Annotated in this window: 51 protein-coding genes (2 of these 51 running past the window's edge); 27 read left to right on the plus strand and 24 right to left on the minus strand. The window is 55.0% G+C overall.

The genetic code is table 11. The features are described from left to right. The 3 genes from AC3DKS_RS02755 to AC3DKS_RS02765 all read right to left on the minus strand — a co-directional run. Positions 1-1,519, minus strand: partial view of a cytochrome-c peroxidase gene (locus tag AC3DKS_RS02755; RefSeq protein WP_272607359.1) — the 5' portion only. The gene continues 392 nt to the left of window position 1, outside the view; the window shows 1,519 of its 1,911 coding nt (coding positions 1-1,519); it begins with the start codon at positions 1,517-1,519; its stop codon lies beyond the left edge, outside the window. 70 nt (positions 1,520-1,589) lie between these two features. After that, positions 1,590-3,116, minus strand: coding sequence for a PhoX family protein (locus tag AC3DKS_RS02760; protein ID WP_015755043.1), 1,527 nt, complete (start codon positions 3,114-3,116; stop codon positions 1,590-1,592). A 185-nt stretch (positions 3,117-3,301) separates the two neighbouring features. Then, a complete protein-coding gene (locus AC3DKS_RS02765; protein WP_272607360.1) occupies positions 3,302-4,441 on the minus strand; it encodes a Gfo/Idh/MocA family protein in 1,140 nt (379 codons plus the stop codon). 136 nt (positions 4,442-4,577) lie between these two features. On the opposite strand from AC3DKS_RS02765, the gene AC3DKS_RS02770 reads away from it, so the two are divergent. Genes AC3DKS_RS02770 through AC3DKS_RS02805 form a run of 8 tightly spaced genes read left to right on the plus strand, consistent with a single transcriptional unit; the run spans position 4,578 to position 12,735 of the window. Then, positions 4,578-6,068 carry a S10 family peptidase gene (locus AC3DKS_RS02770; protein ID WP_015755045.1) on the plus strand — a complete coding sequence of 497 codons (1,491 nt, stop codon included), beginning with the start codon at positions 4,578-4,580 and terminating at the stop codon, positions 6,066-6,068. A gap of 12 nt (positions 6,069-6,080) precedes the next feature. After that, positions 6,081-6,659, plus strand: coding sequence for a hypothetical protein (locus AC3DKS_RS02775; RefSeq protein ID WP_015755046.1), 579 nt, complete (start codon positions 6,081-6,083; stop codon positions 6,657-6,659). A 52-nt stretch (positions 6,660-6,711) separates the two neighbouring features. After that, the gene (locus AC3DKS_RS02780) at positions 6,712-7,419 is read left to right on the plus strand and encodes an SGNH/GDSL hydrolase family protein (RefSeq protein ID WP_272607361.1); all 708 of its coding nucleotides are present in this window, start codon (positions 6,712-6,714) and stop codon (positions 7,417-7,419) included. A gap of 57 nt (positions 7,420-7,476) precedes the next feature. After that, positions 7,477-8,490, plus strand: coding sequence for a glycosyltransferase family 2 protein (locus tag AC3DKS_RS02785; protein WP_015755048.1), 1,014 nt, complete (start codon positions 7,477-7,479; stop codon positions 8,488-8,490). A 46-nt stretch (positions 8,491-8,536) separates the two neighbouring features. Further along, entirely contained in the window at positions 8,537-10,453 is a 1,917-nt protein-coding gene (locus AC3DKS_RS02790; RefSeq protein WP_272607362.1) for a BatA domain-containing protein, read from the plus strand. Then, positions 10,450-11,703: a dihydroorotase gene (locus tag AC3DKS_RS02795; RefSeq protein WP_015755050.1), complete on the plus strand. Its 1,254-nt coding sequence runs from the start codon at positions 10,450-10,452 to the stop codon at positions 11,701-11,703. The genes AC3DKS_RS02790 and AC3DKS_RS02795 overlap by 4 nt, the downstream gene beginning before the upstream one ends. Beyond that, the gene (locus tag AC3DKS_RS02800; RefSeq protein WP_272607363.1) at positions 11,703-12,059 is read left to right on the plus strand and encodes a magnetosome magnetite crystal formation protein family; all 357 of its coding nucleotides are present in this window, start codon (positions 11,703-11,705) and stop codon (positions 12,057-12,059) included. The genes AC3DKS_RS02795 and AC3DKS_RS02800 overlap by 1 nt, the downstream gene beginning before the upstream one ends. A 16-nt stretch (positions 12,060-12,075) precedes the next feature. Next, positions 12,076-12,735, plus strand: coding sequence for an alpha/beta hydrolase (locus tag AC3DKS_RS02805; protein WP_015755052.1), 660 nt, complete (start codon positions 12,076-12,078; stop codon positions 12,733-12,735). Here the strand turns inward: AC3DKS_RS02805 and AC3DKS_RS02810 are convergent. Beyond that, positions 12,729-13,226, minus strand: a complete 498-nt coding sequence (locus tag AC3DKS_RS02810) for a hydrolase (protein WP_272607364.1) — start codon at positions 13,224-13,226, stop codon at positions 12,729-12,731. The genes AC3DKS_RS02805 and AC3DKS_RS02810 overlap by 7 nt on opposite strands. A 3-nt stretch (positions 13,227-13,229) precedes the next feature. Continuing rightward, on the minus strand, positions 13,230-13,997 hold the full coding sequence (locus AC3DKS_RS02815) for an MBL fold metallo-hydrolase (RefSeq protein WP_272607440.1): 768 nt from the start codon (positions 13,995-13,997) through the stop codon (positions 13,230-13,232). Positions 13,998-14,084: 87 nt separating this feature from the next. Here AC3DKS_RS02815 and AC3DKS_RS02820 point away from each other — a divergent pair, with 87 nt between their 5' ends. Continuing rightward, complete coding sequence (locus AC3DKS_RS02820; RefSeq protein WP_015755055.1) at positions 14,085-15,560, plus strand: hypothetical protein; 1,476 nt, start codon at positions 14,085-14,087, stop codon at positions 15,558-15,560. 52 nt (positions 15,561-15,612) lie between these two features. On the opposite strand, the gene bcp is transcribed toward AC3DKS_RS02820, so the two are convergent. Then, on the minus strand, positions 15,613-16,065 hold the full coding sequence (gene bcp / locus AC3DKS_RS02825) for a thioredoxin-dependent thiol peroxidase (RefSeq protein WP_015755056.1): 453 nt from the start codon (positions 16,063-16,065) through the stop codon (positions 15,613-15,615). A 46-nt stretch (positions 16,066-16,111) separates the two neighbouring features. Here bcp and nth point away from each other — a divergent pair, with 46 nt between their 5' ends. Then, the gene (gene nth, locus AC3DKS_RS02830; RefSeq protein WP_272607365.1) at positions 16,112-16,777 is read left to right on the plus strand and encodes an endonuclease III; all 666 of its coding nucleotides are present in this window, start codon (positions 16,112-16,114) and stop codon (positions 16,775-16,777) included. A gap of 72 nt (positions 16,778-16,849) precedes the next feature. Here the strand turns inward: nth and AC3DKS_RS02835 are convergent, their stop codons facing one another. From AC3DKS_RS02835 to AC3DKS_RS02850, 4 genes are all read right to left on the minus strand, one after another. Next, positions 16,850-16,993 carry a hypothetical protein gene (locus AC3DKS_RS02835; protein ID WP_015755058.1) on the minus strand — a complete coding sequence of 48 codons (144 nt, stop codon included), beginning with the start codon at positions 16,991-16,993 and terminating at the stop codon, positions 16,850-16,852. Positions 16,994-17,066: 73 nt separating this feature from the next. Beyond that, positions 17,067-17,648 (minus strand): sigma-70 family RNA polymerase sigma factor, encoded by a 582-nt coding sequence (locus tag AC3DKS_RS02840; RefSeq protein WP_015755059.1) that lies wholly within the window; start codon positions 17,646-17,648, stop codon positions 17,067-17,069. Positions 17,649-17,931: 283 nt separating this feature from the next. Then, complete coding sequence (locus AC3DKS_RS02845; RefSeq protein ID WP_015755060.1) at positions 17,932-18,072, minus strand: hypothetical protein; 141 nt, start codon at positions 18,070-18,072, stop codon at positions 17,932-17,934. A 70-nt stretch (positions 18,073-18,142) separates the two neighbouring features. Further along, positions 18,143-18,724: an RNA polymerase sigma factor gene (locus tag AC3DKS_RS02850; RefSeq protein WP_015755061.1), complete on the minus strand. Its 582-nt coding sequence runs from the start codon at positions 18,722-18,724 to the stop codon at positions 18,143-18,145. A gap of 243 nt (positions 18,725-18,967) precedes the next feature. Between AC3DKS_RS02850 and uvrA the strand changes: the two genes are divergently transcribed. Together uvrA and AC3DKS_RS02860 are read left to right on the plus strand one after the other, a co-directional pair. Next, on the plus strand, positions 18,968-21,745 hold the full coding sequence (uvrA, locus tag AC3DKS_RS02855) for an excinuclease ABC subunit UvrA (protein ID WP_272607366.1): 2,778 nt from the start codon (positions 18,968-18,970) through the stop codon (positions 21,743-21,745). 129 nt (positions 21,746-21,874) lie between these two features. After that, positions 21,875-23,188 (plus strand): hypothetical protein, encoded by a 1,314-nt coding sequence (locus AC3DKS_RS02860; protein ID WP_272607367.1) that lies wholly within the window; start codon positions 21,875-21,877, stop codon positions 23,186-23,188. 19 nt (positions 23,189-23,207) lie between these two features. On the opposite strand, the gene AC3DKS_RS02865 is transcribed toward AC3DKS_RS02860, so the two are convergent. The 4 genes from AC3DKS_RS02865 to AC3DKS_RS02880 are packed head-to-tail and all read right to left on the minus strand — an operon-like array spanning position 23,208 to position 28,698. Continuing rightward, a complete protein-coding gene (locus tag AC3DKS_RS02865; RefSeq protein ID WP_272607368.1) occupies positions 23,208-24,704 on the minus strand; it encodes an oligosaccharide flippase family protein in 1,497 nt (498 codons plus the stop codon). Continuing rightward, on the minus strand, positions 24,674-25,978 hold the full coding sequence (locus tag AC3DKS_RS02870) for a glycosyltransferase family 4 protein (RefSeq protein ID WP_272607369.1): 1,305 nt from the start codon (positions 25,976-25,978) through the stop codon (positions 24,674-24,676). The genes AC3DKS_RS02865 and AC3DKS_RS02870 overlap by 31 nt, the downstream gene beginning before the upstream one ends. Beyond that, the gene (locus AC3DKS_RS02875; protein ID WP_272607370.1) at positions 25,978-28,413 is read right to left on the minus strand and encodes a YfhO family protein; all 2,436 of its coding nucleotides are present in this window, start codon (positions 28,411-28,413) and stop codon (positions 25,978-25,980) included. Before AC3DKS_RS02875 ends, AC3DKS_RS02870 begins: the two co-directional genes overlap by 1 nt. Positions 28,414-28,431: 18 nt before the next feature. Continuing rightward, positions 28,432-28,698 (minus strand): hypothetical protein, encoded by a 267-nt coding sequence (locus tag AC3DKS_RS02880; RefSeq protein WP_015755067.1) that lies wholly within the window; start codon positions 28,696-28,698, stop codon positions 28,432-28,434. 78 nt (positions 28,699-28,776) lie between these two features. Here AC3DKS_RS02880 and AC3DKS_RS02885 point away from each other — a divergent pair, with 78 nt between their 5' ends. Continuing rightward, positions 28,777-29,838, plus strand: a complete 1,062-nt coding sequence (locus AC3DKS_RS02885; protein ID WP_272607371.1) for a transporter — start codon at positions 28,777-28,779, stop codon at positions 29,836-29,838. A gap of 75 nt (positions 29,839-29,913) precedes the next feature. Then, complete coding sequence (locus tag AC3DKS_RS02890) at positions 29,914-31,035, plus strand: GNAT family N-acetyltransferase (RefSeq protein ID WP_015755069.1); 1,122 nt, start codon at positions 29,914-29,916, stop codon at positions 31,033-31,035. Between the two features lie 120 nt (positions 31,036-31,155). Here AC3DKS_RS02890 and capB read toward each other — a convergent pair whose 3' ends face one another. The 3 genes from capB to AC3DKS_RS02905 all read right to left on the minus strand — a co-directional run bounded on the left by capB (position 31,156) and on the right by AC3DKS_RS02905 (position 35,760). Next, on the minus strand, positions 31,156-32,415 hold the full coding sequence (capB, locus tag AC3DKS_RS02895) for a cysteate-C-fatty acyltransferase (protein ID WP_015755070.1): 1,260 nt from the start codon (positions 32,413-32,415) through the stop codon (positions 31,156-31,158). Positions 32,416-32,590: 175 nt separating this feature from the next. After that, positions 32,591-33,631: a cysteate synthase gene (gene capA / locus AC3DKS_RS02900; RefSeq protein WP_015755071.1), complete on the minus strand. Its 1,041-nt coding sequence runs from the start codon at positions 33,629-33,631 to the stop codon at positions 32,591-32,593. Positions 33,632-33,702: 71 nt separating this feature from the next. Further along, complete coding sequence (locus tag AC3DKS_RS02905; protein WP_272607372.1) at positions 33,703-35,760, minus strand: S9 family peptidase; 2,058 nt, start codon at positions 35,758-35,760, stop codon at positions 33,703-33,705. 135 nt (positions 35,761-35,895) lie between these two features. Here AC3DKS_RS02905 and AC3DKS_RS02910 point away from each other — a divergent pair, with 135 nt between their 5' ends. Further along, entirely contained in the window at positions 35,896-36,222 is a 327-nt protein-coding gene (locus AC3DKS_RS02910) for a YbaB/EbfC family nucleoid-associated protein (protein WP_015755073.1), read from the plus strand. A gap of 44 nt (positions 36,223-36,266) precedes the next feature. After that, complete coding sequence (locus AC3DKS_RS02915; protein ID WP_015755074.1) at positions 36,267-36,578, plus strand: YegP family protein; 312 nt, start codon at positions 36,267-36,269, stop codon at positions 36,576-36,578. A 105-nt stretch (positions 36,579-36,683) separates the two neighbouring features. Here AC3DKS_RS02915 and AC3DKS_RS02920 read toward each other — a convergent pair whose 3' ends face one another. Then, positions 36,684-37,712 (minus strand): threonine aldolase family protein, encoded by a 1,029-nt coding sequence (locus AC3DKS_RS02920; protein WP_272607373.1) that lies wholly within the window; start codon positions 37,710-37,712, stop codon positions 36,684-36,686. Beyond that, positions 37,703-40,123 (minus strand): zinc-dependent metalloprotease, encoded by a 2,421-nt coding sequence (locus tag AC3DKS_RS02925; RefSeq protein ID WP_272607374.1) that lies wholly within the window; start codon positions 40,121-40,123, stop codon positions 37,703-37,705. Before AC3DKS_RS02925 ends, AC3DKS_RS02920 begins: the two co-directional genes overlap by 10 nt. Before the next feature lie 190 nt (positions 40,124-40,313). Between AC3DKS_RS02925 and AC3DKS_RS02930 the strand changes: the two genes are divergently transcribed. From AC3DKS_RS02930 to AC3DKS_RS02960, 7 genes are all read left to right on the plus strand, one after another. Beyond that, complete coding sequence (locus AC3DKS_RS02930) at positions 40,314-41,777, plus strand: circularly permuted type 2 ATP-grasp protein (RefSeq protein ID WP_272607375.1); 1,464 nt, start codon at positions 40,314-40,316, stop codon at positions 41,775-41,777. Between the two features lie 4 nt (positions 41,778-41,781). Next, entirely contained in the window at positions 41,782-42,726 is a 945-nt protein-coding gene (locus AC3DKS_RS02935; protein ID WP_272607376.1) for an alpha-E domain-containing protein, read from the plus strand. A 42-nt stretch (positions 42,727-42,768) separates the two neighbouring features. After that, entirely contained in the window at positions 42,769-43,617 is an 849-nt protein-coding gene (locus AC3DKS_RS02940) for a transglutaminase-like domain-containing protein (protein WP_272607377.1), read from the plus strand. A 68-nt stretch (positions 43,618-43,685) separates the two neighbouring features. Next, a protein-coding gene (prfB, locus tag AC3DKS_RS02945; protein ID WP_238528070.1) for a peptide chain release factor 2 occupies positions 43,686-44,778 on the plus strand; the annotation gives its coding sequence in 2 pieces (ribosomal slippage) (positions 43,686-43,742 and positions 43,744-44,778; 1,092 coding nt in all). A gap of 30 nt (positions 44,779-44,808) precedes the next feature. Continuing rightward, a complete protein-coding gene (gene arsC, locus AC3DKS_RS02950; RefSeq protein ID WP_272607378.1) occupies positions 44,809-45,156 on the plus strand; it encodes an arsenate reductase (glutaredoxin) in 348 nt (115 codons plus the stop codon). A 95-nt stretch (positions 45,157-45,251) separates the two neighbouring features. Beyond that, positions 45,252-45,707: a hypothetical protein gene (locus tag AC3DKS_RS02955; RefSeq protein ID WP_272607379.1), complete on the plus strand. Its 456-nt coding sequence runs from the start codon at positions 45,252-45,254 to the stop codon at positions 45,705-45,707. Positions 45,708-45,713: 6 nt separating this feature from the next. Further along, positions 45,714-48,209, plus strand: a complete 2,496-nt coding sequence (locus AC3DKS_RS02960; protein WP_272607380.1) for a TonB-dependent receptor — start codon at positions 45,714-45,716, stop codon at positions 48,207-48,209. Between the two features lie 199 nt (positions 48,210-48,408). Here the strand turns inward: AC3DKS_RS02960 and AC3DKS_RS02965 are convergent, their stop codons facing one another. After that, complete coding sequence (locus AC3DKS_RS02965; RefSeq protein WP_015755085.1) at positions 48,409-48,585, minus strand: hypothetical protein; 177 nt, start codon at positions 48,583-48,585, stop codon at positions 48,409-48,411. Between the two features lie 138 nt (positions 48,586-48,723). Between AC3DKS_RS02965 and fumC the strand changes: the two genes are divergently transcribed. After that, entirely contained in the window at positions 48,724-50,124 is a 1,401-nt protein-coding gene (fumC, locus tag AC3DKS_RS02970; RefSeq protein ID WP_015755086.1) for a class II fumarate hydratase, read from the plus strand. A gap of 83 nt (positions 50,125-50,207) precedes the next feature. Here fumC and AC3DKS_RS02975 read toward each other — a convergent pair whose 3' ends face one another. After that, positions 50,208-51,095 carry a hypothetical protein gene (locus AC3DKS_RS02975; RefSeq protein ID WP_015755087.1) on the minus strand — a complete coding sequence of 296 codons (888 nt, stop codon included), beginning with the start codon at positions 51,093-51,095 and terminating at the stop codon, positions 50,208-50,210. A 162-nt stretch (positions 51,096-51,257) separates the two neighbouring features. On the opposite strand from AC3DKS_RS02975, the gene AC3DKS_RS02980 reads away from it, so the two are divergent. The 3 genes from AC3DKS_RS02980 (at position 51,258) to AC3DKS_RS02990 (ending at position 55,004) form a co-directional block, all read left to right on the plus strand. Continuing rightward, positions 51,258-52,094, plus strand: coding sequence for an MBL fold metallo-hydrolase (locus tag AC3DKS_RS02980; RefSeq protein WP_015755089.1), 837 nt, complete (start codon positions 51,258-51,260; stop codon positions 52,092-52,094). 124 nt (positions 52,095-52,218) lie between these two features. After that, positions 52,219-53,613, plus strand: coding sequence for a M16 family metallopeptidase (locus AC3DKS_RS02985; protein WP_272607381.1), 1,395 nt, complete (start codon positions 52,219-52,221; stop codon positions 53,611-53,613). 2 nt (positions 53,614-53,615) lie between these two features. Then, positions 53,616-55,004, plus strand: a complete 1,389-nt coding sequence (locus tag AC3DKS_RS02990) for a M16 family metallopeptidase (protein WP_272607382.1) — start codon at positions 53,616-53,618, stop codon at positions 55,002-55,004. A gap of 50 nt (positions 55,005-55,054) precedes the next feature. Here the strand turns inward: AC3DKS_RS02990 and ettA are convergent, their stop codons facing one another. From ettA to AC3DKS_RS03005, 3 genes are all read right to left on the minus strand, one after another. After that, positions 55,055-56,749 carry an energy-dependent translational throttle protein EttA gene (gene ettA / locus AC3DKS_RS02995; protein ID WP_015755092.1) on the minus strand — a complete coding sequence of 565 codons (1,695 nt, stop codon included), beginning with the start codon at positions 56,747-56,749 and terminating at the stop codon, positions 55,055-55,057. 69 nt (positions 56,750-56,818) lie between these two features. Next, positions 56,819-56,998: a CAL67264 family membrane protein gene (locus AC3DKS_RS03000; RefSeq protein WP_015755093.1), complete on the minus strand. Its 180-nt coding sequence runs from the start codon at positions 56,996-56,998 to the stop codon at positions 56,819-56,821. A 102-nt stretch (positions 56,999-57,100) separates the two neighbouring features. After that, positions 57,101-57,671, minus strand: the 3' portion of a protein-coding gene (locus AC3DKS_RS03005; protein WP_015755094.1) for a Gfo/Idh/MocA family protein. It continues 410 nt past the right edge of the window; only the last 571 of its 981 coding nucleotides appear in the window; its start codon lies off the right edge, out of view — the gene reads right to left on this strand; its stop codon occupies positions 57,101-57,103.

Genomic DNA, 57,671 nt, shown 5'->3' on the forward strand with positions numbered 1-57,671 from the left:
TCCCGTTGGTGAGTGGCAGGAAATGACAGGTTGCGCAAAGCGCTTTGCCTGAAAACAGGTTGAATCCGCGTATTTCCGATTCGGTTAGTGTGGTTTCTTCCCCGCGAATATTCCGATCGAAACGGGAATCCATCCCGGTTAGCGTACTGATATAGGCCGATAGCGCCTTGATAACTTCCCGGTTTCGGGTGGGTACGCCTGAATAGGCTTCCTCAAAGAGGCGTATATAGGACGTGTCCTGTAAGATGGCATCCGAAAAGGTATGGACACCGCTGTCAAACTCCTTTTCATTTGTAAATACGGAACGGATTTGTGCCATAATATCATCTGAGCGGCCATCCCAGAAAAATGCCTGCTGGAAGATTGAATTCACCAATGTGGGCGTGTTTCGTTCCAGGGGCAGGCCAACGTTATCCGGACTGGCAACCCGGCCATCTGCCCATGCCTGTTCGGGCAAATGGCAGGATGCACAGGACATGGTTCCGGATTTTGACAGATTGGGGTCGTAAAAGAGTTTTTCACCCAGAAGTACCTGGGCATCCGTAATCCGGCTATTGGTAACCGGCATAAAAAATGACGCATTGAAGCTGTCCGGCTCAAAAAATGTTGGGGCGTCCATATTAAATGGCCCCGCTTCTTCCTCGTCCCAAAGTCCGCTGGCCTTGCGAATGGCAACCCAGGCACGCATCATCGGATTGAAACGGTCCCTGAGGAATTCATACCGGTTAAAGGCCATAAAATCCCTGCCCGATCGCAGGTAAGCAACAGCATCCTGAAGCGCACTCACAAACCTGTCGTCCAGGCCAGGCTCCGTCTGCCGGATTTGGCGTTGCAGGACGATTTCATATACCTGCAGCATACTTTCCAGGGAAACTGCTGCTTCATCCAGCCCCCATAAACTCACCGGCGTATCAAACCCGGTAATAGATAAACTGGCCACACGCATGAGTTGCTGGTGCTGGGAAATAAAATACCGTTTGGGGGTCGGGGGGTGTTTTCGTATATAGCCCAATAAATTTCGCAAAAGTCCCCGGGTAATCCGGATCTCTTGATAGAGCGCCCCAGGGTATGTTTCGCCTTCAAATAGCGTTTCCTCAACCTTTTGTAAACCCAGGGGTTGCAGTACCCGCTGACTGTCGTCGGTGAAAACCGGCAGGGCCGGACCGTTGGCCCGATGCCCAATCTCCGGGTTGAGATAAGAGCCGTAGGCCTCTGCTCTTTTAAACGCCCGCCTCGCCTCGCGGAAAACGCTGCGCAGGACAGCTGAATCGGTGGTTTTGGATGCATGCAACACAGCCATTGAATCCAATAGTCGAATGGCTGTCTCCATTTGCCGTGCATAGTAGGCCTGCGCCCCACCCCATGGATATTCATCTGAAAAATTGTCGGTGGTGGGAGCCGGAACCGATAGGTCTGCTACTCCGGCTGCCGTACCGTGCAGGGAAGAAGGGCCTTCGCCGCATCCCCAAAGTAAAAAGGCACAGGCAGGCAAAGTTAAATACAGAAGGAGTCTGTACATAAGGCTCGTTTTATGTATTGAAAAGCCCCCATGCGCAGATGGGGGCCATTTCGGTGATTGATTCAAGCAATTATCGGGGAAGCCCCTTCAAAATAACGATCTGCGACCCCTGGTCGTCTTCGCGCGCTCCCGCTTCGAGGGCATCGGCCCGGGTTTCCATATCGTGGCCATCCAGGCCTTTGAAAGCATCGCTTTCCCAATAGTGTGGCTGCAAGGCCAGCAGGAAAGTGCCCGGTATCCCCACCTTATCAGAAATGTCGGTTAGCGCTCCAAACTCCCCGCTCAAACCTGTACTCCCGGTAGGATCCAGTTCCTGCCGCACTTCGAGCTCCAGAACCACCTTGGCATTGTTGCCGTCCAAATCGGTTTGATAGATGTAGGCTGCATGCCCCCTGTCAAAACTGTTCGGGTCTTCCTGTAAATAGATATAGTTTTCGGTTACGGCGATATTGTCCGGACTTTGAAGCAGCGGCAGGTTCCCATCCATGTTGTTGGTGTCCGTATTCCCGCTGATTATCTGGGTGAGCTTGCCGGAGAGCGGGTTTTGCGGGTCCAGCTGCAGGCGATAGGCTGTACCCCAGTCATTATAAGTGCCCCGGCCAGGACCGCGGCCAGTGACAGCGACAAATACATTTCTGCCATTCGCGTCGTTGCCTTTTTGGTAATCCACATCTTCCACACGCATGAATGCGGTGGCCCCTACGGCAATACAGGCTTCCTCCATTTCATCCTTGGTAAGGGCTGCCCCATCCGCTATTTCTACAAATTCCACATCGTAGGTGATTCCGAAATCCAGTTCACCCTCGTTGTGAACAATCCCCGCTTCGCAGGTCATTTTACCACCATTGCCATCGGAGATTTCTTTCAGGCGAAGTACATATATTTTCCCTCCGGATAAATCCGCATCTCCATTTTCGGATAGGTACATGGTAATCTGGCCTTCTGAATTGCTGGAGTCATCGTCCCCGCCGATGATGACTGTTTTACCCGGGTACGCATTCTTTGGAAGGGGTACGGCATTCTCCCAGGAAAATTCGCCCAGGGCGTCCAACCCGAAATCGGCCGTGGGCGTTGGATTGGCCGTGTAGGGATCGATACCCTTTACGTCGTAGTTAAAACTTTCTGAAGCCGAGAGGAACAGGTCCTGGGATCCGCCATGGATGGAACTTTCCCACATGGTACCGGAACATTGGCGGGCAAAATCGTCCACGCCCGAATTGAGCAAATACTCCCCGGTTAAGGGATTCAGATTTTTGTCCAGATGGATGCGGGCCACTGCGTAATCGTCCTCGCAGTTGACGATATAGATATAGCCATCGCCATTTTCGAGGAATCCGGCACCGTCGGCGGCACCCGCCAATTGGAAACCGTTATCCAGGATATCCGTGGTACTCAGCAGGGAATAGGCCGAAACCTGTGAGAACTCCGGCCGGATACTAACCAGTGGGGTGAGTCCGGATTTGTTTTCGAAAAGGGTGCCTTCCGGGCTGTCGTCCGAACCATGACCTCCGCCATCGCCGAGGAAATCGTCCAGTTTGGAACAGGAAGTAAAAAGAAGGAGTCCTGCTCCCAGTGCTGCTTTCAGGTGTGCTTTCATAATTTCAAGAGAGGTTATTTGTTAAATGCTTCTCAAAATTACGGGCTGCACCCTGCAAAGTACGTAAAGCAAAAAGTGTCTTTACTTGACGATTATATCAACCAAACGTTAAAAATATTAATTGAATGTTAGTAGTTCGGGACGTTAGCTGAACTTAATGTAAACCCCATGGTCAATAACCCGGCTCACCCCCCGAAACCGTAGCCTTCCGGGATGTCTAGCGGTATGGTCCGCCCTCCCTCGCGGATCGAACGGTAGATGGCCTCTACGATGATCATATCCCGGCGGCCCATTTCTCCCGGTGCCAAATTCGGCGCCCCTTCCAGGACGTGGCGCGCAAAGTCGTCCATTTGCAGTTTTTGCTGGGATTCGTGTGGAAACTGGATGGGCCCGTCCGAGGTCCGGCCGCTGAGCGGGCCGTAGTTGTTTGCCGGCTGCAGTTCAAACCAGCCCGAATCGCAGGAAGCGTACATGCGGTTGGCGTTTGCGTTATGGGATGTCATCACTGAGCCGACAACGCCGCCTGGAAAGGTAAGCTGCGCCAGGATGGTTTCGTCCGTATCCTTGAAATATTCGGGCCGCGTACTGAATTCCTGTGCACTTACGGCCACCGGGTTCCTCCCGCAGCCGTAAATACAGCTCTGGATGGCATAAACCCCCATATTCATCAATGCCCCACCGCCTGAAAGGACTTTATCAAGCCGCCATTGATCCGGGTTGCCCCTGGAGATATAGGCCGCTTCGCCCATGACGTATCGGACCTCCCCAAAGGTTTTCTCCCGAACCAGGCGCTTGACCTCCTGCGTATAGGGCTCCGAATGCAAACGGTAGCCCATGCCGAGTTTTACCCCCGCAACTTCACAGGCTTTGATAATCGCGTCGCACTCCGCTACGCTGATGCCCATGGGCTTTTCGCAAATGACGTGTTTCCCGGCCTGGGCCGCGCGGATAGCGTATTCCGCGTGCATGCTGTTGGGCAACACCACATAGACCGCATCGATGGCATCGTCCCCGGCAATGCTGTCAAAGTTTTCGTAGTTGTAGACGTGCTCCCCGGGGATGCCGTACTGGCTCATCCAGCGGGAAGCCTTGGAAGGCGTTCCGGTGACAATTCCGGCCAGGTGGCAGTGGCGGGTTTCCTGCAGGGCCGGGGCCAGTTGGTAGGTGCTATAGCTTCCGAGCCCTACCAGGGCGATGCCCAGGCTCCCATTCTCCTGCCCGGCCGCACCCATGCCGCAAGCCAGCGGCAGGTTGCCCATCAGGAATGTGCCGGCAACCCCCCGGGAGAACCGGTTGTTAAACGTACGGCGGGTAATAGATTCCATATCCTGCATTTTTTATAAAGATACTAAAGAACCGCTGAAAAGGCCCGGCCGGGAACGCCAATCGGGAATTCTCGCGGGTGGAGGGCGGCAACTTCCCAAAAAGCCTTATTTTTAGTTCGCTAATTCAAATACCGACATGACCAAAAAGACTACCCTGCTCCTGTTATTCCTCGCTGTATTTTCCAACCTGGAAGGCCAGGAGCGCAAATTGCCCATCGATACCACCGTAGTCACCCAGCACAGCGTGACGATCAACGGCGAAAACATTTCCTATACCGCGGAAACCGGTACGCAACCTGTATGGAATTCCACCGGGGACCCCATCGCTGCTCTTCATTATACCTATTATACCCGGAACAACGTCCGGGACCGGGCAGCGCGACCCCTGCTGATTTCCTTTAACGGGGGCCCGGGCTCCGGTTCCGTCTGGATGCACCTGGCCTATACCGGGCCACGGGTGCTGAAGATCGACGACGAGGGGTATCCCATCCAGCCCTACGGAGTGGATGCCAACCCGTATTCCGTACTGGACGTGACGGATATCGTATACGTGAACCCGGCCAATACGGGGTATTCCCGAACCATCCCTGAAGAGGGAAAGGAAGTGGACCGGGAACACTTTTTCGGCATCAACGCGGATATCGCCTACCTGGCCGAATGGCTGAACACCTTTGTAACGCGCCACAATCGCTGGCGTTCCCCGAAATATATCATCGGGGAGAGCTACGGGGGCACCCGCGTGATGGGATTGTCCCTGGCACTGCAGAACCAGCAGTGGATGTATCTGAACGGCGTCATTATGGTATCCCCTGCCGATTACAAGGTCATTCGAGTGGGCGGCCCCGTGAGCAGCGCGCTGAACCTGCCCTATTACACCGCGGCGGCCTGGCACCATAAGGCGCTGCCTCCTGCACTCCAGCAAAAAGACCTGTTGGAAGTGTTGCCGGAATCCGAGGAGTTTACCATCAATACGCTGATCCCCGCAATTGCCAAAGGCGGGTTTATCGAAGCCTCGGAGCGGCAGGCCGTGGCTGAGAAAATGGCCTATTACTCCGGGCTCGAGAAGAAGGACATCCTGGACCTGAACCTGGACGTGCCCACCTCCTTTTTCTGGAAGGCCCTGCTGCGCGAAAAAGGGGGGTATACCGTCGGCAGGCTCGACAGCCGCTACCTCGGGATGGACAAGACGCTGGCGGGCATGCGCCCGGATTACAACTCCGAGATCACCTCCTGGCTGCATAGTTTCACCCCCGCCATCAATTACTACCTGCAGGAGGAATTGAATTTTAAAACGGATATCAAATACAATATGTTCGGACCTGTCCACCCCTGGAACAATGAAAACGACAACACCCGGGACGACCTGCGCCAGGCGATGGCTCAAAACCCTTATTTGAACGTGCTGGTACAGTCCGGATATTACGACGGAGCCACCACCTACTTCAACGCCAAATACACCATGTGGCAAGTAGACCCGAGCGGGCGGATGAAGGATCGGTTCGAATTCAAGGGCTATCGCAGCGGCCACATGATGTACCTGAGGCGGGAGGATTTAAAAAAGGCCAACGACGACCTGCGCAACTTTATATTACGGACGCAAGCCGATGGAAAAAGTGCGAAATACTAAAAAGTTGATTCGATGAAAACCCGGATGTTTTTTCTGATGGCCCTGATGGGGCTGCAAGCCATAACCGCACAGAACATACCGCCTGCCGATTGGCAGATACGCACGGCCCTGCTTGCCGTACCGGAAGATTTCAGGGAAGGTGCCGCCGTACTGGGCTATTCCCGGGACGGGACCCTGGTAACCCTGAAGGAAGGGACCAATGCGTATATCGCCCTGGCGGACGACCCCTCGGATGACCGGTTCTCAGCGGCTGCCTATCACCGGGAATTGGAACCCTTTATGGCCCGGGGCAGGGAACTGCGCGCCCAGGGAAGGGACGGAAAGGAAATCTTCGATATCCGGGAAGAAGAGGTAAAGGCCGGGAAACTCGCCATGCCGGATAAGGCAACACTTTGCGTATTCAGCGGTACGGTAGACGAATCCACCGGGGAAATCACCGACGGATATGTGCGCTATGTGTTTTATGTACCCTTTGCAACCGGGGAATCCACCGGGTTACCCACTACTCCGACCCCTCCCGGCCACGCCTGGCTCATGGACCCGGGTACGCATCGGGCGCATATCATGATCACGCCCCCGAAAAATGAGTAAACGACTAACAGTTGGCCTCTACCGGGGCCGGCCTCTATCTGAACAGACTACCATGAAAACACGGATACCTGCTGCACTAATTTTATTCGCCTTATTCACTATCGGCAATTATCAACAGGCCGTTGCCCAGGACTGGGCAGACCTGGAACACTTCCGGGAAGCCAATAAGGCTTTGGCACCCCCGGCCCCCGGGGAAGACCGGGTAGTTTTTATGGGGAATTCCATCACCATCGGCTGGCTGCACAAAGTGCCGGAATTCTTTGAGGGCAAGCCTTATGTAAATCGCGGCATCAGCGGGCAGACCACCCCGCAGATGCTCCTGCGTTTCCGGCAGGATGTCCTGGACCTGAGCCCCAAAGTGGTGGTGATTTTGGCCGGGACCAACGACATTGCCGGGAATACCGGCCCGATGACCCTGGAACAAATCCTCGACAATTTAAAGTCCATGGCGGAACTCGCCCTGGCCAACGGGGTGGAACCCGTACTTTCATCGGTACTGCCCGCCTACGACTACCCCTGGCGTCCGGGTCTCCAACCGAATATCAAGATCCCGAAACTCAACTCCATGATCAAAAATTATGCGGCCCTGAGTGGGATAGTCTACCTGGATTATTTCAGCGAAATGGCGGATTCCCGAAACGGGTTGGATAATACGTTGGCTACCGACGAGGTCCACCCGACGGAAAAGGGGTATCGCATGATGGCTCCCCTGGCAGAAGCCGCCATTGCCAAAGCCCTGGCAAAAAGAGCTTCCCGCTAGCCTATTCGGTTAGGGGTCCCCGGGCCCTGTGCAACCTGTATTTACCGACCCTGCCACATGCCTTTGAAACAGCCGCTGGTCAGCATATTGATGCCTTTCAGGAATACCGGTCACTTTCTGGGTGAATGCCTGGATTCCATCGGCAGACAGTCCTACCCGCATTGGGAACTCCTGGCGGTGAACGACCATTCTTCCGATTCGAGCCGGGCCCTGTTAGAAGCAGCTGCACGCAACGACCCGCGCATCCTTGTCCAGGACAACCCGGGGTCCGGGATCATCCCGGCCCTCCGCAAAGCCTATGCCTCGAGTAGCGGCCAGCTGATAACCCGGATGGATTCCGACGATCGGATGGCCCCGGAACGACTGGGCACCATGTCCCGGCAACTCCTTGAATCCGGGAACGGACACATAGCCCTCGGGCTGGTCCGATATTTTTCGGACCGGGGGATTTCGGATGGCTACGCCCGGTATGAGGCCTGGATCAACGGGCTTTCCCGGACGGGGTCCAACTTTACCGAGATCTACAAGGAATGCGTCATCCCCTCCCCATGCTGGATGGCCTGGCGTGAAGACCTGGACGCGTGCGGCGCCTTCCGGCCCGATCGCTACCCGGAAGATTACGACCTCACCTTTCGTTTCTACGAAGCTGGGGTCAACTGCCTGCCTGCCTCGGAGGTCCTTCTCCATTGGAGGGATTACGATGCGAGGACCTCCCGCAATTCGGAACATTACGCCCAGAATTACTTTCTGGATATCAAAGTCCATTACTTTCTTAAAATCGACCGGGATCGTTCCAGGCCCCTGGTGCTTTGGGGGGCCGGGTTCAAGGGAAAAAAAATCGCCCGGCTGTTGCAGGAGGCCGGGGAGCCCTTTACCTGGGTTTGCGACAACCCCAGGAAAATCGGGAAGCGGATTTATGGGGTAATGCTCCGAGATTTCCGCGGCATCTCGGGGGTGGAAAGCCCGCAAAGCATCATCACCGTCGCCAACGACCAGGCGCAGAAGGAAATCCGGGAATTCCTGGAATCACTGGGCCATCAATCCGCCCGGGATTACTTTTTTTTCTGTTGAGCCGGACGATCACGAATTGGCTATATTTGGGGAATCAATCGCCACTATGCTGCTGAAGTATCCGGAATTGCTATGGGGTTTGCTCTTATTGATCATCCCGATCCTGATCCACCTGCTCCAACTCCGACGCTTCCGAAAAACCGCATTTACGAATGTCCGGCTGTTGGAAAAACTCGCTGTGGAAGCCAACCGCAGCAGCAGGCTTAAAAAATGGCTTTTGCTATTTTGCCGACTGGGCCTGATCGCCGCTTTGGTGGTGGCCTTCGCCCAACCCTATCAGGCCAAAGAAGATGCGGGTACATCACGGGAAATCGTTATTTATCTGGATAATTCGTTCAGTATGCAGGCACCCGAAGGCCAGACGAGCCTGATGCAGCTTGCCGTCCAGGAACTCCTGCAAAACCTGCCCCCGGAATTTGAATGTGCCCTGCTCACCAACGACCGCCAATTCAGCCGGAGGAGCCTGGAGGCCCTCAGGGAACCGATGCTCAACCTGGGCTACACCCATTTGCAACCCGATGCGCCTGCACTGGCCCTGAGGGCCCGGAATTTATTTTCCGGGGACCCCGGTGTAATCCGGGAATTCTGGATGATTTCGGATTTTAACGGGCTGGATCCCGGGCTGATCGATACGGCGGGGGTATCCGAGCTGCACGTCCTTCCGTTGCGCCCGGAGGTCCGATACAACCTGTCCATTGATACGGCCTATATCCGGGACCGGAGCGCGGAACTGGTGAACCTCGAGGTGGCGGTATCCGCGGATGACCCGACCCGGAACCAGCCCCTCTCGCTCTACAACGGGGACACCCTGCTGGCAAAAAGCGCCCCTGAGCTAGGTGAAGACGGACGGGGCATGGCCGTTTTCAGCCTGCCTGCCGGGGCCTCCATCCAGGGGGCTGTCAGGGTGCTCGACGAAGGGCTCGCATACGACAACAACCTCTACTTCAACCTGAATCAACCCCCGAAAATACGGGTATACAGCCTGGGGCCGGGCCCCGGGGATTACCTGCGCCGCATCTTTACGGAAGATGAATTTGATTTTCGATCAAGCGGCATACAGGAGGCGGATTTCGGAAACCTGGAATCCCAGCACCTGGTAATCCTCAACGAAGTGCCGGACATTCCGGCCCCAATGATCGAACTCCTGGAGGCTTTTATCCGGGATGGGGGCAACCTGCTGATCATCCCTGCCAGCGACCTGGAATTGCCCGATTACAATTCCCTGCTGCGAACCACAGACATGGGCATTGCCGGCCGTGTGGACGGGACCAATCGGGTTACCGGAATTTCATTCGGGCACCCGCTATTCCGGGATGTTTTTGAAGGAGAAGTCGCCAATTTTGAATACCCTTCCGTCCAATCCTATTTTACATTGTCCGCCCAGGGCAGTGCAGTTCTCGAATTCCAGAACGGGACACCTTTCCTCACAGCCAGCGGGCGCACGTACCTCTTTACAGCCGCCCTGAACCCGCAGAACAGCAATTTCAGGCAATCCCCGCTCATCGTCCCCACTTTTTACGCCATCGGCAGGAACAGCCTGCCCTTTCCGGACCTGTATTACACCATCGGGCAACCTGCCCAACTGGAACTCGACCAGCGACTGGGGGAAGACCGAATATTCCGGCTTCGGGGACCGGATTACGAATTTATACCGCGCCAACAGGCTTTTGCCCGCAAAACCCGACTGATCTTTGGGGAAGAACCCGCCCGGGACGGCAATTACACGGTGTACCAGGATGACGCCCCGGGGCAGACGGTCAGTTTCAACTACCCGCGGGCGGAAAGTCGGGCAGCACCGCCCTTGCCGGAGTTCCCCGGGTTTGTAACGCGCCATCCCGATGCTGCGGACCTGATTGGCCGATACCAAAATGACACGCGCATAACGGCTCTTTGGAAATGGTTTGTTATTTTAGCGCTGTTATTCGTCCTGGCAGAAGCGATTCTCCAAAAAACCCTTCGATGAGCCTACTCATAAAATCGGCTGTCATCCTGGATGCAAGCCAACCCGGGCTGAACCGGAAAAAACGCGACTTGTTGATCGAGGGCGGTCGCATCAGCCGGATTGCCTCCCGCATCGACCCCCCCAAAAATTGCCGGACGCTCACCTTCCCCAATTTGCACGTTTCCCCCGGCTGGTTCGACAGCAGCGTAAGTTTTGGGGAACCCGGGTTTGAGGAGCGGGAGACCATCTCCAACGGATTGGCTGTAGCGGCGGCATCCGGGTTTACGGGCGTGGTCCTGAACCCGAACACCCGCCCCGTGCCGGACACGAGCGGGGATATCGTATTCCTCAAGGACGCCTCCCGCAAGGCTGTGACCGAACTCTATCCCATGGGTGCCCTGAGTATGGGGTCCCGGGGCGAAGACCTCGCGGAACTCTACGACATGCATGGTGCCGGGGCCGTGGCGTTCAGCGATTACAAAAACGCCGTTTCCAACCCGAATCTGTTAAAGCTGGCCTTGCTGTATACCCAGGGATTTGACGGGTTGGTCCACTCCTTCCCCCAGGATGAACACCTCGGGCGAAAAGGACAAATGCACGAAGGGGAAGTATCTGTGCGGCTCGGCTTGCGGGGAATCCCTTCCCTGGCGGAGGAACTGCAGATTGTCCGGGACCTGGCCATACTGGAATACACAGGGGGCCGCCTGCACATCCCGATGATCTCCACAGCCCGCTCGGCGGCTCTGATCGGTGCTGCCCGGAAAAAAGGCCTGGATGTCACCTGCAGTGTCGCGATACACAACCTGGCTTACACAGAAGAGAAGCTCGAAAGTTTTGACAGCGCCTACAAGGTGCTGCCCCCGCTTCGAACCAAAAAGGACCGCAAGGCGCTTCAAAAGGCCCTGGCGGAGAATATTATCGACTTTGTAACCACCGACCACAACCCGATGGATATCGAAGAAAAGCGGCAGGAATTCGACCGGGCCGCCTACGGTACGCTTGGGTTGGAATCTGCTTTTGGCATCCTCAACAAATTATTTGGCACGGACCGCGCAGTGGATTTCCTCTGTCGCGGGCGCAGCAGGTTCGGCGCCCCGGAGGTGCTGATGCGAGAAGGCGAACGCGCCGTTCTCACGCTATTCGATCCGCAGTCCACATATACGTTGGAAAAGGACCACCTCGGGTCTGCTTCAAAAAATTCGATGTTCCTCGGCGAAGAACTGCAGGGCAAGGCTTATGGGGTCGTCGTCGGATCCAGAACCAACCTGTAATGGCCAGGCCTCCCAAACAAGCCCGTACGATTGCCGTAGTGGCCTACCTGACCCTGGTCGGAGCGCTCATTTCCATCAGTATGAATGCGGAGCCCAAATACCCCTTTGGCCGCTTCCACGCGCGGCAGGCCTTTGGCCTGCACCTGGCTTTTATCCTCAGCGCCCTGTTAATCAGCCTGGTATTTGAGCTTTTCAACCAAATGAGTTTCTTCGTGTTCTCATCCGTTTGGTTTGCGTTGTACGCGGGCTATTTTGTTCTTTGGGTATACGGTTTTGTGGCTGCATTGCAGGGAAGTCAAAGACTTGTACCTTTGGTCGGCCGGGCGTTTCAACGCTGGTTTACGTTTATTTCCTGAAGCCCAATCCCTTCCTATGCATACACAATCCCTGAGCCTCGAACACCTGATACGCCCTGCCGCCGGTCAAGGGGGCCACGCGCCGGCCCTTTTTATGCTGCATGGTTACGGCAGTAATGAGGAGGACCTGTTTTCCTTTGCTGGAGAGCTGCCTGCAGACCTCTTTGTAATTTCCATCCGGGCACCCTATGACCTGGAGCCATTTGGCCATGCGTGGTATTCCATCGATTTTTCCGCGGACAAAGGGAAGTGGAACGATGTGGCGCAAGCCCGGGAATCCCGGGAAACCGTCCGGAACTTTATCCGGGAAGCTGTCGAGGCCTATGGGTTGGACACCGGGCGGATCAGCCTGTTGGGATTCAGCCAGGGGACCATTCTGAGTTACGCCCTAGCCCTCTCCTACCCGGAGGCGTTTCGCAATGTCGTCGGACTCAGCGGGTACATAGAGGCGGAAATGCTGGTAGACGGTTACCGGGAAAAAGATCACAGCCACTTGCAGGTTTACGCCTCGCACGGCCAGTTGGACATGGTAATTCCGCCCGCGTGGGCCCAGATGGTACCCGGCTTCCTGGACGAGCTTAAAATTTCGAATACCTTTGAGGAATTCCCGGTAGGCCATGGCGTCAGCCCCGATAACTTCCAATCGTTCAACCAGTGGCTCTCCCGGCGCTATTGATGGCTGCGGGCGTAAAGCAGGTGGTCCAGGACCGTAAAATCAATGCCCAGGTCGTCTTTCAGCTCGTACTCGATCAGTAATTCCCCCCAATATTTCCCATCGGAGAAATCCGCGAGGATCCACCGGTGGTTCAGGACTTTGATCTTGTTGATTTTGAAGTCGTTTTCCATGCCTTCATAAGGCACCAACGGGTTGTCGCCCCGGGGTTCGTTGGTTTCCAGAAGCCTATCGGCAATATATCGGGAGGGGTTCTCCAGTTGCAGATGGTCGTAGTACACCAGGGCATCGTCGTTGTTTTCGAGGCTGAAATACTGCATATCGAGTACCTCCAGGCGGGAGGTTTCCAGGGAATCCTCCAGGGATTCTACCTGCCCCCGCAATGCCTGGATTTCAGATGAAGCCTCGGCTACCTTCCGGTTTCCCGAAAAGGCCAGGTACAGGGCAATCAGTGCGGCAAATAGAAACAGGTAGCGATAGATATTCTTTTGCATGGTTCAAAGGGTTAGCGTTAGGTTGTCATGGGCCAGGTGAACGCGGTCCGGCAAGCGGGATTCCACCTCGGCGTGGAAGCCCATCCGGTGGCTGATATGGGTCAGGTATGCCCGTTCAGGGCCAACGCCTTCAATAAAGCCCAGGGCTTCTTCCAGGTTGAAGTGCGAGTGGTGCGGTTCAAGGCGCAGCGCGTTAACCGCCAGAACCCGCACACCCTGCAACCGGGCAGCTTCCTCCGGTTCAATGGATTTGACGTCCGTCAGGTAGGCGAAATCCCCAAACCGAAACCCAAATACCTGCAACCGGTTGTGCCAGGCCTCCACGGGCGTCACCCAGTGGCTGCCCAGGCGGAATGCCCGTCCTTTTTCGATGGTATTTACGGCTACTGAAGGGGCCCCGGGATATCGGTTTTCATCCGTGAAAATATAGTCAAAACGACGCTGCAGGGACGCGATGACCCGTGGGTGGGCGTAGATGGGGATGTCTCCCTGCCGGAAGAAAAAAGGACGGATATCGTCCATTCCCGCCGTGTGGTCCGCGTGTTCGTGTGTAAAGAGGATGCTGTCGAGCCGGGTTACCTGGTTGGCGAGCATCTGCTGGCGGAAATCCGGGCCGCAATCCACCACGCAATTATACCCGTCGTCATAGGTAATCATTACAGAAACCCGGAGCCTCTTATCGCGCGGGTCCTCGCTGAGGCAAACCGGATCGTCGCTCCCGATTACGGGGATGCCCTGGGAGGTTCCGGTGCCTAAAAAGGTAATCTTCAACCGCGCGTTTATTTGCTTCAAATTTATAACATATTTATTACTTGGAATGCGGCATCTTTTTATCTTTGTTTGTTGAAAGCGACCCCTATGGCCACTGTTCAGAAGAATGAATTCGCATTTGAGAATATCCCCTCCATCAAAGCCAAGACGCTTCGGATCAATCTCAACCCGGACATCTACGGAACATTCGCAGAAATAGGGGCCGGCCAGGAAACGGCCCGTCATTTTTTCAGGGCGGGCGGGGCTTCCGGGACAATCGCCAAGGCGATGAGCGCTTACGACAAAGCCTTCAGCGATGCGATCTACGGCCTGGAGGAAGACGGGAGGTATGTCACCCAGAGCCGCCTCAAAAAGATGTTGTCCCACGAGATGAAGCTCATGGAAGAGCGCATCAGCCGGGACCGGCATCCGGACCGCCTCTTTTTTGCCTACGCCAATACGGTGGCCACCATCGATTTCTCCAAGCGCTATAAAGGTCACGGCTGGGTGGGTATCCGGTTCCAGTTAGATCCCAAGCAGAAGGAATTCGACGAAATTGTCCTGCATATCCGATTCAAGCAGAACGAGGCCCGGTTGCAGCAGGAAACCCTGGGCATTGTAGGGGTTAACCTGATCTACGGGGCCTTCTACAAGCACCACAAGCCGCGCAAACTCCTGAAATACCTCTACGACCACATCGACAAGGACACCCTGGAAATCGACATGGTGAATTTCAGCGGCCCGAATTTTGACCATGTGGACAACCGGCTGATGAGCCTGCAGCTTATCAAAAACGACATGACGGACGCCGTCATGTTCGGGGCAGACGGCAACAACCTCCTCCCGGCGGCCGTCCTCTACAAAAAGAACATCCTGGCACTCCGGGGCAGTTTCCGGCCGGTGACCAAAGTCAATATGGATATGTTCCAGAAATCTTACGACATATTCATCCGGGAACAGACTGTGGAGGAGGAAAACACCATTGTCATCTTTGAGATCACGCTTACGAACCTGCGGTCATCCGGAGAGATAGACGAGCAGGATTTTATGGACCGGGCCGAGTTGCTGTGTTCCCTCGGACACATGGTGATGATTTCGAAATTCTCCGAGTATTACAAGCTGGTGGAGTACTTCAACAACTACACGAAGAATCGGATAGGATTGACCATGGGGGTCAACAACCTGATCGATATTTTCGACGAAAAATATTACCGCCACCTGAGCGGGGGCATCCTCGAGGCCTTCGGAAAACTCTTCTTCAAAGACCTGAAGGTATACCTCTATCCGATGAAGAACCCGGAGACGGGGCAGATCATGACCAGCAACAACATTAAGGTGCACCCGCGGATGAAGGAACTGTACAAGTTCTTCAAATACAACGGGAAGGTCATGGACATTATCGACTACGACCCGGACATCCTGCATATATTCTCAAGGGACGTGCTGAAGAGAATCACTTCGGGCGAAGAGGGCTGGGAAGAGATGCTTCCCGGGGGAATTGCGGAAATGATCAAAGAGAAACAGCTCTTTTTAGCGCAAAAAGCCCAGGCAGATAAAACCCCGGCCGAAAAAGCAGACAAATAAATAAGCCGGGGAGTCCCCGGCCTGATCCTTTCAGCGTATTCCGTTTTTATCCCTATTCGAGAATCTGGGCTGCGTGATCCTTTGTCTTTACCTTGTCGATGACGCGCTCCACAAGGCCGTCCTCCCCGATAATAAACGTTTTTCGGTGGATGCCCTCATATTCGCGGCCCATAAACTTCTTAGGCCCCCAGACTCCGAATGCGTCGATCACGGTCCGGTCCTCATCGGCAATCAACGGGAAGGGAAAGCTGTACTTATCGCGGAATTTGGCCTGTTTCTTCGGGGCATCCGCGCTCACCCCCACCAGGGCATAGCCGGCGTCCTTGAGTTCGGCGTAGTGGTCGCGCAGGTTGCAGGCCTCGGCGGTACATCCCGGGGTATCTGCTTTCGGGTAAAAGAATACTACCCATTTCTGCCCTTTGAAGTCGGAAGTTGAAATCGGGTTTCCGTCTTGATCGGGAGCTGTAAATTCCGGTACTTTATCCCCGGCTTGCAAGGTTTTCATGTGCTATCTTGTGTGTTTATTGATTTTTATGTAAAGTTAAACATAAATGACCAGAAAAGAAAAAGCTGCTTATATTATCGACGTGCTCGAATCCATTTACCCGGAAGTGCCTGTCCCGCTCGATCACCAGGACCCCTACACGCTGCTGGTAGCCGTCCTGTTATCCGCCCAGAGCACGGATGTGCGTGTCAACCAAACCACTCCCCTGCTCTTTGCCCGTGCCTCCACCCCGGAGGACATGGCCAAGGTGCCGGTGGAAGAAATCCGGGATATTATCCGTCCCGTAGGACTTTCCCCAACTAAGGCAAAGGCGATCAGGCGGTTGTCGGAAATACTGGTTGAAGAACACGGCGGCCGGGTCCCCAGGGACCTGGAGGCTCTCGAACGGCTGCCTGGGGTGGGGCATAAAACAGCCAGTGTCGTGGTTTCCCAGGCCTTTGGCATCCCGGCTTTCCCCGTGGATACACATATCCACAGGCTCATGTACCGCTGGGGGCTATCAACGGGAAAAAACGTGGTGCAGACCGAGAAGGATGCCAAACGCCTCTTCCCGGAGGAACTCTGGAATAAATTGCACCTGCAAATTATCTGGTACGGCCGGGAATATTGCCCGGCCCGTGGCTGGGATCTGGAAAAGGACGAGATCACCCGGAAAATCGGAAGGAAATCGGTGTTAAAGGATTACGAAAAGAAAAAAGGGGGGCGTAAGTAATTCGTGGCCCGCAAAGGCAACTTGCGGCAGGCGGTATAAAAAAAAGGCCCGCCGAGGCGGGCCTTTGAAATTTTAGTTGAGGTTCGATTCAAACTGGAACCCCTGGTAACCCAGTACATGCAGGGATCGGGAGTACTGCATCAGGAAGGAAATTGTCTCCTGCTTTACCCGAACCAGTTTACATGCATCTGTCTGACTTGCGTAAATTTTTTCCATATGCTTAGAGTTCGTTACAAGAATATAACGCAAGCGAAATGGAAATATTGCTCGGCAGGGAATTGCCCGGAAACTAGTTGGTCAGTACAATCTTGTTTTTCTGGATAATCTTGCGCAGGTTGATCAGCGCATAGCGCATCCGGCCCAGGGCCGTATTGATGCTCACGCCGGTACACTCGGAAATTTCCTTGAAACTCATATCCTTGTAGATACGCATAATCAGGACTTCGCGCTGGTCGTCCGGCAATTCGTCAATGAGCAGGCCCAGGTCGCTGTCTATCTGGTCTTTGATAAGTTGCTTTTCGATGTTCGGACGGTCGTCTCCGATTACCGAGAAGATATTGAAATCCTCCCCGCCCTCAAACTTGGGCATCCGCTTGTTTTTACGGAAATGGTCGATAATCAGGTTGTGCGCAATCCGCATGACCCAGGGAAGGAATTTCCCTTCTTCACTGTAATTCCCCTTCTTCAGGGTCTTGATGACTTTAATAAAGGTATCCTGAAAAATATCCTCCGTAATATCGCGGTCCAGAACCTTGGAGTAGATAAAGCTGGTAATGCGTTGGTTGTGCCGGTTGATCAGGATCTCGAGGGAGCGCTCGTCGCCGCTGATATAATCCCTAACCAGGGCTGAGTCGTCGATCTGTAGTTCCATAGAGCGTACTTTAGTTTTTAATCCAGGACCTTGTTACAGGACATCTGAAGGTTGGTTACCGATTGGGTTATCGTGTCTGCCGTTCAAACACAATTTAAAAGTAGCCAAAGGCCCTGCTGATGGAAAAACTATGTTGTAAAACGCTCGATTCTTGATGTCAAAGGCGAATTTTGACATTTCTCGCCCCGGGGTGGGCGGAAGTTACCTCCGGGGTTCCGCCTCGGGACCGGGCATAAAAAAGGCCCCGGAAAGGGGCCGTGGTCTATCTTAAACGGACGTATTGTCAATTCAGGTTGTTCTCGAAATCCATCCCCCGGGAGGAAATAACAGAAAGGGATTTGGAGTAATCCAGAAGGAACCGTACGGTTTCCTCTGAGGTGGTTACGAGTTTACATCCGTCCTGGGTTGTGTAGCTGTGATCCATAGGCTGCTGTGTTTGGATAAAATAACGCAAACCAATGCAGCACCCGTGTTTCCGCTCGACCTATGGCCAATTAATTCGTTAAAACTATATTGTGCTCGTCGATGAGCTTCCGCAGGTTGATCAGCGCATAACGCATCCGGCCCAGTGCCGTATTGATACTTACGCCGGTATTTTCGGCTATTTCCTTAAAACTCATGTCCCGATACATCCGCAACTGCAGAACCACCTGCTGGTCCTCGGGCAATTCGGCAATCAGGTCTGCAATATCCGTTTCAATCTGCTCCTGGATCAGTTGTTTCTCCGCATTGAGGCGGTCGTCCTGCATGATGGAAAAAATGCTGAACTCCGGGCTGCCTTCATAGCGCGGCATCCGGTTGCTCTTCCGATAGTGGTCGATGACCAGGTTGTGGGCAATCCGCATCACCCAGGGCAGGAATTTGCCCTCTTCATTGTACTTGCCGAGTTTCAGGGTCCGGATGACCTTGATAAAGGTATCCTGGAAGAGGTCTTCGGTTACCTCCCGGTCGTAGACCTTGGAGTAAATAAAAGAGGAGATCCGCTGATTGTGGCGGTTGATGAGTATTTCCAGTGACCTTTCGTCACCGTTCAGATAGTTCTTGATCAGGATAGCATCGTCTGCCTGGTGGTCCATACAACTTACTTTTTTGGTAATTCCTCCCGTCCACGAAGTTCGCAGAGGCAGGGATTTGGGTTACATTTTCAAAAAAGTAATCGTGTTGTATAGGCAGCGCTTATTATATCATAGAATGCCCAAATATAGGAATTTTTTAACGTTGGCAAAAAATATGATTCGGGATCGGGCGGGTATTCAGGTGGATCAAGCGCTTCGGTATGCCCCTGGCAAATCGTATCTTTGCGCCTCATTCCATCGTATATGCCCGCACCCGTCCAAGCCGATCCCAGGCAAAATATCCTGATCCAGGGAGCCCGTCTGCACAACCTGAAGAATATCGACGTGGTGATCCCGCGCAACCAGCTGGTGGTCATCACCGGGATGTCCGGCTCGGGCAAATCGAGCCTGGCCTTTGACACCCTGTACGCCGAGGGCCAGCGTCGCTATGTGGAAAGCCTGTCTTCCTATGCCCGGCAATTCCTGGGGAAACTGGACAAACCCAAGGTAGACCAGATTCGGGGTATCGCCCCTGCCATTGCCATCGAGCAAAAAGTAAACTCCACCAACCCCCGGTCTACGGTGGGCACCACCACGGAAATCTACGACTACCTGAAACTGCTGTATGCTCGGGTGGGCCGCACGTATTCCCCCGTTTCCGGAGAGGAAGTGAAAAAGGATCGGGTATCGGACGTAGTGGATTTCGTCAGGTCCTTTCCGGAGGGAAGCCGGCTGTTGTTGCTCGCCCCGCTCCGGATCCCGGAGGAGCGCGAGGTTTCCAAATCCCTGGAATTGCTCTCCAAACAGGGCTATGCGCGCATCAAGCACCAGGGGGAGGTGGTGCGGATCGACCCGGATCTCGAAGGTGTGGGTCGGGAGTTTGAGCTGGTGGTAGACCGGATCGTGGTGCGGGAAGGAGAAGATTTCCTGAACCGCCTGGCAGGAGCCGTCGATACCGCATTTTTTGAAGGTAAGGGGGAATGCTATGTCGAATCGCTGGCCGATGGGACACGTACGCCTTTCAGCAATAAATTCGAGCGGGACGGGATGCAGTTCCCGGAGCCCAATGTCCACCTTTTCAGTTTCAACAACCCCTATGGGGCCTGCCCGAAATGCGAGGGGTACGGGGACGTCATCGGTATCGATGCGGACCTGGTGATTCCCAACACCGGGCTATCGGTTTACGAAAACGCCATTTTCCCCTGGCGGGGCGACAGCATGGGATGGTACCGGGACCAACTTGTCAACTCGGCCTACAAATTCGACTTCCCCATCCACAAGCCCTGGTTTGAGCTCAGCGAGGAACAGCAGGCCCTGGTTTGGGAAGGAAATGAGCATTTTACCGGCCTGAATGCGTTTTTTGCCAAGCTCGAGGAAAAAAGTTACAAAATCCAGAACCGGGTGATGTTGTCCCGTTACCGGGGCAAGACGCGTTGTTCCGTATGCCGGGGGCGTCGCTTGCGGAAGGAAGCCGAATACGTGCGTATTTACGGTAAATCCATCTCGGATCTGGTGGAAATGCCCCTGTACAAATTGCAGGCGTATTTTGACGAACTCGAGCTCAGCGACCACGATTCCCGCATCGCCCGGCGGTTATTGACCGAAATCCGGAACCGTCTCGCCTACCTGATGCAGGTAGGGCTCGGATACCTGACCCTGAATCGCAAATCCAACACGCTTTCCGGAGGAGAAAGCCAGCGCATCAACCTGGCGACATCCCTGGGCAGCAGCCTGGTGGGCTCCATGTACATCCTGGACGAGCCGAGCATTGGCCTGCATCCGAGGGATACGGAAAACCTGATCGGGGTACTGGAATCCCTGCGCGACCTGGGGAATACAGTGATCGTGGTTGAACACGACGAAGATATGATGCGCGCCGCAGACCGGATCATCGATATCGGGCCTGAAGCCGGCACGCACGGCGGCCGGGTTGTAGCCGAGGGCACCCTGGGGGATATCCTCGCTTCGGATTCTTTCACCGCCCGGTACCTGAACGGCAGCCTGAATATCCCGGTCCCTGCACGCAGACGGACCCCCCGAGGGCATATCGACATCCTGGGGGCACGGGAACACAACCTGAAGAACATCGACGTTCGGATTCCCCTGCAGGTACTCACGGTGATTACCGGGGTCTCTGGCAGCGGGAAAAGTACGCTGATCCGGCGCATCCTCTACCCGATGCTCCAAAAGGAGTTGGGAGGCTATGGCGAAAAAGCCGGGCAGCATACGGAATTCAAGGGGGAGTTCCAGTTTGTCAAATACGTGGAGATGGTAGACCAGAATCCCATCGGGCGGTCGTCCCGGTCGAACCCGGTTACCTATATCAAAGCCTACGACGACATCCGCAACCTCTATGCCGCCCAGAAACTGAGTAAACTCCGCGGTTATAAATCCAAACACTTCTCCTTTAATGTGGACGGCGGCCGATGTGATAAATGCAAAGGGGATGGTGAGATTACCGTGGAAATGCAATTCATGGCCGATGTTCATCTGGAATGCGACCAGTGTGGCGGTCGTAGGTTTCGCAAGGAGGTGCTTGAAGTTAAGTTCGAGGGTGCCTCCATCGCGGACATCCTGGAAATGACCGTTTCGGATTCCATCGAGTTTTTCAAAGAGCACAAACAGGAGAAGATTGCGGCCCGCCTGCAGCCCCTGCAGGATGTCGGGCTGGGATATGTCACCCTGGGCCAGCCCTCCTCCACCCTATCCGGGGGGGAGGCCCAGCGAATCAAACTGGCCTCGTTTCTCGGCAAGGGACAGACCCGGGACAAGGGCGTGTTCATTTTTGACGAGCCCACAACCGGGTTGCATTTCCACGACATCCACAAATTGCTCACCTCCTTCAATGCGCTCCTCGAAAAAGGCCATTCCATAGTGGTCATCGAACACAACATCGAACTGATCAAATCTGCCGACCACGTGATTGACCTGGGGCCGGAAGGCGGGGATAAAGGGGGGCAGATAGTTGCCTTCGGAACTCCTGAGGAAATCGCCGCGCACCCGGATTCCCTCACGGGCCGCTATCTGAAGGGAAAACTCTGAGTTATTTCATTCTATTTCAATACACTGATTTACAGTTGTTTAAATTAGTTTTTTGTTTTTTGGCACGCTAATTGTACCTATTCGGGCGGTATGTAAATAGTTACATCCGGAATCTTAAACCCGAATACGATGAAAAAGTTTCTACTCATTATAGCGGCCATACTGACGGGAGCAGCTAGCCCTGTCGCCGCCAGCACAGACGATAAGGTTGCGCTTCGCAATGCCTTCAACTTTGGCAACTCTTTTATTTTTGTCGAGAACGGTATTACGTTTTCGGTATATCCGGATGGCGAATTTGATTTTTATATCAACGACCGCGTAAACGTAAACGCCCATGTGGGGGTTGGCCCCATCGGGGTGACCTTTAACTCCGGGTATAATTACAACCCCTATGTGCAGTACGATGACTACGGGGCCATCATCCAGGTGGAAAATATCCCGGTATACTACGACTACTACGGTCGCGTAAGCCGTATTGGCGGTGTGGATATCCTGTATCGCAACGGCCTGGCCTACCGGATTGGCGGGATGCGCATCTTTTACACCCCCCGTGGGATTTACGACTACCACACCGGGTTTATCAACGTGTATAACAGGGCGTATGTATTCCGCCCGTGGCACCGCTACTTTGCCCGTCCGGCCGTTGGGTTCTGCATGGTCTATAACCGTCCTTACCGGAGGTTCTACCGTCCCATCCGCTATACGTATTACCGCCCGTACAGGTACAACAACCGCAGGGCGTATGCAGCGGTTGGCAGGACCTACCGCCACGCCCCCCGGGCAGAGCGTACCCGGATCTACCGGAACGACCGGCGCGTAGCCGTACGCAACGACCGGGTACGAAGCAACAGCCGCGTAGCCGTACGCAACGACCGGGTACGAAGCAACAGCCGGGTTGCCCGCAGTGCGAATACGGATGTACGCAGGAACCAGCGCTCCAACGCCACTTCGGTTCGCAGGCAAAGTGCCGCCCGCCAGGGTCAGCGTGACATACGAGGCAACCAACGGGCAACGCGAAGCAATACCTCTGCCCAGTCCCGTCGGAGCACTCAGGATACGCGCACAGTAAAGCGCAGCAGCCGGGAAGTCCGCACGAGTCCGGTTGGAAACACGGTACGCAGCAGCCGGACGACTACGGTACGCAAAACGGAGGCGCGCCGGCCGGTGCCGCAGCGGGCGTCCAGGAGTACGGTAACCACACGGAAATCAACAACCGTTAAGCGCTCGACCGCCTCCCGGAAGGCACCCCAGGCGCACCGTAGTGCAACGGCGCGGAAAGCGCCCCAGGCCCGTCGCAGTGCCCCGGCCAGGCAAGCACCCCAGGCCCGTGGGAAGACCGCTTCCCGGACGGTTCGAAAGTCGGCCGTAAAAAGCAGCCGGCGCAGCGGCTCAGCCGTACGGAGCGGATCGCGTAGCAGAAGCAACAATCGCGGATCGCAATAGAAAATAGTTTTTAGGTTGGTTAGTTGTCAGGACCCCGTGGAGGATTTTTCTTCCCGGGGTCCGGTTTTTTAAACCCCCTGCCCAGAAGGGCGAACGCGTCTTTGGCAATCCCCAGCCGATGGACCAGGCCGAGGTAGAACAATGCCGCCAGCAGTGATTTCAACCCAATATTGACCAGGGGGTGAAACGGAAAGGACAACCAGAGAAACAACGCCCCGGTGAGGACCCCCACCCCGATCAGCCTAAAGGTATCCCGGCTCCAGGGAACCAGGCCGAATTTCAAGCGGACAAACAGGAGTTTGACCAGGTTGTAGGCGGCGATTGAGATAAAAGTGGCCCAAGCAGCCCCATTGATCCCAAAGCGCGGGATCAACCAGATATTCAGTGCGATGGTGATGAGCACCAGGCCCAGGCCAAATACCAGCAACATCCGGTAATACCGGGAATTGTACAGGATGGCCGCATTGATACCCAAAAAGGAATCAAAAACCCGGGCAGCCCCGATCAGGGCCACAATGGTAAAACCACCCCGGTAATTTTCGGGCAACAGGAGATAGAGCTCTTCGAGGTTCATCAGGATCAGCAGGTATATAAGCCCCGCCGCCACCAGCAGGGCCAGGGAACTTTTCCGGTAGAGGCTCCCAAGGCCCGACAGGTCCTTTGCGTGGAGCAGTTCGGCGGTAATCGGATAGGTAATCTGGTGCATGGCCCGTTGGGGGACGATAATTACCGTGGCGATAAAGACGGCTACCGTGTAATAGGCCACATTCGCCAGTTCGATATACTGGTTGATCATGAACCGGTCTACTTCCAGGAGCAGTACGGAAACCGATCCGCCCAGGAGGATCAGCGCGCTGTACACGGTAATTTCCCGGGAGTCCCCGGGCAGTCGGAACCGAAATCGGAAGGGCATCAGCCGCAGGGCATATACTGCCATCAGCAGGCACCTCAGGGCATACAGGCCCACCAGCCACCTGAGGAAGCCAGCCACCGAGAGCACTTCAAAATACAACAGGAAAAGCAGGAGACTGACCCCCAGCCGGACAAAGACTTCCTTTAAAAACGTACCGAATGCCGAACGGAGGCACACCTTGCTCCATGCAAAAAACACCTCAAAATACGCCATGGAAAGGCCGATCAGGAAAATATGCCCGACATATTCCGCCACTATGGCATTTTCCCGGGCCAGGAAACTCCCGATAGCCTCATCCGCCAACAAGCTGAATACCGCCAGGGGGAGGATAAAAACCAGGGGGAGCAGAAGCATTCGCGTCAGGAACGGGTTCCGGTGCGGTGCTTCCCGGTTGGCGGAAAAGAATTTCACCAGGGTGTTCGGCACCCCGAAGGCCATCAGCGGCATCAGGAGCGCACCGGTGGAAAGGATAACCCCCACCAGGCCAAAATAGGTATCGGACAGGAAACGGGTGTATAAAACGAGCGTGTTGACGGCCCCCAACCCGAAACCGACATAGGTTAGCAGCGTGTTTACGATGGATTGTCTGAGGATAATTCCCATAGGATTTCCTTTGCCAGCCGGCCGGTGAGTTCCCGGCGATGGTATTGGGCTACTCCTCCCGGCCGGACCGAAAGGGCGCCTTTTCGATAAAGATCGTACCATTGCCGAAGCTGCGCAAGGATTTCGTCCATTTGTCCGTACCGGAAACCCGCTCCGCAGCCGCTGCCTATCACCCGGTCCGCGGCTTCCCATCCATCCGGGCCTATGGCGAGGATGGGCCGGGCAGCAGCCATGTATTCAAAAAGCTTCCCGGGCACGATGCCCCGCGTTTCCGGCGAGTCGATTTCGAGCAGCAGCAGCAGCTGTGCCTTTTCCTGCCGGATGATAGCTTCGCGGTGCGGGACATATGCGTGTATTTTGGTATGGGCCTCCAGGCCGTGCTCCCTCAGGGACTCCATCACCTCCTCGCTGACCAGGCCGGTAAGTTCCAGGCGAAAATCTTCCCGAAAACCCGGCGTATCCCGGAGGAGTGTAGCCAGGGCCTGCCAGAGGGCATCGGGGTTGCGCCCGCTGAGGAGCGAACCGATATGCGCCACCACAAAGGCACCGTCCGGCTGGTCTCCCCGGGCAGGCTGCCGGTCGAAACCGTTGGTGATTACCGCTACCGGGCGGGGCGTATGGGATCCCAGGCTATCGGCCGTTACCTGGCTGGTTGCCATGACGCGATCCGCCGCGCCGAGGACCTGGGTTTCCAGCTCCCTGTGTTTTCTACGGGCCCGTTTGCCAAGGCTCATGGCGGAATGGTAGCCGATCTCCGTCCAGGGGTCCCTAAAATCCGCGACCCATTTCAGGTTCGGCCTGCGCCGGGACAATTCCAGCCCGATCAGGTGCAGGCTGTGGGGCGGCCCGGTGGTCACCAGGGTGGTGATCCCCTCCTGATCCAGGATGCCAGGCAATTCGCGGACGGCTTTTTTTACCCAGAATTTGCGGGCGTCCGGAATGAAAAAATTGCCTCGGGCCCAAAGCAACAGCCGTTCCACCAACCCCGGGTTCCTCCTTTGGATAATTCCGGAACTGATCCGCCCGGCCTTCTTCCGGCCAAACAGCCGTGCCCATGCATAGGGTTCCCAAAATTGGCTCCTGTATACCGTGAGGTTTTCCGGCACCTCCCGCTCCAGGTCCGGGTCGGTTAACGGGTAATGGGGGGTTTCGGGAAGGTAGAGAACAGGCTCGAAGCCAAAGTCGCGCAGGTACTTCACAAAGAACAGCCATCGCTGGACTCCGGGGCCTCCAGCGGGTGGCCAGTAATACGTAACGACCAGTACCTTATGCATTATTCCGTTTCCTTGGGAGGACGTTTTACCAGTCGGTAGGTCACGGCGCCCAGCAGGAGTACCAGCAGAGCGATGGATCCCGCCAGGGATATCCGGCTTCCCTTCCGGACAACTTCCGGTTCGAAACGGAAGGTCACCCGGTTTTCCCCGGCCGGCACCTCCAGGGCCCGCAGGGCGTAATTCACCCGAAAATGGTCGGCTTCCCGTCCATCGATAGATGCCTGCCAGCCTTCGGGGTAATACATCTCAGAAAACACCAGCAAACCTTCATGGGCATTTCGAACCGTGTATTCCAGGAAATTCGGGCGATAGGTATCCAGTTGGGCCGTCGCGGCTGAATCCCGGACGTATGCCCTGGAGCCGTATTCCGGGAAATCCGAGGTGTTGACCACGGCGGTACGGCTAACCTGCAGCGTATCCAGCGACCGGATAGCGGCATCCGCCGTGGGCACGGGAACCAGGTTTTCCACAAACCAGGCATTGCCCATTGCATTCGGGTTCAGGGTCACGGACGGGGCCCCTTCTTCATTGGTCTGTATCAGGTATTTGGTGTTCAGCATGTGAAGTACCTGCCGGTTGTCGCGGTAGATGTGGTAGTCGAATAAATCCATTAAACGCCTGGGCTTAGCCGCATGGTAGCCCCCCAGGGAATGGTGGAAATACGAAGTCCGGGCCCCGTTGAGCCCCTCCCCCACATTCAGCACCCGGAATACCGATGTATCCCGAAGGATAACCTGGTCTGCCTGGGACATCGCTATCGGGGCGTTCATTCGCCTTTCCGGGACAAAATCCCCGGAATCCACGTATCGCTTGTCAACTCCGACCAGGTCGATCAGCAAGACAATGCCCAGGGCAGCCAGGGTCAGGTTCCGCCCCAGGCGGCCCTTGACATGCAGCCAGAGCAGCCCGGCCCCCGCCAGGACAATGATCAGGGACCGGATGGTGTCGGCAATATAAACAGCTTCCCGGTCTCTGCGGATTACCTGCATTACGTCTTCCCCAAAATACCGGGTCAACATCGGGTCGCTGCCGCCTGAAAAATCGAAAAGCCCCCTGGAGAGGAAGAGCAACACCCCCAAGCCGGCAAGGGACCCGGTCGCAACAACCAGGGCCCGAATTTTTTTGGATGCCTCCAGGGACGGGTCAAAAAAACGCTTCAATGCCAGGATGCCCAGGATGGGAAAGCAGAGTTCGAGAATGACCTGGGCCGAAGAGACGGCCCGGAACTTGTCGTAGAGCGGAAAATATTCGATCATCAAGTCCGTGAGCAGCGGGAAATTCTTTCCCCAGGAGAGCAACAGCGATAGTATTGCTCCTCCGAGCAACCACCATTTGGCCCGGCCGCGAACGAGCAGCAGCCCGAGCAGGAAGAAAAACACAATCAGGGCTCCCACGTAGGCCGGGGCGGAAACACCCGGCTGATCCCCCCAGTAGAGCTGGAGGTTGTTGCTGAACTCAAGCGCCTGGGAGCGCGGCACACCCTGGTCGATCAGAAATTCATACGTCTTGGACCCCTCCCCCAGGGACTCTACGGAAGCCCCCCCGAAAAGCCTGGGGACGAACAGGTTCAGGGATTCCACAATCCCGTAGCTGTACTGGGTGATGTATTCGGTGTCCAGGCCGTTGGTCTGTTCCATGGGGTTTCCCTCCGGGTCCAGGGTGAGCTGGGAGGGGCCCCGCGTACTCCAGGCCGCGTATTCCCGGGTAGCCATCAGGGAGGCCGCGTTGGGCAGGATCCCCAGGAGAACCGCGAGAACCAGCAAACCCGTGGCCAGGGCAAAATGCTTCAGTTGCCCCCGACGGATAGCATCGATCAGATACACCAGGCCCAGTACCAATACCAGCAACATAAAGTAATAGGTCATCTGATAGTGGTTCGCCTGGATTTCAAGGGCCATGGCAAAAGCTGTGAGCACAAATCCCCAGAGGTATTTTTTGCGGTAAACGAGCAGTATCCCGCCCAGCAACATGGGCAGGTAGCCCAGCGCGTGTGCCTTGGCATTGTGGCCAACGCCCAGGATGATAATCAGGTAGGTGGAGAAGCCATAGGCCAAAGCCCCCAGGACGGCCAGCCGGTAATCCACTTTCAGGCAGCACATCAGGATGTAGAAGCTCAGCATATACAGGAAGAGGTAATCGGCCGGCCTGGGCAAAAAACGGATTGCCCGGTCCAGGTTCTTTACGTATTCATGGGGGTAGCGCGCGCCGAGCTGATAGGTGGGCATCCCCCCGAAGGCACTGTTGGTCCAATAGGGCTCCTCCCCGGTTTCTTTGCGGAATTCTTCCTGTTCCTGGGCCATCCCCCGGTATTGGACGATGTCCGACTGGTAGATGACCTTGCCCTGGAGAACCGGGTAAAAATAGGCAAGGGACGCCAGCGCAAAGAAAACGGCTACGAAAAAGTGGGTAAAAAATTGTTTGAGGTCGAGGTTCATCTTTGGGTCCGGGTCGGTTTAGGATTCTTCGACTTCCTCGTATTCGATATACTCCCCTACAGGCTCTGCGGGAGGTTGTTTGCGGGCGGGTTTCCGGTCGATGGTCACCTCCCCGGTCCTTCTGCTGCCCGGGTCCTCCGGAGCCCTGCCGCGGAAGGCTTCCTGAAAGTACTCTTCGGTCTTCCTCCTGGCATACCGCCTGAGCCACGGGCCTAACAGCCGCCCGAGCAGGAGCAGGAAATAGTAGCCGAGAAGCAGAACCAAAAGGAACTTTAAAATACCCATTAACTGATCACTCTGTATATCAAAAGTACGATTCCGACGTTGTATTAACTGTACAAAAGTCCTAAAATAATACTAAATATGGCATCAAAAACCCGCGGAATCCTCAATGAAATCGGCAAATTCGGGCTTTTGGCCACTCTGTTGGCCTGGGGCCTGGCCGCGCATGCCCAATATACGGATGTCATCAATTCCAACCGCCCCGGCAAGGCCAATAGCGCCTACGCGGTGGGAAAAGGCGTTGTCCAACTCGAATCGGGCCTGGTTTACGAACAACAGGACCACGCCATCCTGAACACGGAATCCGGAATCTTCGGCGTGGATGTCGCTTTGAGGTACGGGCTGCTGTTTGAAGCGCTGGAACTCCAATACGAAGGAATCTACCAGAACCAGAATATTACCTACTCCAACCTGGGCACGGAGGCTTCTCTTACCGATTTCTACCGGAACCGTGTGGGCCTGAAATTCCTGATCTACGACCGCTACAAGGACCCGGAACGCAACAAGCCAAATATCAGGAGCTGGAGGGCCAACAACGTTTTCCAATTAAAAAACCTGATCCCTTCCGTGGCCCTCTACGGGGGGGCAAACTTCGTGTTGGGCGACAACCCGTTCTACCCCGGTGAACCTACGGTTTCCCCCAGGGCCATGGTGGCCACCCAAAGCCGGTTGTCCCCGAGGTTTGTCCTGGTCACCAATATCGCCTACGACCGGATTGGGACGGATTTCCCCGAATGGAGCTACCTGGTTTCCATTTCCCACGCCTTCAGGAACCCGAAATGGAGTGTTTTTGTGGAAAACCAGGGCATCCAAAGCGACCGCTACTCCGATGTATTGCTCCGAAGCGGCGTCGCCTACCTGTTCAGCCCGAACTTCCAGGCCGATATCAACCTGGGTGCCGGCTTTAAAAACACCCCCAGCCGGATCTTTATCAGCTCCGGGGTTTCTTACCGGCTGGACTTCCACAAGGATCAGCTTATCCCGATTGAAGACCAGGAGAAAATTGGCCGCAATAGCATGCGCCGGGGCGGGAGAAAACTATCCAAAGCCGAGAGGCGGAGCCAGCGACGGGCTGAAAAACGCAACAAAAAACGGGAAAAAAGCGACGACGGGGGCGATGACTGGGAATTCAACCCAATCTGACGTTCGCGGAATTCAGGAAAACTACTTTACGCTATGCGGAAAGTTCCGTAATATTGGAACCTGCAAACGCGTCCCATGATCCGAATAGAAGAAGCGCATTCCAAAAGAGATATGAAGTCCTTTGTCCGCTTCCCCTTTACGCTGTACAAGGACTCCCCGTATTGGGTTCCGCCCATCATCCGCGAGGAGCTCGCCTCTTTCGACCCAAAGGTAAATCCCGTTTTTCGCCAGGCAGAGGCGCGGTTTTTCCTCGCCTACAGCGGCAGCGAGGTGGTGGGCAGGGTGGCTGCCATCATCAACCGTACCGAGGTGGAGCAACAGGGACTGAAAAAGATGCGGTTCGGTTGGTTCGATTTCAAGGACGATCCGGAAATCAGCAGGGCGTTGCTCGACAAAGTTGCTGAAATTGGCAATGACAATGGCCTGGAGTACATGGAAGGGCCCATGGGGTTTTCCAACCTGGATAAGGTTGGGGTACTTACCGAGGGTTTCGACCACATCGGGACGATGGTCACCTGGTACAACTACCCCTACTACGCTACCCACCTGGAAAATCTCGGATTTACGCGCGAAAAGGAGTACCTGGAGAGCAAATTCCCCGCGGCAAACGCGGATCCCCGGCTGTTTACCCGTATTGAAGCAACCATTCGCCAGCGCTATGGGCTACGGGCCCTGAACTTCACGAAAACTTCTGAAATCATGCCCTGGGCGGACAAGATGTTTGACCTTTTTAATGCATCCTATGCGCGGTTGTCATCTTTTGTGCCGATTTCCGAGGAACAGAAGGCGTACTTCAAGAAAAAGTATATCGGGTTTATCAACCCGGAATACATCAAATTCGTGGTAGACGAAGACGACCGGATTATCGCCTTTGCCATCGTGATGCCCTCCTTTTCCAAAGCCTTGCAGAAAGCACGTGGAAAATTGTTCCCCTTTGGTTTTCGTCACCTGTTGCACGCCCGGAAACACAACAAGGACGCTATATTCTACCTGATCGGGATCGAGCCGGAATTCCAGAATAAGGGGATTACCTCAATCATCTTCAACGAATACTACAAGGTTTTTCAGGAAAAAGGTGTAACCATGTGCTACCGGACGCCGGAACTGGCAGAAAACAAGGCCATCCAGCAAATGTGGAAACACTTTTCACCCGTCGTTTACAAACGGAGGTGCACGTATCGGAAACAACTCGGCTGATCCGTTCCGCGAAACCGGCAAGCCCTCCAATTCCAGAACCCGCGATTCCTTCCGTCCCGGCCTAATAAAGAAAAACCCGGCGCCGTGCCGGGTTTCCTGTTCTGTAAAATTGCTCCCGGGTTACTCCCCCATGGCCGCAGCAACCGCCGCAGAGAGCCGTTTGTAGGTGCCGTTTTGCAGTCGTTCGCGGATGGCGGAAAAAGCCTCCAGCGTTTCCTCTATATCCTCGGCTGTGTGGGTGGCCGTAGGGATCATTCGCAATAGGATCAGTCCCTTGGGGATTACCGGATATACCACAATGGAGCAGAATATACCGTAATTTTCCCGCAGGTCCTTAACCAGTGCCATCGCCTCCGGGATGCTACCGTTCAGGTATACCGGGGTGACGCAGGAACTGGTAGTCCCGATATCGAATCCGCGTTCCTTCAGCCCGTTTTGCAAGGCATTGACGTTCTCCCAGAGTTTCTCTTTGAGTTCCGGCATGGTGCGGAGCATTTCCAGGCGTTTCAGGGCTCCCTTCACGTAAACCATGGGCAGGGATTTGGCGAACATCTGGGAACGCAGGTTGTATTTCAGGTAGTCGATGATTTCCTGGTCGGCCGCTAAAAAGGCGCCTATACCGGCCATGGATTTCGCAAAGGTGGCGAAGTAGACGTCAATCTCGTCCTGAACCCCCTGCTCTTCCCCGGCCCCGGCCCCGGTTTTCCCGAGGGTTCCGAATCCGTGTGCATCGTCTACCAGCAGGCGGAAGTTGTATTTTTCCTTCAGGGCCACAATCTCCTTGAGTTTTCCCTGTTCGCCCCGCATTCCAAACACGCCTTCCGAAATCACCAGGATGCCTCCCCCGGTTTGTTCGGCCAGTTTCACCGCCCGTTCCAGGTTTTTCTCCAGGGACTCGATGTCGTTGTGCTTAAAGGTAAAGCGTTTCCCCACGTGCAGCCGGACCCCGTCGATAATACAGGCGTGGGAATCCACGTCGTATACGATGATATCGTCCTTGGACACCAGGGCGTCGATGGCCGACATAATCCCCTGGTAGCCGAAATTCAGCAGGTAGGCAGCCTCTTTGTCCACAAACTCGGCCAATTCTTTTTCGAGTTGTTCGTGGTAATCCGTATGGCCGCTCATCATGCGGGCACCCATCGGATAGGCGGCTCCGTGTTCCAGGGCGGCTTCCCCGTCTACTTTTTTGATTTCCGGGAGGTTGGCGAGGCCGAGGTAGTCGTTGATGCTCCAGGTAATCACCTCTTTGCCCTGGAATTTCATCCGGTTCGAGATAGGGCCTTCCAGTTTCGGAAAGACGAAATACCCTTCGGCCTGGGAAGCCCAGCGTCCCAGCGGACCCTTATTCTCAATAATTCGATCGAATATATCTTTCATGGAGTTTAGCTTGGTTGCGCAGGAAACCTACCGGGAAGCATGTTGCAAAACGCGAATTTCCGCGGGTAGCGATCCGAGGCAAAAGTAAAGAAATTTAAAGCGAATTCATAGCATCGGGAGGAAGCAATTGCGGGAATTTTCCACAATCTGCAGGATGTACCAGGCTGGCCTGAAATTACTTGATTACCTGGATTTGCTGCTCTTCCCCGACGTGTTTGCTGTCGAAGAACCCCTGATCCTCCATCCATTTGTCGCTGTAGATTTTGCTCATATAACGACTGCCGTGGTCCGGGAAGATCACCACAACGCGGCTATTTGCGTCGAATGTTTTGTCTTCCTGCAGTTGTTTGAGAGCCTGCATGGCCGCGCCGCTCGTATACCCCGCAAAAATCCCCTCCTTATGGCAGAGTTCCCGGGCAGTATGGGCGCTCTCTTCATCGGTCACCTTGATAAACTCGTCGATAACGGTAAAATCCGTAGCGTCCGGGATCAGGTTCTTGCCGAGGCCCTCGATCCGGTACGGATAGATTTCCTCCGTGTCGAATTCCCCGGTTTCGTGGTATTTCTTCAGGACGGAGCCGTAGGCATCCACTCCGATGATCCGGATATCCGGATTTTGCTCCTTCAGGTAGCGCGCCGTACCCGAAATGGTGCCCCCTGTGCCGCTGCAGGCCACCAGGTGGGTAATCTGGCCTCCGGTCTGTTCCCAGATCTCAGGCCCGGTGGTGGCGTAGTGGGCCTTGATATTAAAATCGTTGAAATACTGGTTGATGTAAATGGAGTTCTGGGTTTCCTGGTGAAGCCTTTTGGCTACCTGGTAATAGGACCTGGGGTCGTCTGCGCTCACGTGGGCGGGACAGATATACACCTTGGCACCCATGGAACGAAGCATATCGATCTTATCCCTGGAGGACTTGGAACTCACCGCCAGGATACATTCGTACCCCTTGATGATGCTGACCATGGCCAGGCTGAAGCCCGTATTCCCGGAGGTAGTTTCGATTACTGTGCTACCGGGCTTGAGAATCCCGCTCCGTTCGGCCTCTTCAATGATAAAATGGGCAATCCGATCCTTGGAGGAATGACCCGGGTTGAAGGCCTCGAGTTTGGCGTAGTATTCCCCGGGGAAGCCGGCCGTCAGACGATTCAAACGGACCAGGGGGGTTTTTCCAATAAGTTCAAGGATATTGTTAAACGCCTGTATCTCTTGTTTCATACACTAAGGTTAGGCTCATAAACCGGCCGATGCGGTTCGGATTTGGAGGCAAAATTACTATTTTTTTTGGATTATGGCACTTTCCCCTCCAGATCGAGCAGGAAGGCGTATTCCATAGCGGTCTCGCGAAGGGCTTCAAATCTCCCGGAAGCCCCGCCGTGCCCGGCGTCCATGTTCGTGTATAAAAACAGTTGGCGGTCGCCCAGTTTTTTGCTCCGCAGGCGGGCAACCCACTTGGCAGGTTCCCAATACTGTACCTGGGAGTCGTGCAGGCCCGTAGTCACCAGCATATGCGGGTATTCCTGCTCCCGGACATTGTCATAGGGGGAATACCCCACCATATACTCATAATATTGGGGGTCGGCGGGATTGCCCCATTCGTCGTATTCCCCGGTGGTCAGCGGGATGCTTTCGTCCAGCATGGTGGTTACCACGTCCACAAACGGAACGGCGGCAATGACCCCGTTAAAAAGATCCGGGGCCGCATTGATCACTGCCCCGATAAGGAGGCCGCCGGCCGAGCCCCCATACGCATAGATGTGGGGGGGCGTGGTGTATTTTTCGGCAATCAGAAAGCGGGCGCAATCCTCAAAATCCGTGAAGGTATTCATTTTCTTCAGCAGCTTCCCCTCTTCGTACCAGGGCCTGCCCAGGTATTCGCCCCCGCGGATATGGGCGATGGCATAGATGAACCCCCGGTCCAGAAGGCTCAGGCGCACCGTGGAAAAATAGGGGTCTGAGGTGCTCCCATACGACCCGTATCCATACAGCAATAGCGGGCTGCTGCCATCGAGGGGGGTCTCCCGGTGGTACACCAGTGAAACCGGTACTTTAACCCCATCCCGGGCCGTTGCCCATACCCTCCGGGATTCGTAGTTTTCTTTTTGGAATTTGCCCCCCAGGACCTCCTGTTCCTTGAGAATTGTCTTCTGGCGCGTTGCCATATTGAATTCCACAATGCTGTACGGTGACGTCATGGCATTGTAGACGTAGCGCAGGTTTTCCGTGTCGAAGTCCAGGTTGACATACGGGTAGGCCACATAGGTTTCATTATCAAAGGGCAGGTAATAATCCGCTCCTCCATCCCAGCGGACAATCCGCATTTTACTCAGGCCGTTGTCGCGTTCGGTCACCACATAATACTCCCTGAAAATATCGAGGTCTTCCACAAGCACGGCATCCCGGTGAGGGATAAAAGGTTTCCAGTATTCGCTCCCTGTCTGATCCTCTGTAGTCTGCATCACCTTGAAATTCGTGGCCCCGTCCCGGTTGGTCAGGATAAAAAACCGGTCCGCGTAGTGGTAGATGGAATACTCCACCCCGCGCTGGCGCGGAGTGAAAATCCGGAATTCCCCTTCAGGTTCGTCGGCTGGCAGGATCCGGTACTCCGAGGTCAGCGTGCTGAAGGATCCGATAATGATGTATTTTCTGGATTTGGATTTGTACACGTACGTGTTAAAAGTCTCATCTTCCTCCAGGTAAACCAGTTCGTCTTCAGAAGCCGGGGTGCCCAGTCGGTGTTTGAAAATTGCATCCGCCCTAAGGGTTTCCGGGTCCTTCCGGGTATAAAAAAACGTCCGGTTGTCCGTAGCCCAGACGCCTCCGCCGGTGGTATGCGGCAGGACATCCTCAAAGTCCTCCCCGGTTTCCAGATTCCTGATCCGAATGTCGTACAGTCTGCGGGATACGGTATCCGTCCCAAATGCAGCCAGCTTGTTATCCGGGCTGACCGAAATTCCGCGAAGGTCGAAATAGTCATGACCCGCAGCCAACTGGTTGGCGTCAAACAGGATTTCCTCTTCGGACTCCAGGGAACCTTTTTTCCGCGTATACACCGGGTATTCCTTCCCGACTTCAAACCGGGTGATATACCAGTAGCCGTTTAGTTTGTAGGGCACCGAGGTATCGTCTTCGCGGATGCGGGCTTTCATCTCCTGGAACAATTCCTCCCGGAATTTTTCCGTGTGGGCGGTCATTTGACGGAAATAGTCATTTTCGGCCTCCAGGTATTCGATAACCTCCGGGCTTTCCCGTTCCCTGAGCCAGTAGTACTCATCCACCCGTTTTTTGCCGTGGATTTCGAGTATGTGGGGATTTTTAGTGGCAATGGGCGGCATGGGCTGGGGCATTTTCGGGGTTACTTTTTGATACCATGTGGCAAAAATAGCATTTATGCACTGAACTCCCCAAGGCGGATTTTCCTTCGGGCCGGGCCGTAAAAAAGACGTATTTTCGCCTGAGAGAAACCCAAAAAACGCGAAGATATGTTCGGAGACCTGATGGGGATGATGGGGAAACTCAAGGAATCCCAGGAAAAAGTAAAAGCCACCCGTGAACGACTCAAAACGGTCACCCTCCGCGAATCCAGCCCGGACGGACTGCTGGAAGTAACCGTTTCGGCATCCCGGGAGATCAGGGATATTCAAATTTCGGGGGAATTATTGGGTGACAAGGAACAATTGACAGACTACCTGGTGACTGTTGTAAACCGGGCAATGCAAAAAGCCGGGGAAATCCACGACGCCGAATTGTCGGCTGCGGCCAAAGAAGGGATGCCGGACATCCCGGGGCTGGACAATTTCCTGAAATAGGTATGCCGGAAATTCCGTATCTTGATAATGCCTAACACCCAGAGATGCTCGAATACCTGAATGAAGGCGAAAGCGGTTGCCGGTTTGTGGTGAAAAGCGCCCAGGGCCACCCGCTATTGGAAAGCGTTTCCTTCCCGAACCGGGAGGATGCCCGTGAACAGGTGCGTCTCCTCCAGCCAACGCTGCGCGACCCGGCTATTTTTGAACGGCGGACGGATCACCGGGGCCGGTTTCAGTTCACCCTGCGCTCCCCCGGGGGGCAGGTCCTCGGGCACAGCCAATTCTACCAGTCCGAAGCGGGCATGGAGAACGGGATTGCCAATATTCGCCAGCAACTGGGTTCGCTGGAACTCTGACAGAGACCTGTGAATCACCGGCCGGTACCCATTGGCACAGCCGGAACTACCCCCTCCGCACAGCGAGAACTGCCCCATTGGCGGGTTACCCGTGCGAATTTCCGGTTAAAGCTGTATCCCTGAAAGTACTTCCAGTACGCGCATATGCATCGCATCTGTGTAATCCAGGTGGGTGACCATCCGGAGCTTGCCCTGCCCCATGCCGATCAGGCGGATACCGGATTCCTCCATGACTCTCATGAATTCCGATTCGGATACCCGGGGCGTATCGAGTTCAAAGATGACAATATTCGTTTCAACCGGGGCCACGTACCGGACAAATGGCTGCGAATCAAGCACCTCGCCGATCTGGGAAGCCCTTTGGTGGTCTTCCCGCAGCCGGTCGATATGGTGGTCCATGGCGTAAATGGCAGCCGCCGCCAGATAACCGGCCTGCCGCATGCCCCCCCCGAGTACCTTCCGGATTCGCAGGGCTTCCTGCATGGCCTCCCCGGACCCCACCAGCAGGGAGCCCACCGGGCATCCCAGTCCTTTGCTCATGCAAACGCTGATGGTATCAAAGGTTTTGCCGTAAAAGGCCGCATCCCCCGCCCCGTTGGCCAGTGCATTCCAAAGCCGGGCTCCATCCAAATGCAGGGCCAGCTGGTTACTTTCGCATACCTTCCGGATCTTTTCGATTTCCCCGGTATCCCAGCAGGCCCCTCCCCCCTTGTTGGTCGTGTTTTCCAGGCACACCAGGCGGGTTCTCGGGCTGTGATAGAAATCCGGCGGGTTGATGGCAGCTGCCACCTGATCGGCCCGCATCATCCCCCGGTCGCCGTCCACGAGTTTGCAGGACACACCGCTGTTAAAACTCACGCCCCCTCCTTCGTAGTTGTATACATGGGCGAATTTATCGCAGATAAGCTGGTCCCCGGGCTGCGTATGCAGCTTGATGGCCGTTTGGTTGGCCATGGTGCCGCTTGGGAAAAACAAGGCTGCCTCCCTGCCGAAATAGGCTGCAACCTTTTCTTCCAGTGCCTTCACCGTAGGGTCTTCCTTAAAAACATCATCCCCTACCTCGGCCTGCATCATCGCTTCCAGCATGCCGGGCGTGGGCCGCGTCACCGTATCGCTGATCAGGTTTATTTCCAAGAGACCGGGATTTCGTCCGTACAGCCGGAGCCTATGGGTGAGCCGTCCGGTATTTTGGGTGCATCCGGGACCTTAACAAGCTCAGGGTGCTCCCGGAAACGGTCTATACGTCTCACGATTTCCCGGGCCATATCCGAATCCCCGGCCCGCAGCATCTGTCCGCGGATCGCGTCCAGGGCACCCTGGGCTATTCCGTTAACCTGCGGGTGTACCCCTGGATTTTTGGCGAGTGCCATCAGGTGTTCCAGGGTCCGGAACCCGACTACCTCGCGGATGGACTTCTGGTAATCCCCGGATGTGCGGGTTTCGAAGGCCGTATCCAGCAGGGGCTCCAGCACATCTTCCAGGCCGGGAAGGGACGAATCCAGAGCGTGCTGGTGTACCAGGCGTGAGGCTCGTTGAGGGTGCAATAAAAACCCGAGGGTCATATCCGCCGAAGTTTCCGCTGCCCCCAGGGCATCAAAGGACGGCCCGGTCCGCCCTTTGAAGGACTCCCTGCCGGCCCGATACCCCATGGCCCGGGGCGGGAACCATTGGAGGATGTTTTGCGGGATAGCCAGCTCTTCGGGTTCCAGGGTCCTGAGGAGGGCCTCCAGGGCTGCCTCCTGCTGCCTGGCGTCCACCGGGGACCAGGCGGCGGATTCCTGACCGCGCACGGCGTAGTTGTAGTCGAGCCCCCCGATCAGTTTACTTACGGCCTCCGTTTGATAGCGATGGAAAAAATACAGGGGCACAAATACGTCTTCCAGGACGCTCAGGGGTTCCCCCGTGCGGATATTCGCCGGGGAGAACTGCTCCATGGCCTTGCGCCGAACCCGCAGCACGCGTTCGAGCTCCTCTGAAGCATTTGCCCCATTATCCCAAAGATGTGCATAGGCGTGTGCCCCGCCGGCCGGGCGGGCATCCTGATCTGAAATATAGCGCAGGCCGTTGGCTTCAGCCTCCCTGAGCAGTTCAGACAGGGCCTCCTGCTCATCGGTGCCTTCGGGGAAATCCGAGTAGGCATACGCCACTGTTACTTTGTCCCACTCCCCGATTCCCGTATCGTAGGCTTGTGAAAAATCGATCTTACCATTATCCAGCCGCACATAAGGATGCGGGTAATCCATGACTGAGGCGCGGTTGTTGGTGCTTGCGGCAAAATTATGGGCAAAGCCCAGCGTATGGCCGATTTCGTGGGCGGACAATTGCCGGATTCGGGCCAGTGCCAGTTCGAGCATGGGCGATGTGTTTTCGTCCGAATTGGCAAACGGGCCGTCGGTCAGCGCCTGGGCGATCATAAAATCCTGGCGGATGCGCAGGCTGCCCAGGCTTACGTGCCCCTTGATGATTTCCCCGGTTCTCGGGTCGGCTACACTACTTCCGTAACTCCACCCCCTGGTAGACCGGTGGACCCATTGGATGACGTTGTAGCGCACATCCAGGGGGTCTGCGTCGTCCGGCAGCATTTTAACCTGAAAAGCATTCGTATAACCAATGGCCTCAAAGGCCTGGTTCCACCAGCGGCCGCCTTCCAGCAGGGCAGACCGGACGGGTTCCGGCGTCCCGTTATCCAGGTAGTAGACAATCGGCTCAACCGCCTCGCTGCGCTCGGCGGAAGGATCTTTTTTCTCCAGCCGGTGCCTCGGGATGTACCGCTTGACAATCGGTTGTTCCACCGGGGTGGCGTAGTCGTAATAACTAAAGGGGTACACCCCGCTCCGCGGATCAAAGGCGCGCTTTTCGAAGCCCGGGTCCGGCAACTTGATCATGGAGTGGTGCTGGGCCACGGTTACCAATTTCGGGTTGGGGGCCACCGAACGGATATAATTGCCTTTGGGATCTCCTTTGAAAGTGAGCAACACATCGAGTTCAATGTTTTCCGGAAAGGCCCGGGTGCGCTCCAGGTTTACCGCACTTTTACTGGTATCCAGGCTGTAGCTGCCCTGATTGGTCCGTTTGAGTCGGTCGGAAACACCGTGCATATCCTGCATCAGGAAAGGGGTCAATTCCACGATATGCCGTTCCCCGATCGTCTCCACTATCGGGAAGCCAAAGAGTACGGAACGGGCAAAAGCCTGTTCCACCGATTTGCGTTCGAGTTCATTGTCCGTGATGGCCCGGTATTCCAGGTTGGGCTGGATGAGCAGGAGCTTGTTTCCCGCCTTCCGGAAGAAAACCACCTGCTCGTTCCCCAGCTGCCCGCGGTCCAGGCCGATATCGTTGCTGCCAATTCCGCTGCTCAGGGAATAGACATAGAGGAATTCTGTTTCCAGTTTGTCGACCTCCAGGTATACCTTGCCTTCGGAGTCGTCGTAGTAGAAATCAAAATATCCTTCGAATTTTTGATACTCCGCACTTTTTTCCTGAAACTGGCCGGGCACTAGCAGCGGGCTCAGCATGAGCACGACCAGGAATATTCGGTTTTTCATCTTGTGTTATTTGCGCCACAATGTAGCCAAAAATGCAGGGAATCGAAATACGGATGTCGCAAAAACACCACCGGAAATACATGGATTTCGTTCCGGGATGGGTGCGAAAAACGATACGATGCAAAAATTCCCGCTCCCCTTGCCTGTTCCCCATAAAAAGGCGGTATATTAAAAGAAAATCTTCCAATTTATGGCAGGGGACGGCAAAAACATCTTTACCGCATATCACCGGGATCCCAAACTCTTCGACGAATTGTACGACCAGGAAGGAAATGTGACTGCCGTTTACAAAAAATTATTCAAGCTTTACGGGAAGCATTCCATCGCGGATTATTTTGAGCTCAACAAAAAGGCCAAGGCCTCTTTTTTCAACCAGGGGATCACATTCCGCGTCTACAGCGAGGACAAAACCAATGAGAAGATCTTTCCCTTTGACCTGTTCCCCAGGATCATCGGTGCGGAAGAATGGGACCATATTGAGCGGGGTGCGAAACAACGCTGCCTGGCCCTGAACAAATTTCTCTGGGATCTCTACCACGAACAGCAAATACTCAAGGACGGGGTGGTTCCCCTGGACCTGGTGACGACCTCGGAGAATTTCCTGGACCAGATGATCGGCGTGGACCCGCCCGGGGGCATTTACACGCATATTTCCGGAACGGATATCATCCGGCACAACGACGGCCAGTTTTACGTGCTGGAGGACAATATCCGCTGCCCGTCCGGGGTGAGCTACGTTCTGAGTAACCGGACGGCTTTGAAAAGAGCGCTTTTCGGGGTATTCAACCACTACGATGCCCATACGGTAACCAATTACGCGGAAAACCTGCTGGAACTGCTGGAAACGGTCAAACCCGTGGGAGTGGATATCCCGAACACGGTGGTGCTCACCCCGGGCATGTTTAATTCGGCCTTTTACGAACACAGCTATCTGGCCAAGACAATGGGCGTGGAACTCGTAGAGGGACGCGACCTGTTCGTCGAAAACGATTTTGTCTATATGAAGACCATTGCCGGCCCGGAGAAAGTGGATGTCATCTACCGCCGCATCGACGATGCCTTCCTGGACCCCCTGGAGTTCCGCAAAGATTCCTCCCTGGGCGTCCCCGGCCTGTTTGCCGCATACAAAAAGGGGAACGTGACCATCGCCAATGCCCCGGGTACCGGTGTGGCGGACGACAAGGCCGTCTATACCTACATGCCGGATATTATCCGGTATTACCTGGGGGAAGACCCGATACTGAACAATGTCAAAACGTACCATTGCAGCCGAAAGGAGGAATTGGAATACGTCCTGGAAAACATCCGGGAACTCGTAATCAAGCCCGTCGATGAAGCGGGCGGGTACGGGATCTCTATCGGGAATACCCTGACCGATGAGCAGGTAGAGGAGGTGCGCCGGGAAGTGCGGGAATCCCCCCGGAAATACGTGGCCCAGCCCATCCTGTCCCTTTCGGTCCACCCAACCTATATCGAGGAATCCCAGTCGTTTGAACAGCGGCATATCGACCTGAGGACATTTACGGTCATGGGTCCGGAACGAAGTTTCTTACTCAAGGGGGGGCTCACACGCGTGGCGCTTAAAAAAGGAAATCTGATTGTTAATTCATCCCAGGGCGGCGGGTCAAAGGACACCTGGGTACTTAAAAACTGATCATATGCTGGCGAGAGTTGCGGACAACCTATTCTGGATGGGTCGGTATATCGAACGGGCCGAACATACGGCGCGGTACCTGAATGTAAATTACTTCTCCTCCCTGGACGCACCCAACAGTACTTCCCAGTCGCGTGACTTTGTGATGCGCTCCATGCTGTACATGGTGGGCGAACCCGCCACCGACGATATGAATATCGACGAGGACCGCGTACTGACCCGTATTGGCATGGACCGGGAATTTGGCCCCTCGGTCATTAACTCCATTTGTTACGCGCGGGAAAATGCGCACTCGGCCCGGGATCTGATCTCAACCGAACTCTATGAATCGATCAATAAATTCTACCATTTTGCAGAGAACTACCCGGTTAAAAAGTTTGTAAAAACGGGATTGTACGAGTTTACCTCCCAGGTGACGGAAATGACGGCTGTACTCCGGGGCAAGATCCGGGGTACCCTCCTGCACGACAGCATCTACGCGATCATCATGATGGGGGTAAACCTGGAGCGGGCCCTGCAAATTACCCGGATTATCAACGCCAAATACAACGATGCCAAGATGTCCCCGGGAAGCTATGGCGACCGGTTCCGCAACAGTTACGAATGGACCACGCTGCTCAAATGCGCCGAATCCTACGATATGATGCGGCGCTATTACAAAAAAACCCCAAACAGCCTGTGCACCCTTGAATTCCTGATACTGAATTCCAAATGTCCGAGGTCCGTTATGAACAGCCTGAACCAGGTTTACCGGCACGTCTGCACCCTGGATCCTTTAAAGTCCCGCGACAAGGACTCCACCGCATTTTTGGTGGGGAAAGTCCGGGCAGAGTACCAGTTCAAGCGGGTTGAAGACATCGAAGGCAATATCCAGCAATTTATCGAGGATATCCTCAGCGATTTATCCGCAATTGGCGCCCGGATGGAAAATGAGTTTTTCCATTACTGATATTCCGAATTTTAAAATACCTTCAAACCCTTATCTGAGCGAATGGCTGAGACATACACCATACGGTATACAGCCGAAAATCGATACGACCACCCGGTGGTTGAAGCGAGCTGGCAGTTCCTGATCGTCCCGCTGGAGAATGCCTCCCAAAGCCTGGATCGCGTCTTTTTTTCCAATAGCCGGGGGGCTAACTGGGAATTCTCCCAAAATGGGTTTGGATTTACCACCATCCGGGTTCGAAACCGGCACGAACTGACCGATATAGCTTTCGAAGCCGAATTCGAGGTGCTGAAGCAACCCGACAACCCCTTTGATTTTGACCCGTCTGCAGTGCCCGACTACCGACCCGGGGATTTCCGGGAACTTTCCTTCCGCCTGGAGCACCAGATGTTTTTAAAACCCAGCCCCCTGACCCTGCTCCCGGACTCAAAGGATTGTTTCCGTTTCGACACCGGGGTCAATTGCATGGAAAATCTCACCCGGTTAAACGCCTGGGTGTACGAAGACCTAGACTATATGCCCGGGGAAACGGGGGTGGACACCCCGCTTTCGGATATCCTCGATAATCGCAAAGGGGTTTGCCAGGATTTTGCGCATTTGTTTGTTGCCATTGCCCGGGAGCACGGGTTGCCCGCGCGTTACGTTTCGGGCTACCTCCATCAGGGGATGGGGTATGTGGGGGATGCCCAGATGCACGCCTGGGCGGAGGCCTTCGTACCGGGGATCGGTTGGAAGGGCTTTGACCCGACCAATAACCTCCTGGCAGCTTCGGACCACATCAAAGTGGCCCACGGGAGGGATTATTCGGATTGCGCCCCGATCAAAGGCGTGGTATTCGGGCCGGGTGGGAATAGCAGCAACCATCAGGTGGCCGTGAGCAGCCAGCAGTAAATCTGCCGGCCTGCCATGCCCCGCAATTCGCAAAAACAACTTACTTTTACACTCCAAATGCAGTACGAATGAAAGAGAAATTTAAGTCTCTTATGGAACGCCTTGGCGCGTTAAGGAGGTATCTTTGACATAGGTGCCAAACGCATCGAGATTCAGAACGAAGAGGAAAAAACGCTGGAACCCGGCTTCTGGGACGACCCGGTTGCCGCCCAAGGCTTCATGAAGCGCCTGGACACCCTCAAGGGTTGGGTGGAGGAATTCGAAACCGCCGAATCGCTCCTTTCCGACCTGGAGGTAATGGTGGAATTCCACGAGGCGGGTGAGGTAGCTGAAGAAGAAGTGGCACGGCACCTCAAACGAGCTACCGACGCCATTGAAAAACTCGAGTTCCGCAACATGCTTTCCGACGAAGGGGACGACCTCACCGCCGTGCTGCAAATCACTGCAGGCGCCGGCGGGACAGAAAGTTGCGACTGGGCATCCATGCTGATGCGCATGTACATGATGTGGTCCGAGAAAAACGGCTACAAAGTCCGGGAACTCAACTATCAGGAGGGCGACGTGGCCGGAATTAAAACCGTCACCCTGGAAATCGAGGGGCCGTTTGCCTTTGGCTGGCTCAAGGGCGAAAACGGCGTACATCGCCTGGTCCGAATTTCCCCTTTTGACAGCAATGCAAAACGGCATACTTCATTTGCCTCGGTGTATGTCTACCCGCTCGCGGACGACAGTATCGAAATCGAGATCAACCCGGCCGATATCGAAATCACTACGGCCCGGTCCAGCGGGGCGGGGGGACAAAACGTCAACAAGGTGGAGACCAAGGTCCAACTCGTCCACAAACCCACGGGGATTCAGATATCCTGTTCGGACTCCCGGAGCCAGCACGACAACCGCGCGACTGCCCTGAAAATGCTGAAATCCCAGCTTTACGAAATTGAACTGCGCAAGAAGCAGGAAGCCCGGGAAGCGATCGAATCGTCCAAAATGAAGATTGAATGGGGCTCGCAAATCCGCAACTACGTCATGCATCCCTATAAGCTGGTCAAGGACGTGCGTACCGGGGAGGAAACCGGAAATGTGGATGCGGTAATGGACGGGGAGATCAATGACTTCCTGAAGGCCTTTTTGATGATGACCGGGCAGGAAAATTCCGCCTGAGACCCCTGGCAACCCTAAGAATTCACCGACATGTACACAATTTATCACAACCCCCGCTGCCGGAAATCCCGGGAGGGCCTGGCCATCCTGGAAGCATCCGGGAAACCCTTTGAAATTGTCCGTTACCTGAACGACCCGCCTACCGGGGCAACCCTGCGGGAATTGCTCGACAAACTCGGTATGCCCGCCCGCTCGCTGATCCGGACCGGGGAAGCTGTCTGGAAAGCTTCTTATAAAGGGAAGGAATTGAGCGAAGAGGAATTGATCGCTGCCATGTCCGAGCACCCAAAACTCATTGAGCGGCCCATAGTTGCCAGCGAATCGAAAGCCGTCCTGGGCCGGCCGCCCGAGGCGATCAAAAATTTTCTTACTGACTGATTACCAGTTTGTTTAATCGAAATTTAGGTTTTAACAAACATTTAACCAAAAGCAGTTAAACCCTGCACCTTGTAAACTATCTAAAGAAACGACACATGAGAACGCGTGTTTTACTGACATTCCTGTTACTCGGAGGGCTGTTTGCAGCCGAAGCCCAATACGGCTACGGGGCGAATCCCTATTACGGCGGACGCCGACGCAATGTCGTCCCGCAGGCGGAAGCCCCTCCCAAAGAAGTAGAGCCCAAAACTGCCGAGGAACTGGTCTCGGAAGAAATGCCCGAAATCATCCAGGCGGTGGGACTGAACGACTTTGAAGCTGCCGTAGTTTCCTCCATCCTCACCAAATATGTGCAGAAAAGGATGGAATTGCGGATCCTGGAACTCTCCCCGGAAGCAACCCGGGAGGCGCTGGAGCGGCTGGGTATCGAACAGCGGAAGGAGCTCGAAGAGGGGCTGCCGCAGGACAAGTACCAGGCGATGATTGAACTGGAGGAAAATCGGTATAACACAAAAAAGTTCAAAAAGAAAAAACGAAAGAAGAAAACCTAGAACTTCATGAGACACTTCCTTATCCTGCTCTTTGCAGCAATTTCCCTGAACCTGCAGGCTCAACGACCCCAGGGTCCGGGAGAAAAAAGCATCACACTAACCGGTACAGTACTGGATCAGGATACAGGAAGACCCCTGGAGTACGCTACCCTCGTCCTTCAAAAAGTGGGCGAACCGTCGAATGTCACCGGCGGTATTACCGACATTGACGGGAAATTCAACGTGACAACCGAACCCGGTCGATACAACATCCGGGTGGAATACATCTCCTACCTCCCCTACACCCTGGACAACCAGCTATTGAGGCAATCCCGGGACCTCGGTGAAATTCGCATGGCGATTAACGCCCAGGAGCTGGATGCCGTGGAGGTCATCGGGGAACGCACCACCGTGGAAGTCCGCCTGGACAAGAAAATCTACAATATCGGGAAAGACCTCACCAACAGCGGGGCCACCATCTCCGACGCCCTGAACAACGTCCCCTCGGTTACCGTAGACGTGGAAGGCGCCATCAGCCTCCGGGGAAACGAAAACGTCCGGATCCTGATCAACGGCAAGCCGTCTGCCCTGGCCGGCTTCGGCTCTACCGAGGCCCTGCAGCAATTGCCGGCCGACGCCATTGAGCGCGTTGAGGTAATCACCAGCCCCTCTGCCCGGTACGATGCAGAAGGGACTGCCGGTATCTTGAATATCGTTCTCAGGAAGGAAAAAACACTGGGTTTCAACGGCTCGGTAAATACCTATATCGGGGTGCCCGTGAATTCGGGCATTACGGCCAACGGGAATATCCGTACCGACGCTTTCAACCTGTTCAGCACGCTGGGCTACCGCTACCGGGATGCCCCGGGCAACGGGTATTTCGACAACTCCTACACCTCGGGTTCCTTTGACCGGATCATCGAGGACCGGGATATCAACCGATTGAACAGAGGGCTCAACTGGAATATCGGTATGGAATACTTCCTCAACGACCAGTCCAGCCTTACCGGGAGTTTCTTTTACCGGTTGGGGAATGACGACGACCAGACAGACAACAATACCACCCGTTTCGTCGGTTCGGAAATCGATAGCCGGACACTGCGGCAGGAACTCGAGTCCGAGGACGACCGGAGCTATCAGTGGTCGCTGAATTACACGAACAATTTTAACGATGACGGACACAAGCTTACCGCCGATGTCCAGATTGGGCGCGACCGGGAAGACGTCGCCACGGTGATTGAGGAGCGCACCACCTTCCCCCAGGATGGCCTGGTGGCCCTGGAAAATGTTGCCCAGGAGGAGAATTCAAACGAATATCTCATCCAGGCCGATTATGTCCTCCCGATGGGTGAATCCCAATTTGAGGCCGGATTCCGGTTTGACCTGGAGGAGGAGATCACCAGCTTCCGCCTCGACTCCCTGGACCGGGCCAGCGGGCAGTTCGTGGTCAACGAGTTGCTGACCAACACTTTTACCTACAATGAGGATGTCTATGCGGCCTATACCCAATACGGGAGTAAAATCGGGAAATTTTCCTTCCTGCTCGGGCTCCGGTTGGAGAATACGCGCCTGAGGGGCGAATTGGAATCGGAATTTGACCCCACCGCCCTGGAAGAGGAACTCGGGGTAGACGTGGATGTGAATTTCGACAAGAATTACCTGGGGCTCTTCCCCACAGTGAACCTGATCTATGAAATTGGGGAGAATGAGAATATTTCCCTGGGGTATAACCGCCGGATCAACCGGCCCCGGGGCTGGTTTATCAACCCGTTCCCTTCCCGGGACTCACGTACGAACGTCTTCCAGGGAAACCCCGACCTGAACCCGGCCTTTTCGAATACCTTCGATTTGGGCTACCTGAAGCGCTGGGATAAACTGACCTTCAATACCTCCGTCTATTACCAACGGGAAACGGATTCCTTTGAACGTATCCAGGAATCCACCGGGCAGACTACCACAGATGGGATCGACATCATCCGCTCCATCCCGATCAACCTGTCTACCAACCAGCGGTACGGGGGCGAGGCGAGTATCCTGTTTAACCCCTCCCGGAAATTCCGGATCAACTCGAGCTTCAACATCTTCCGGTTTGTAAACGAAGGCTTCTTCAACGGCGTGGATTACGGGGCGGAGAATACCAGCTGGTTTGCACGCCTTGGATCCAAGGTCACGCTGCCTGCCGCCATCGAATGGCAGACAAATGCCTTTTATTTCGGCCCGCGCCAGAATGCCATCACGGATACCAAGGGGATTTTCTCCCTGAACCTGGCTTTTAGCAAGGATATCATTGAAGACAATGGCACGATTACCTTGAACGTCAACGATTTTTTCAACTCCAGGAAGCGCCGTTCCTTTACCGAAACCGAATTCTTTACCTCGGACAGCGAATTCCAGTGGCGGCAACGCTCCGTGACCTTTTCGTTTATCTACCGCTTCAATGAACAGAAAAAGCGGAATGCCGGCCGCGGGGGCAATGGAAACTTCGATGACGATGGGGAATTCGAAGGCGGTTCGGGTTCCTGAGCCCCGGAACTATGGCCTGTGCAACGCTTCAAGTCCGGGCGCAACACATAAAGCCCGGGCGGTGCGCCTTACGAGCGCCTTCCGGTGAACAGCCGCAAGCGCTGCCAATCACATAGAGACCAAATGCAAAAAGAGCGGGAAAACATCCCGCTCTTTTTTCGTATTTTTCTTAATTCTTGTCCGGAATCGACCCGGGATGTTATGCCTGGCGGCGACGCGCTTTCTTCGCCTCGCGCCGCTCTTTCCAGAGTTCAAGCAGGTTGCCCCCCAGCCAATAAGGTACTACAAAAGCCAGCAGGAAGATCATCAGCCAGAAACCGATGGTAACGATGGTTAAAAAGGCCAGGAAGCCGAGGTATTGGTCAAACTCAAACATATCGTTAGCTTTTCACCACAAAGATAGTGGGAATCGGACCAATCCTACAAATCAAATGCAAAAAAAACGTCTCTCCCCCACCCGTGCCTCCACGGAAATTTTGGGCTGAATCCGTACCTTTGGGTAAAATACCCAAACATGGAATACCGTACAGAAAAAGACACCATGGGCACCGTGCAGGTGCCCGCCGACAAATATTGGGGCGCCCAGACCGAGCGCTCCCGGAACAACTTTAAAATCGGGCCGCCCGCGTCCATGCCGCTGGAAATCGTCTATGGCTTCGCCTACCTGAAAAAAGCGGCCGCCTACGCAAATTGCGACCTCGGGGTGCTCCCGGAGGAAAAGCGCGACCTGATCGGCCGGGTTTGCGACGAAATCCTGGAGGGAAAACACGACGACCAGTTCCCGCTGGTCATCTGGCAGACCGGTTCGGGCACCCAGAGCAACATGAACGTGAACGAGGTGATCGCCAATCGGGCCCACGAACTGGCCGGTCACACAATTGGCGAGGGGGAGAAAACGCTCCAGCCCAACGACGATGTGAACAAGTCCCAGTCGTCGAACGACACCTTCCCCACCGGGATGCACATTGCGGTTTACAAAAAACTCGTGGATGTGACCCTGCCCGGAGTCCGGGCACTGCGGGATACCCTGCAGGCTAAGTCGGAGGCGTTTATGGACGTAGTCAAGATTGGAAGGACCCACCTGATGGATGCCACCCCGCTGACCCTTGGCCAGGAGTTTTCAGGCTATGTGGCCCAGCTCAATTTTGGGATCCGGGCCCTGGAGAATACGCTGGACCACCTTTCGGAACTCGCCCTGGGAGGTACAGCCGTGGGCACCGGCCTGAACACGCCCAAAGGATACGACGTTAAAGTGGCCGGGTATATCGCCGAGTTCACTGGTTTGCCTTTCAAGACAGCGGGTAATAAGTTTGAGGCCCTGGCAGCCCACGACGCACTGGTGGAAACCCACGGCGCCCTGAAACAACTGGCGGTTTCCCTGAATAAAATCGCCAACGATATTCGCATGATGGCCTCCGGCCCGCGTTCCGGAATCGGGGAGATCATTATCCCGGCCAACGAACCCGGGAGCTCTATTATGCCCGGCAAAGTGAATCCCACCCAGTGCGAAGCGCTCACCATGGTTTGTGCCCAGGTAATGGGCAATGACGTGGCCGTCACTGTAGGCGGCACGCAGGGGCATTACGAATTAAACGTCTTCAAACCGGTAATGGCCGCAAATGTCCTGCAGTCCGCCCGGTTGATCGGGGATGCCTGCCGGAGTTTTGAAGCGCATTGTGCCTCGGGCATCGAACCCAACCGGGATACCATCGAAAAGCTCCTGAACAATTCGCTGATGCTGGTCACCGCCCTGAATACCAAAATCGGGTATTACAAGGCCGCCGAAATTGCCAATGCGGCCCATAAAAACGGGACGACCCTCAAAGAAGAGGCCGTACGCCTCGGATATGTAACCGAAGCCGAATACGACCAGTGGGTCCGGCCGGAAGATATGGTGGGCAGCCTGGACAAATAGCTGCTTATCCGGAAATCCCTATTTAACATCAAAAAGCCGCCCGGGTTGGGCGGCTTTTTTTTCGCTTAAGTGAATCGTGTGTATTACTTCAGCTCGAACTTGTTCGTGCCGAGGAGTGTTAAGCGATCGTCGTATACATTCACCATGTAGTTGCCTTCGGCGAATTCACCGGAGTAGTTGCTCACGTAGTCACATACGTCCAGCGCGCTGTTCTCGTAGTAGAAATTCGTGGCTTTCGTATAGGTGATGGTAGGGCCGTCTTCCACAGAGGTGGTATTGCTGCCTCCCATTACGTTCCCCTGGGGGTCCAGCACCTCGATGTAGAATTCCCGGTCACCGGCTTCGGCAATGACGTTGTCGGCAACGGTAAAGCAAACCTTGATCTTGTCCGTACGGCGCGCACGGGAAGTGGAAGCCAGGTTGCCGTTGTTCCGCTCGCGGACGGCGTCTACGGAGAACTGGGTCAGGTTCAGGGCAGAGCCGCGCTCAACAGCATCCGCCAGCTGCGTATTCTGAACAACCAGGGAATCGTTGAATACCGTCTGCTTCTCCAGCTCGGTAAACGTGCTGTCGCGCTGCATGGCAATCAATGTGTTGGACTCGCGCAGGGAGTCTACCTGGCGGAGCAGCTCTTCGCGCTCCTGCTTCAGGATGGATACCTGGCGACGGTAGCGGGAAAGTGTTGACAGGTCGGCCTTCATTGCCTTAACGCTGTCGATGTATTTGGCGATATTGTCCCGGGCGGCAACCAGTTCCTCATTGGTGGCGTTGCTTTCCAGAATCGCCTTGTCGTATTCGGACTTCAGGCTGTTCAGGTCTTCTACTACCAGCTCTTTCTCCTGGGTCAGTACGGCCTCATTCTTTTTTTTCTCCTGGTAAAGGCTGACCGTGTAAATAATCGTCCCGAGCAGGATGACTCCCAACAGACCGGCAATTACCTTCAATCCATTATTGTTTTTTGTCTCTGACATAGTGATAAAAATTAATTTCTTCGTTTTTGGTTTTTTGTTTGTACCACTCTATATACGACCCAGGGCCCGGTCTTAGATTTCTCAAAAGCCTAAAATCCGTGCTTTTTTTCGCTCAGCCCCCTGAATACCGTATCTTTAAGGAAAGAAAAAATCAAGATTTTTATGAAAATAAATCAAAATACCCGGCTGCACCGCCTGATCGTACCCGCCTTGCCATTGCTCGCGGTCCTGATTCTTTTCACTGCCTGCAAGGAGGATAAGAAAGCAGATACGCCCCCGGACACTCAGGCAGAATCCGCGGAGCCCGGAACAACTGAAGCGTCCGCGGACTTACCCGTCGTACATCCTGTTTCCCATGCCACTGCCGTCCTGGAATGGGACGGTACCACCATTTATATCGACCCGGTTGGCGATGCCGCCCGCTTTACCGGTTACGACGCCCCGGACATTGTCCTGGTAACGGATATCCACGGCGACCACTTCAGTTCCGGGACCCTCGAGGCCCTGCCCCTTGAAGATGCCCGGCTGATTGTCCCGCAAGCCGTCGCCGAACAAATGCAGGATGCCCTGGCCGCCCAGGCGGAAATCCTACCGAACGGCTCTGAACTGGAGGCCTCCGGGATCCGCATCACCGCCATCCCCATGTACAACCTTCGGGAAGAGGCATTGGATTTCCATACAAAAGGGCGGGGCAACGGATACATTCTGGAGAAAAACGGTACGCGCGTGTACTTTTCAGGGGATACCGAGGACATCCCGGAAATGCGCTCCCTGAAGGGGATCGATATGGCATTTGTCTGTATGAACCTTCCCTATACGATGCCCGTGGAAAGTGCCGCCAACGCGGTTTTGGCATTTGCACCCGAACGGGTCTACCCCTACCACTACCGGGGCAACCCGGATGTCAGCGATACCGGGAAGTTTCGGGAGCTCGTGGAAGCCGGCAACCCCGAAATCGAGGTAGTCCAACTCGACTGGTACCCGGGGGAGGATTATTGAATTCGGGGCTGTTGGGCAGCCAGTCCTTAGAAATAGAATTGCCTGATGTAACAATTAATCGATTCCTACGTCTAATTCACCGGGCTCCCCGGCCCGGTACTCCAATTGAATAAATTTCCGATTTATGAAAATTTCCTTTCTGAGGCATACGCTACTGGGCCTGGGCGCCCTGCTGCTGGTTGCCTGCGCGGGTGAAACCGAAAAGCCGGCTACTGCCTCCGAATTCTCTGTGCCCGTAACCTATTACCAACTGGACAACGGCCTGAAAGTCATCCTCTCGCGGGATACCACGGCCCCGACAGTGATAGTTGCGGTCTACTACAACATTGGTTTCCGCATCGAACCAAAGGACCGGACGGGTTTTGCCCATTTATTTGAACACATGATGTTCCAGGGTTCAGAAAACCTCGGAAAAATGGAGTTTATCAAACTCGTCCAACAGAACGGCGGGGTCCTCAATGGGTCCACGCGATTCGATTTCACGAACTATTTTGAAATCGTCCCGTCCCACAAACTCGAAACCATGCTATGGGCCGAAGCCGACCGGATGCGGGGCCTGGATATTACACAGGAAAACCTGTCCAACCAGCAGGGGGTGGTGAAAAATGAAGTGAAGGTCAATGTGCTCAACCAACCCTACGGGGGGTTCCCCTGGCTCGATATGCCCCAGTATGCCAACGAAAACTGGTATAATGCCCATAACTTCTACGGCGACCTGGAGGACCTGGATGCCGCCAACCTGGAAGATGTCCAAAGTTTTTTCAATACCTACTACTCCCCCAACAATGCGGCCCTTGCCGTGGTAGGCGATTTTGAGGAGGCCGAAGCCCGTGCCTGGATTGAGCAGTATTTCGGGGACATCCCGTCGGCGGAGATTCCGCCGCAACCGGATATTTCGGAACCCCGTCAGGAGGAAGAAAAGTCTTTTGTCAAAAACGACTCCCTCGCAAACAAGCCCGCCCTGGCCGTGGCCTATCACATGCCTGAACGCAACTCGCCGGAATATTATGCCATGGGGCTCCTGGACCAGATACTCGTGCAGGGGGACAACGGCCTGCTGGTTCAGAAACTTGAAAATGAAAAAGGCTTTACCTCCAATGTCAGCGGGGGGATCAACTATCTGGGCAATATGTTTAATTATAAAGGCCCCATGCTCTGGATGTACGACCTGACCTATGACAACGACACCAGCCAGGAAGAAGTCCTGGCAGCCATCGAAGAAGTCATGTCGGGGCTGAAGGACCGCCTGACCCAGGAAATGCTCGACCAGGCGATCGTAAAGATCCGTTCGCAGCTCTACGACAACCTGGGGGGCTCCTTTGGGCTCGGAAGGGCCGATTTGCTTTGCAGTTTCGCGCTTTTTGACGACAATCCCGGCCGGATCAACTCCCTGGAGGATGAATTCCGGAATATCGACCTGGAAACCGTCCGCAAAACCGTAGATGAGTACCTGAGGCCAGGCAACCGGACTGTTTTGGTAACCAACCCGCTCCTGGCAGCAAATGAAAAAACCGAATAACGATGAAAAATTCCCTGTTGAACCTGATTGCGCTGCTCCTGCCGTTGGTATTTCTCACCGGCCAGGAAAAACAGCAGCCCCCAAAGGGAGGAACCCCTAAAAATTTCAGCCTCCCCGAGAAAGAGACGATTGCCTTTGACAACGGCCTGGAACTGGTACTTATCCCGTACGGGTCCATCCCCAAAGCGAATATCCAGGTCTCCGTAAAGACGGGGAATATCCATGAAGGGCCCGACCAAATCTGGCTCAGCGACCTGATGGCCGACCTGATGGAAGAAGGAAGCACCTCGCGTAATGCCAGGCAGATCGCGGATGAGATGGCCGGAATGGGCGGCAACCTGAATATTGGGGTAGGCGCCCACCACACCACCCTGTCTGCTTCCGTTCTCTATGAATTTGCCCCGGACGCCATCGAAGTCCTGGCGGATGTCCTCCGGCAACCCAGCTGGCCGGAAGGGGAGCTCGATCGACTCAAGGGCGATATGAAACGCAACCTGGCGGTTCAACTATCCCGACCCCGTTCCCAGGCCTACCGGGATTTTATGGCGAGTATTTACCCGGACCATGCCTATGGCCGGGTATTCCCGACGGAAGAGATGATCGATTCCTATACTGTTGCGGACATCCGGGCTTTTTACGAGGCCCAGGTGGGTGCCCGGCGCACCACCGTCTATGTGGCCGGGAACTTCGATGCTGAAGCAGTCAGGGAAGCCGTCCGGAATGCACTCGCGGATTGGCGTGAAGGCCCCGAAGAATTTTATCCGGTGGCCGAAGCTGCGCCGGCTGAAGTCGTAAAGATCATTGACCGCCCCGGGGCGCCGCAGTCTACCATTTATTACGGATTACCCGTGCCGGACCCGTCCCAGGAAGACTTCCTTGCACTGGATGTCACGAATTCCATTCTCGGCGGCTCTTTTGCGTCGAGGATCACCAGCAATATCCGGGAGGACAAGGGGTACACGTACTCCCCCACGAGCATCTATGACACGAACTACAAAACGGCCCTGTGGTACGAACGGGCCGATGTAACCACGGAGCATACCGGCGCTTCAATAGCCGAAATCAAGAAAGAAATCTCCAGACTGCAGGAAGAGCCTCCCACCCCCGAGGAACTCGAAGGCATCATCAACTATGAATCCGGGATCTTCGTCCTTCAGAATTCGAGCCCATCCGGGATCATCGGCCAACTCGTATTTTTGGACACCCATGAACTGGACGAATCCTTTTTGGAGAACAAGGTGGCCAATATGCACGCGGTTACCCCGGAAAAGATCATGGAACTCACCCGGAAATACATCCGGCTGGAGAATATGACCCTGATCGTCGTGGGCGATAAGGCAAAAGTCGAGAGTCAGCTCCAGGAGACAGTAGAACTCCCGCTGAAACAGTAATCCCGCCAGGGCGGTTAGTCCCGGACGAGCGGTTAGACCCGGGAAAGCGGTTAGTCCCGGACGAGTTTCTTGTATTTGATGCGCTTGGGAATGCTGTCGGCCCCCAGTCGTTTTTTGCGATTTTCTTCGTAATCCGAGAAGGAGCCCTCAAAAAAGTAGACCTGTGAATTCCCTTCAAATGCCAGGATATGGGTGCAAATCCTGTCGAGGAACCAGCGGTCGTGTGAAATGACTACTGCACATCCGGCAAAATTGTCGAGGCCTTCCTCCAGGGCACGTAGCGTGTTGACATCCAGGTCGTTGGTGGGCTCGTCCAGCAGGAGTACGTTGCCCTCTTCTTTCAGGGTCATCGCCAAGTGAAGCCGGTTGCGTTCGCCACCGGAGAGCATGCTGACCTTTTTATTTTGTTCGCTCCCGGAAAAATTAAAGCGGCTCAGGTAGGCCCTTGAATTGACCTGCCGCCCCCCCATATTGATCAGCTCCTGGGAATCGCTGAAATTCTGCCAAATGGTTTTATCCGGGTCGATGTCCGCATGGCTCTGGTCCACGTAGGCGATCTTAACAGTCTCCCCTACCTCAAAATTCCCCTTATCGGGGGTTTCTTCGCCCATGATCATCCGGAAAATCGTCGTTTTACCAGCCCCGTTCGGGCCAATCACCCCGACAATTCCCGCCTGGGGCAACCGGAAATTCAGGTCTTCATAGAGCAGTTTATCCCCATACGCCTTGCTCACTCCTTTTGCCTCGATGACCTGGGTGCCCAGGCGCGGGCCGTTCGGGATGTAGATTTCCAGTTTTTCGTCCAGTTGTTTCTGGTCCTGGCTGAGGAGCTTGTCGTAGTTGTTCAGACGGGCCTTCTGTTTGGCCTGGCGGCCCTTGGGACTCTGGCGCACCCATTCCAATTCGCGCTCCAGGGTTTTCTGGCGCTTGCTCGCCTGCTTCTGTTCCTGGGCAAGGCGCTTGGCCTTCTGCTCCAGCCAGCTGGAATAATTCCCTTTCCAGGGAATTCCCTCTCCCCGGTCCAGTTCCAGGATCCAACCGGCCACGTTGTCCAGAAAATACCGGTCGTGGGTAACCGCGATAACCGTTCCCTTGTACTGGGCCAGGTGATGTTCCAGCCAATGTACGGATTCAGCATCCAGGTGGTTTGTGGGCTCGTCCAGCAGGAGCACGTCGGGCTCTTGCAGCAGCAGGCGGCACAATGCCACGCGACGGCGTTCCCCGCCGGAAAGGACGCCGATCTTTTTATCCGGCTCCGGCGTGCGGAGCGCATCCATGGCCAATTCCAGTTTCGAATCGAGTTCCCAGGCCCCCGCTGCGTCTATCTGGTCCTGCAGCTTGGCCTGTTTGTCCATGAGCTGTTGCATCTTATCCGCATCTTCATACACCTCGGGCAGCCCGAACATATCGTTAATCTTATTGTACTCGTCCAGGATACGTACGGTTTCCGCGGCTCCTTCCCGGACTACCTCCAGGACAGTCTTGTCGTCGTCCAGATGGGGTTCCTGTTCCAGGTAGCCCACGGTATAGCCCGGGGAGAAAACCACATTCCCCTGGTAATTTGAATCCTCCCCGGCGATAATGCGCAACAAGGTGGATTTCCCTGAACCGTTCAGGCCGAGGATGCCGATTTTTGCCCCATAGAAGAAACTCAGGTAGATATCCTTGAGTACCGGGGTATTCGCGTTTTTATAGGTTTTGGTCACTCCAGACATGGAGAAAATGACCTTTTTGTCGTCAGACATAGTGTTTTACTGTTTTTCAGGATGATTCAATACGGGTCCGGATGCCGACCCCTGCGCAATGGCCAGGGGCTAAACCCGTCCTTTCAGGGCATTGAAAACCCAGGCAATCGCAAAAAATCCAATGCCCACTGAAGCAAATCCCCATCCGGCTATTTCATCGTACCGGAATGCCCCGAGGGCGATGAGCCCAAGCCCTACAATGATCATAATAACCGTTGCCCAGGCCAGTACTGTGTTCTTATCTTTCATATGGTTCCATGCTAGTTTGGTGAGTCTCCAAATATCGGGATTTTTTAAAAGAAACCCGAAGGCCTCCGGGCCGTTTTCTGTCGCTATCGGCCGGCCGCGGCTCTATTCCCCGGGAAACCGGATTCCACACTCTTTGCGAATCCGGTCCAGGAGCCCGTGCAGCTCCAGGCTATTTTCCAGCGACCAGCGACTGCTCTCCAGCTCGCCGGCCAGCAAACAGCTGTGGACCTCTTCGATTTCATGGGTGTACCCCTTCCCTTTGGTCGGCAGTTCAACGCCGGAAATTTCGCCTTCCCGGTCGATTTCGAACCCATCGGTTTCATGCCAGCGCGGCTCTATATACAGCGATGCCTTTTCGCAGGAAATTTCGGCCCGCATCTCGGAACGGGAACTCAACCCGCTGTACAGGAGTGCAATGGCCTGCGGGTATTCAAACAACAATCCGATCTGCTTCTCCACCCCCGTATCGTGGAAGTGCGATACGGCTTTGAACCCCGTGGGCAACCCCAGGAACCAATACGCCAGGAAAACCGGGTAAATTCCGATATCCAGCAAGGACCCCCCGGCCAGTTCCGGGTTTAGCAGGCGGCCTTTTGGGTCCCGGTCCAGGGCGGCAAAGGCAAAGTCTGCCTTCAGGTAGGCCGGTTTCCCGATTTCCCCGCTCCCCACCAAC

The sequence above is a fragment of the Robiginitalea sp. genome (assembly GCF_982776155.1).

Bases quoted from the DNA above. Each gene is read 5' to 3' on its own strand.
- AC3DKS_RS02980 (WP_015755089.1), top strand. From the start codon at position 51,258: ATGAAAATAAATCAAAATACCCGGCTGCACCGCCTGATCGTACCCGCC.
- AC3DKS_RS02810 (WP_272607364.1), bottom strand. From the start codon at position 13,226: ATGCAAAAGAATATCTATCGCTACCTGTTTCTATTTGCCGCACTGATT.
- AC3DKS_RS02955 (WP_272607379.1), top strand. From the start codon at position 45,252: ATGAGAACGCGTGTTTTACTGACATTCCTGTTACTCGGAGGGCTGTTT.
- AC3DKS_RS02925 (WP_272607374.1), bottom strand. From the start codon at position 40,123: ATGAAAAACCGAATATTCCTGGTCGTGCTCATGCTGAGCCCGCTGCTA.
- AC3DKS_RS02985 (WP_272607381.1), top strand. From the start codon at position 52,219: ATGAAAATTTCCTTTCTGAGGCATACGCTACTGGGCCTGGGCGCCCTG.
- AC3DKS_RS02820 (WP_015755055.1), top strand. From the start codon at position 14,085: ATGGCCACTGTTCAGAAGAATGAATTCGCATTTGAGAATATCCCCTCC.
- AC3DKS_RS02940 (WP_272607377.1), top strand. From the start codon at position 42,769: ATGGCTGAGACATACACCATACGGTATACAGCCGAAAATCGATACGAC.
- AC3DKS_RS02835 (WP_015755058.1), bottom strand. From the start codon at position 16,993: ATGGAAAAAATTTACGCAAGTCAGACAGATGCATGTAAACTGGTTCGG.
- AC3DKS_RS03000 (WP_015755093.1), bottom strand. From the start codon at position 56,998: ATGAAAGATAAGAACACAGTACTGGCCTGGGCAACGGTTATTATGATC.
- AC3DKS_RS02910 (WP_015755073.1), top strand. From the start codon at position 35,896: ATGTTCGGAGACCTGATGGGGATGATGGGGAAACTCAAGGAATCCCAG.
- AC3DKS_RS02850 (WP_015755061.1), bottom strand. From the start codon at position 18,724: ATGGACCACCAGGCAGACGATGCTATCCTGATCAAGAACTATCTGAAC.
- AC3DKS_RS02930 (WP_272607375.1), top strand. From the start codon at position 40,314: ATGGCAGGGGACGGCAAAAACATCTTTACCGCATATCACCGGGATCCC.
- AC3DKS_RS02765 (WP_272607360.1), bottom strand. From the start codon at position 4,441: ATGGAATCTATTACCCGCCGTACGTTTAACAACCGGTTCTCCCGGGGG.
- AC3DKS_RS02915 (WP_015755074.1), top strand. From the start codon at position 36,267: ATGCTCGAATACCTGAATGAAGGCGAAAGCGGTTGCCGGTTTGTGGTG.
- fumC (WP_015755086.1), top strand. From the start codon at position 48,724: ATGGAATACCGTACAGAAAAAGACACCATGGGCACCGTGCAGGTGCCC.
- AC3DKS_RS02870 (WP_272607369.1), bottom strand. From the start codon at position 25,978: ATGCATAAGGTACTGGTCGTTACGTATTACTGGCCACCCGCTGGAGGC.
- AC3DKS_RS02795 (WP_015755050.1), top strand. From the start codon at position 10,450: ATGAGCCTACTCATAAAATCGGCTGTCATCCTGGATGCAAGCCAACCC.
- AC3DKS_RS02935 (WP_272607376.1), top strand. From the start codon at position 41,782: ATGCTGGCGAGAGTTGCGGACAACCTATTCTGGATGGGTCGGTATATC.
- AC3DKS_RS02965 (WP_015755085.1), bottom strand. From the start codon at position 48,585: ATGTTTGAGTTTGACCAATACCTCGGCTTCCTGGCCTTTTTAACCATC.
- ettA (WP_015755092.1), bottom strand. From the start codon at position 56,749: ATGTCTGACGACAAAAAGGTCATTTTCTCCATGTCTGGAGTGACCAAA.
- nth (WP_272607365.1), top strand. From the start codon at position 16,112: ATGACCAGAAAAGAAAAAGCTGCTTATATTATCGACGTGCTCGAATCC.
- AC3DKS_RS02760 (WP_015755043.1), bottom strand. From the start codon at position 3,116: ATGAAAGCACACCTGAAAGCAGCACTGGGAGCAGGACTCCTTCTTTTT.
- AC3DKS_RS02770 (WP_015755045.1), top strand. From the start codon at position 4,578: ATGACCAAAAAGACTACCCTGCTCCTGTTATTCCTCGCTGTATTTTCC.
- AC3DKS_RS02990 (WP_272607382.1), top strand. From the start codon at position 53,616: ATGAAAAATTCCCTGTTGAACCTGATTGCGCTGCTCCTGCCGTTGGTA.
- AC3DKS_RS02845 (WP_015755060.1), bottom strand. From the start codon at position 18,072: ATGGATCACAGCTACACAACCCAGGACGGATGTAAACTCGTAACCACC.
- arsC (WP_272607378.1), top strand. From the start codon at position 44,809: ATGTACACAATTTATCACAACCCCCGCTGCCGGAAATCCCGGGAGGGC.
- AC3DKS_RS02785 (WP_015755048.1), top strand. From the start codon at position 7,477: ATGCCTTTGAAACAGCCGCTGGTCAGCATATTGATGCCTTTCAGGAAT.
- AC3DKS_RS02975 (WP_015755087.1), bottom strand. From the start codon at position 51,095: ATGTCAGAGACAAAAAACAATAATGGATTGAAGGTAATTGCCGGTCTG.
- AC3DKS_RS02800 (WP_272607363.1), top strand. From the start codon at position 11,703: ATGGCCAGGCCTCCCAAACAAGCCCGTACGATTGCCGTAGTGGCCTAC.
- AC3DKS_RS02905 (WP_272607372.1), bottom strand. From the start codon at position 35,760: ATGCCCCAGCCCATGCCGCCCATTGCCACTAAAAATCCCCACATACTC.
- AC3DKS_RS02775 (WP_015755046.1), top strand. From the start codon at position 6,081: ATGAAAACCCGGATGTTTTTTCTGATGGCCCTGATGGGGCTGCAAGCC.
- AC3DKS_RS02865 (WP_272607368.1), bottom strand. From the start codon at position 24,704: ATGGGAATTATCCTCAGACAATCCATCGTAAACACGCTGCTAACCTAT.
- capA (WP_015755071.1), bottom strand. From the start codon at position 33,631: ATGAAACAAGAGATACAGGCGTTTAACAATATCCTTGAACTTATTGGA.
- AC3DKS_RS02790 (WP_272607362.1), top strand. From the start codon at position 8,537: ATGCTGCTGAAGTATCCGGAATTGCTATGGGGTTTGCTCTTATTGATC.
- AC3DKS_RS02805 (WP_015755052.1), top strand. From the start codon at position 12,076: ATGCATACACAATCCCTGAGCCTCGAACACCTGATACGCCCTGCCGCC.
- AC3DKS_RS02860 (WP_272607367.1), top strand. From the start codon at position 21,875: ATGAAAAAGTTTCTACTCATTATAGCGGCCATACTGACGGGAGCAGCT.
- uvrA (WP_272607366.1), top strand. From the start codon at position 18,968: ATGCCCGCACCCGTCCAAGCCGATCCCAGGCAAAATATCCTGATCCAG.
- AC3DKS_RS02885 (WP_272607371.1), top strand. From the start codon at position 28,777: ATGGCATCAAAAACCCGCGGAATCCTCAATGAAATCGGCAAATTCGGG.
- bcp (WP_015755056.1), bottom strand. From the start codon at position 16,065: ATGAAAACCTTGCAAGCCGGGGATAAAGTACCGGAATTTACAGCTCCC.
- AC3DKS_RS02960 (WP_272607380.1), top strand. From the start codon at position 45,714: ATGAGACACTTCCTTATCCTGCTCTTTGCAGCAATTTCCCTGAACCTG.
- AC3DKS_RS02890 (WP_015755069.1), top strand. From the start codon at position 29,914: ATGATCCGAATAGAAGAAGCGCATTCCAAAAGAGATATGAAGTCCTTT.
- AC3DKS_RS02880 (WP_015755067.1), bottom strand. From the start codon at position 28,698: ATGGGTATTTTAAAGTTCCTTTTGGTTCTGCTTCTCGGCTACTATTTC.
- capB (WP_015755070.1), bottom strand. From the start codon at position 32,415: ATGAAAGATATATTCGATCGAATTATTGAGAATAAGGGTCCGCTGGGA.
- AC3DKS_RS02840 (WP_015755059.1), bottom strand. From the start codon at position 17,648: ATGGAACTACAGATCGACGACTCAGCCCTGGTTAGGGATTATATCAGC.
- AC3DKS_RS02780 (WP_272607361.1), top strand. From the start codon at position 6,712: ATGAAAACACGGATACCTGCTGCACTAATTTTATTCGCCTTATTCACT.
- AC3DKS_RS02875 (WP_272607370.1), bottom strand. From the start codon at position 28,413: ATGAACCTCGACCTCAAACAATTTTTTACCCACTTTTTCGTAGCCGTT.